The organism is Micromonospora sp. NPDC048999, assembly GCF_040649295.1.
Classification (GTDB): Bacteria; Actinomycetota; Actinomycetes; order Mycobacteriales; family Micromonosporaceae; genus Micromonospora.
Map to the genome: position 1 here is coordinate 1 of NZ_JBEZFI010000002.1, position 42,789 is coordinate 42,789.

At 73.1% G+C, this 42,789-nt stretch carries 40 protein-coding genes, 1 tRNA gene and 1 pseudogene; 28 read left to right on the forward strand and 14 right to left on the reverse strand.

The annotated features are described in order from the left end of the window. Positions 1 to 96 precede the first annotated feature (96 nt). Entirely contained in the window at positions 97 to 363 is a 267-nt protein-coding gene (locus AB0C02_RS04340; RefSeq protein ID WP_357541057.1) for a winged helix-turn-helix domain-containing protein, read from the reverse strand. Positions 364 to 618: 255 nt separating this feature from the next. On the opposite strand from AB0C02_RS04340, the gene AB0C02_RS04345 reads away from it, so the two are divergent. The 7 genes from AB0C02_RS04345 to AB0C02_RS04375 all read left to right on the forward strand — a co-directional run bounded on the left by AB0C02_RS04345 (position 619) and on the right by AB0C02_RS04375 (position 6,050). Further along, complete coding sequence (locus tag AB0C02_RS04345; protein ID WP_357541059.1) at positions 619 to 918, forward strand: DivIVA domain-containing protein; 300 nt, start codon at positions 619 to 621, stop codon at positions 916 to 918. Beyond that, complete coding sequence (locus tag AB0C02_RS04350) at positions 915 to 1,169, forward strand: hypothetical protein (protein WP_357541061.1); 255 nt, start codon at positions 915 to 917, stop codon at positions 1,167 to 1,169. The genes AB0C02_RS04345 and AB0C02_RS04350 overlap by 4 nt, the downstream gene beginning before the upstream one ends. Before the next feature lie 207 nt (positions 1,170 to 1,376). Next, positions 1,377 to 2,576, forward strand: a complete 1,200-nt coding sequence (locus AB0C02_RS04355; protein ID WP_357541063.1) for a substrate-binding domain-containing protein — start codon at positions 1,377 to 1,379, stop codon at positions 2,574 to 2,576. Positions 2,577 to 2,579: 3 nt separating this feature from the next. Then, positions 2,580 to 3,323, forward strand: a complete 744-nt coding sequence (locus AB0C02_RS04360; protein WP_357541065.1) for an ABC transporter ATP-binding protein — start codon at positions 2,580 to 2,582, stop codon at positions 3,321 to 3,323. Then, a complete protein-coding gene (locus AB0C02_RS04365) occupies positions 3,320 to 4,045 on the forward strand; it encodes an ABC transporter ATP-binding protein (protein WP_357541067.1) in 726 nt (241 codons plus the stop codon). Before AB0C02_RS04360 ends, AB0C02_RS04365 begins: the two co-directional genes overlap by 4 nt. Further along, on the forward strand, positions 4,042 to 4,932 hold the full coding sequence (locus AB0C02_RS04370; RefSeq protein WP_357541069.1) for a branched-chain amino acid ABC transporter permease: 891 nt from the start codon (positions 4,042 to 4,044) through the stop codon (positions 4,930 to 4,932). Before AB0C02_RS04365 ends, AB0C02_RS04370 begins: the two co-directional genes overlap by 4 nt. Beyond that, entirely contained in the window at positions 4,929 to 6,050 is a 1,122-nt protein-coding gene (locus AB0C02_RS04375; protein WP_357541071.1) for a branched-chain amino acid ABC transporter permease, read from the forward strand. The genes AB0C02_RS04370 and AB0C02_RS04375 overlap by 4 nt, the downstream gene beginning before the upstream one ends. Before the next feature lie 79 nt (positions 6,051 to 6,129). On the opposite strand, the gene AB0C02_RS04380 is transcribed toward AB0C02_RS04375, so the two are convergent. Continuing rightward, positions 6,130 to 6,966, reverse strand: coding sequence for a hypothetical protein (locus tag AB0C02_RS04380; RefSeq protein ID WP_357541073.1), 837 nt, complete (start codon positions 6,964 to 6,966; stop codon positions 6,130 to 6,132). A 140-nt stretch (positions 6,967 to 7,106) separates the two neighbouring features. Between AB0C02_RS04380 and AB0C02_RS04385 the strand changes: the two genes are divergently transcribed. The 3 genes from AB0C02_RS04385 to AB0C02_RS04395 all read left to right on the forward strand — a co-directional run bounded on the left by AB0C02_RS04385 (position 7,107) and on the right by AB0C02_RS04395 (position 12,016). Next, the gene (locus AB0C02_RS04385) at positions 7,107 to 8,750 is read left to right on the forward strand and encodes a BTAD domain-containing putative transcriptional regulator (RefSeq protein ID WP_357541075.1); all 1,644 of its coding nucleotides are present in this window, start codon (positions 7,107 to 7,109) and stop codon (positions 8,748 to 8,750) included. A 37-nt stretch (positions 8,751 to 8,787) separates the two neighbouring features. After that, positions 8,788 to 10,908: a RecQ family ATP-dependent DNA helicase gene (locus tag AB0C02_RS04390; RefSeq protein ID WP_357541077.1), complete on the forward strand. Its 2,121-nt coding sequence runs from the start codon at positions 8,788 to 8,790 to the stop codon at positions 10,906 to 10,908. 109 nt (positions 10,909 to 11,017) lie between these two features. Beyond that, positions 11,018 to 12,016 (forward strand): hypothetical protein, encoded by a 999-nt coding sequence (locus AB0C02_RS04395; protein WP_357541078.1) that lies wholly within the window; start codon positions 11,018 to 11,020, stop codon positions 12,014 to 12,016. A gap of 5 nt (positions 12,017 to 12,021) precedes the next feature. Here AB0C02_RS04395 and AB0C02_RS04400 read toward each other — a convergent pair whose 3' ends face one another. From AB0C02_RS04400 to AB0C02_RS04420, 5 genes are all read right to left on the reverse strand, one after another. Beyond that, on the reverse strand, positions 12,022 to 12,411 hold the full coding sequence (locus tag AB0C02_RS04400; RefSeq protein WP_357541080.1) for a helix-turn-helix domain-containing protein: 390 nt from the start codon (positions 12,409 to 12,411) through the stop codon (positions 12,022 to 12,024). Positions 12,412 to 12,543: 132 nt separating this feature from the next. After that, a complete protein-coding gene (locus tag AB0C02_RS04405) occupies positions 12,544 to 13,698 on the reverse strand; it encodes an SAM-dependent methyltransferase (protein WP_357541082.1) in 1,155 nt (384 codons plus the stop codon). A gap of 207 nt (positions 13,699 to 13,905) precedes the next feature. Continuing rightward, the gene (locus AB0C02_RS04410; RefSeq protein ID WP_357541084.1) at positions 13,906 to 15,558 is read right to left on the reverse strand and encodes a DEAD/DEAH box helicase; all 1,653 of its coding nucleotides are present in this window, start codon (positions 15,556 to 15,558) and stop codon (positions 13,906 to 13,908) included. 286 nt (positions 15,559 to 15,844) lie between these two features. Further along, entirely contained in the window at positions 15,845 to 16,072 is a 228-nt protein-coding gene (locus AB0C02_RS04415) for a DUF3107 domain-containing protein (protein WP_357541086.1), read from the reverse strand. 65 nt (positions 16,073 to 16,137) lie between these two features. Beyond that, positions 16,138 to 16,776 carry a TetR/AcrR family transcriptional regulator gene (locus tag AB0C02_RS04420; protein ID WP_357541088.1) on the reverse strand — a complete coding sequence of 213 codons (639 nt, stop codon included), beginning with the start codon at positions 16,774 to 16,776 and terminating at the stop codon, positions 16,138 to 16,140. A 149-nt stretch (positions 16,777 to 16,925) separates the two neighbouring features. Between AB0C02_RS04420 and AB0C02_RS04425 the strand changes: the two genes are divergently transcribed. From AB0C02_RS04425 to AB0C02_RS04445, 5 genes and pseudogenes are all read left to right on the forward strand, one after another. Then, complete coding sequence (locus AB0C02_RS04425; RefSeq protein ID WP_357541090.1) at positions 16,926 to 19,520, forward strand: hypothetical protein; 2,595 nt, start codon at positions 16,926 to 16,928, stop codon at positions 19,518 to 19,520. Positions 19,521 to 19,579: 59 nt separating this feature from the next. Further along, positions 19,580 to 20,470, forward strand: a complete 891-nt coding sequence (locus AB0C02_RS04430; RefSeq protein WP_357541092.1) for a DUF3152 domain-containing protein — start codon at positions 19,580 to 19,582, stop codon at positions 20,468 to 20,470. Between the two features lie 137 nt (positions 20,471 to 20,607). Then, on the forward strand, positions 20,608 to 21,363 hold the full coding sequence (locus AB0C02_RS04435) for a DUF3152 domain-containing protein (RefSeq protein WP_357541094.1): 756 nt from the start codon (positions 20,608 to 20,610) through the stop codon (positions 21,361 to 21,363). A 107-nt stretch (positions 21,364 to 21,470) separates the two neighbouring features. Continuing rightward, positions 21,471 to 22,652 (forward strand): adenylyltransferase/sulfurtransferase MoeZ, encoded by a 1,182-nt coding sequence (gene moeZ, locus AB0C02_RS04440; RefSeq protein WP_357541096.1) that lies wholly within the window; start codon positions 21,471 to 21,473, stop codon positions 22,650 to 22,652. Positions 22,653 to 22,721: 69 nt separating this feature from the next. Beyond that, positions 22,722 to 23,588: pseudogene (locus tag AB0C02_RS04445) on the forward strand (hypothetical protein); the annotation flags it as partial. Positions 23,589 to 23,785: 197 nt separating this feature from the next. Here AB0C02_RS04445 and AB0C02_RS04450 read toward each other — a convergent pair. Next, the gene (locus tag AB0C02_RS04450; protein WP_357541098.1) at positions 23,786 to 25,027 is read right to left on the reverse strand and encodes a glutamate-5-semialdehyde dehydrogenase; all 1,242 of its coding nucleotides are present in this window, start codon (positions 25,025 to 25,027) and stop codon (positions 23,786 to 23,788) included. 10 nt (positions 25,028 to 25,037) lie between these two features. After that, positions 25,038 to 26,195 carry a glutamate 5-kinase gene (gene proB, locus AB0C02_RS04455; protein ID WP_357541100.1) on the reverse strand — a complete coding sequence of 386 codons (1,158 nt, stop codon included), beginning with the start codon at positions 26,193 to 26,195 and terminating at the stop codon, positions 25,038 to 25,040. 13 nt (positions 26,196 to 26,208) lie between these two features. On the opposite strand from proB, the gene AB0C02_RS04460 reads away from it, so the two are divergent. Further along, positions 26,209 to 26,520, forward strand: a complete 312-nt coding sequence (locus AB0C02_RS04460) for an MGMT family protein (RefSeq protein ID WP_357541102.1) — start codon at positions 26,209 to 26,211, stop codon at positions 26,518 to 26,520. 96 nt (positions 26,521 to 26,616) lie between these two features. Then, a complete protein-coding gene (locus AB0C02_RS04465) occupies positions 26,617 to 27,189 on the forward strand; it encodes an NADH-quinone oxidoreductase subunit B family protein (RefSeq protein WP_357541104.1) in 573 nt (190 codons plus the stop codon). Positions 27,190 to 27,219: 30 nt separating this feature from the next. Here the strand turns inward: AB0C02_RS04465 and AB0C02_RS04470 are convergent, their stop codons facing one another. After that, entirely contained in the window at positions 27,220 to 28,266 is a 1,047-nt protein-coding gene (locus tag AB0C02_RS04470; RefSeq protein WP_357541106.1) for a glucose 1-dehydrogenase, read from the reverse strand. Between the two features lie 113 nt (positions 28,267 to 28,379). Here AB0C02_RS04470 and AB0C02_RS04475 point away from each other — a divergent pair, with 113 nt between their 5' ends. Both AB0C02_RS04475 and nuoH read left to right on the forward strand, forming a co-directional pair. Further along, a complete protein-coding gene (locus AB0C02_RS04475) occupies positions 28,380 to 28,955 on the forward strand; it encodes an NADH-quinone oxidoreductase subunit C (RefSeq protein WP_357541108.1) in 576 nt (191 codons plus the stop codon). Then, positions 28,955 to 29,917, forward strand: coding sequence for an NADH-quinone oxidoreductase subunit NuoH (nuoH, locus tag AB0C02_RS04480; RefSeq protein ID WP_357541110.1), 963 nt, complete (start codon positions 28,955 to 28,957; stop codon positions 29,915 to 29,917). Before AB0C02_RS04475 ends, nuoH begins: the two co-directional genes overlap by 1 nt. Positions 29,918 to 29,975: 58 nt before the next feature. On the opposite strand, the gene AB0C02_RS04485 is transcribed toward nuoH, so the two are convergent. The 3 genes from AB0C02_RS04485 to AB0C02_RS04495 form a co-directional block, all read right to left on the reverse strand. Beyond that, positions 29,976 to 31,244, reverse strand: coding sequence for a S8 family peptidase (locus tag AB0C02_RS04485; protein WP_357541112.1), 1,269 nt, complete (start codon positions 31,242 to 31,244; stop codon positions 29,976 to 29,978). A 146-nt stretch (positions 31,245 to 31,390) separates the two neighbouring features. Beyond that, the gene (locus AB0C02_RS04490) at positions 31,391 to 32,431 is read right to left on the reverse strand and encodes a glutathione S-transferase C-terminal domain-containing protein (RefSeq protein ID WP_357541114.1); all 1,041 of its coding nucleotides are present in this window, start codon (positions 32,429 to 32,431) and stop codon (positions 31,391 to 31,393) included. A 17-nt stretch (positions 32,432 to 32,448) separates the two neighbouring features. Further along, positions 32,449 to 32,583: a hypothetical protein gene (locus tag AB0C02_RS04495; RefSeq protein ID WP_357541116.1), complete on the reverse strand. Its 135-nt coding sequence runs from the start codon at positions 32,581 to 32,583 to the stop codon at positions 32,449 to 32,451. Positions 32,584 to 32,688: 105 nt separating this feature from the next. Here AB0C02_RS04495 and AB0C02_RS04500 point away from each other — a divergent pair, with 105 nt between their 5' ends. The 8 genes from AB0C02_RS04500 to AB0C02_RS04535 all read left to right on the forward strand — a co-directional run bounded on the left by AB0C02_RS04500 (position 32,689) and on the right by AB0C02_RS04535 (position 41,535). After that, a complete protein-coding gene (locus AB0C02_RS04500; protein WP_357541118.1) occupies positions 32,689 to 33,279 on the forward strand; it encodes an NADH-quinone oxidoreductase subunit I in 591 nt (196 codons plus the stop codon). Then, positions 33,276 to 33,845 (forward strand): NADH-quinone oxidoreductase subunit J, encoded by a 570-nt coding sequence (locus AB0C02_RS04505; RefSeq protein WP_357541120.1) that lies wholly within the window; start codon positions 33,276 to 33,278, stop codon positions 33,843 to 33,845. Before AB0C02_RS04500 ends, AB0C02_RS04505 begins: the two co-directional genes overlap by 4 nt. Further along, complete coding sequence (gene nuoK / locus AB0C02_RS04510; protein WP_357541122.1) at positions 33,842 to 34,192, forward strand: NADH-quinone oxidoreductase subunit NuoK; 351 nt, start codon at positions 33,842 to 33,844, stop codon at positions 34,190 to 34,192. The genes AB0C02_RS04505 and nuoK overlap by 4 nt, the downstream gene beginning before the upstream one ends. A gap of 11 nt (positions 34,193 to 34,203) precedes the next feature. Further along, positions 34,204 to 36,153, forward strand: coding sequence for an NADH-quinone oxidoreductase subunit L (locus AB0C02_RS04515; RefSeq protein WP_357541790.1), 1,950 nt, complete (start codon positions 34,204 to 34,206; stop codon positions 36,151 to 36,153). After that, positions 36,150 to 37,655 carry an NADH-quinone oxidoreductase subunit M gene (locus AB0C02_RS04520; RefSeq protein ID WP_357541124.1) on the forward strand — a complete coding sequence of 502 codons (1,506 nt, stop codon included), beginning with the start codon at positions 36,150 to 36,152 and terminating at the stop codon, positions 37,653 to 37,655. The genes AB0C02_RS04515 and AB0C02_RS04520 overlap by 4 nt, the downstream gene beginning before the upstream one ends. Positions 37,656 to 37,677: 22 nt before the next feature. After that, positions 37,678 to 39,141, forward strand: a complete 1,464-nt coding sequence (locus AB0C02_RS04525; RefSeq protein WP_357541126.1) for a proton-conducting transporter membrane subunit — start codon at positions 37,678 to 37,680, stop codon at positions 39,139 to 39,141. 108 nt (positions 39,142 to 39,249) lie between these two features. After that, on the forward strand, positions 39,250 to 40,125 hold the full coding sequence (htpX, locus tag AB0C02_RS04530; protein ID WP_357541128.1) for a zinc metalloprotease HtpX: 876 nt from the start codon (positions 39,250 to 39,252) through the stop codon (positions 40,123 to 40,125). 150 nt (positions 40,126 to 40,275) lie between these two features. Next, the gene (locus AB0C02_RS04535; RefSeq protein WP_357541130.1) at positions 40,276 to 41,535 is read left to right on the forward strand and encodes an MFS transporter; all 1,260 of its coding nucleotides are present in this window, start codon (positions 40,276 to 40,278) and stop codon (positions 41,533 to 41,535) included. Between the two features lie 250 nt (positions 41,536 to 41,785). On the opposite strand, the gene AB0C02_RS04540 is transcribed toward AB0C02_RS04535, so the two are convergent. Then, complete coding sequence (locus AB0C02_RS04540) at positions 41,786 to 42,280, reverse strand: YajQ family cyclic di-GMP-binding protein (protein WP_357541132.1); 495 nt, start codon at positions 42,278 to 42,280, stop codon at positions 41,786 to 41,788. A 146-nt stretch (positions 42,281 to 42,426) separates the two neighbouring features. Between AB0C02_RS04540 and AB0C02_RS04545 the strand changes: the two genes are divergently transcribed. Next, positions 42,427 to 42,510: transfer RNA gene (locus AB0C02_RS04545), tRNA-Tyr, on the forward strand. Positions 42,511 to 42,789: the final 279 nt, after the last annotated feature.

Sequence of the window (42,789 nt, forward strand, 5' to 3'; positions counted from 1 at the left end):
AACGACCGACCGCGTAAGATCCACGATTGGAAGAAGCCCTCCGAGATATTCACCGAACTCGTCGAGGCGAATGCTTCCACCGGCTGAACTCGCCCCTTACTGCCCGGGGCGCTCGGCGACGTAGGTCCCGCGCCCCGGCTGGCCGATGATCAGTTCGCGATCATGCAGCAGGGAGAGGGCGCGGTACACCGTGCCGGTGCTGACGTCGTAAATCGTGGCAAGCTCGCTGGTCGACGGCAGCTTGTCGCCAGGCTTCAGCTCGCCGCTACTGATCTTCTCGGCGATCTCGTTGACGATGCGTCGGAACGATGGCTGTGCTGTGGGCATGATGAAGACTCCGGTTGGTTCGGCACGTCCGATCATGCCCGACTTGCTAGAGCTACTGCAATAAGTGGGCGCGGCGTGACCCTTCGGGGTCGACCTGCTGTAACTGTTGTAGTAGGTTGCTGAGTGTCCGGCTCCGGTTGGTTCGGCAAACCCCTGGAGTTCGGACCCAGAGGTGGGCCGCGGGGTCGTACCGCCGATCAGGGCTGCGGTCGCGGGGCCGGCGGGTCGGCCCCGTCCCCTGTCCGTGGGCCGGCCCGCCTTCCACGGTTCGACCAGGCGAGGAGGGTGCTCATGCGCAACATGCTGAACCTGTTCCGGCCGGCGACGAAACGGCCGAGCCAGCCGCCGAACGACGGGTGGTACCGCTCGAAACACTGCCTACCGCTGACCGTCGGGCAGATCCGTGAGCGGCGGTTTCGCAACGTCCGGCGCGGGCTCGACCCGGCCGAGGTGCACGCCTTCTTGCACCGGGTCGCCGGCGATCTGGCCGTCGCCCGTCGGGAGTTGGCCCTGACCCGCGAGGAAAATGTACGGATCAAGCGGGCGCTGCGGAGCTGGCAGTCGCGCTTCACGCCGGGGGTGCGGTGGTGAGCCGCGAGCGCTTCGTCGTACACCTGCCGGTACTCGCCACCGACCTGGAGGGGGCGCGTCGGTTCGCCCGTAGCATCTGCCGGGCGCTCGGCTTCCTGGCCGACGTGGACCGGAACGGGACCACCGTGTCGACCGAGGACGCTCAGTGCGTACGCCACTGGGTTTACTGCGACCGGCTGCTCGACGGCGGTCGACGCTGCCCGCGCCCGGCCGACCACGACGGCGCCTGTGGCAAGGGTGGACAGCGGTAGCGATGGCGGGGCGCGACACACCGCCAGGTTCATCGATGGAGACCCGGCTTACCAGAAACCGGCCATGCTCACGCGGCGACGCGGGGAGCTGTCAGGCGTGGCCATCCCACCGCCCATACTTGTGTGTTTCGGCCACATAGCTCGTGGGTGATGTCACTCCTAACGTGAGCCGACAACTGAGTCCCCCTGTCCTCACCTGGAGTCGCAATGACGATCCGGCACACGCGACGGGTGTTCCTCTCCGCCGCCACGATGATGGCGGCCGCGGTGGCCGCCACGGCCTGTGGCAGCCCGCAGGACACCGCGTCCGGCGACGGCGACAACGCCGCCCCGGTCAAGATTGGTCTGGTGTATTCCCAGTCGGGGCCGCTGGCCAGCTACGGCAAGCAGTACATCGACGGCTTCAAGGCCGGCCTCAACTACGCCACCAAGGGCACCGGCAAGGTCGGCGACCGCACGATCGAGGTCACCGAGGTCGACGACGCGGGGGACCCGGCGAAGGCGGTCTCCGCGGCCAAGGACCTGATCGGCAAGGGTACGAAGATTCTCGCCGGCTCCACCGCCTCCGGCGTGGCGCTGCAGGTCGCCCCGATCGCCGAGCAGAACAAGGTCCTCTTCGTCTCCGGGCCGGCGGCCACCGACGCGGTGACCGGGGCCAACCGGTACACGTTCCGGTCGGGCCGACAGTCCTATCAGGACGTGCTGACCGCCAAGTCCTTCATCGGCGACGCCACCGGCAAGAAGGTCGTCGTGTTCGCCCAGGAGGGCGCGTTCGGCGATGCCAACGAGGCCGCCGTCAAGGCGGTGATCGGCGGTGCCGGCGCGACCGTGAGCAGCGTCCGGGCCCCGGCCAGCGCCGCCGAGTTCACCCCCTTCGCCAGCCAGATCAAGGCCGCCAAGCCGGACCTGCTCTTCGTCGCCTGGGCCGGCACCACCGCCCCGGCCATGTGGCAGACCCTCGATCAGCAGGGCGTGCTCGCCTCCACCACGGTCGTCACCGGCCTGGACATCCGCGCCTCCTGGCCCACCTTCGGCGCGGCCGGCAGCAAGATCTCCTTCCTGTCGCACTACTTCGAGGGGGCCAGCAACACCGAGGCGGGCAAGGCGCTGAGGGACAAGGTCGGCACCGTCGATCTGTTCCACCCGGACGGCTTCGCCGCCGCCCAGATGATCGTCCGCGCCGTGCAGGAGGGCGGCGACGACGTCGACAAGATGATCAAGGCGCTCGAGGGCTGGCAGTTCGACGGCGTCAAGGGCCAGATGACCATCCGCGCCGAGGACCACGCGCTGCTCCAGCCGATGTACCAGGCCAAGCTCACCGGCAGCGGCACCGACTTCACGGCGACCGCGGAGAAGGCCCTGACCGGTGACGAGACCGCGCCGCCGGTCACCCAGATGAAGGGCTGACCCGTGCTCGCCACCCGCGGTCTGACCTGGCGGATCGGTGAGGTCGCCATTGTCGACAGCGTCTACCTCGACCTCGCGCCCGGCGAGTTCCTCGGCGTGATCGGGCCGAACGGCGCCGGCAAGACCTCCCTGTTCAACCTGATCACCGGCCTGCGCCGACCCACCGAGGGGCGGATCCTGCTGGACTCCGAGGACATCACCGCTCTGCCGCCGCACCGGCGGGCCCGTCTCGGGCTGGGGCGTACCTTCCAGGCGTCCTCGGTGTTCGGCTCGCTGACGGTGCGGGAGAACGTCCGGCTCGCCGTACAGGCGTACCGGGGTGGCTCGATGAAGCTGTGGCGGCGGGCGGCGGCCGACCGGGAGGTGGCCGCCGCCGCCGACGCGGCGCTCGACCGGGTCGGCCTCGCCCACCGGGGTACGGCGCTCGCCGGCACCCTGGCGCACGGCGAGAAACGCAAGCTGGAGATCGCCCTGCTGCTCGCCGGGGAACCCCGGGTCATGCTGCTGGACGAGCCGATGGCCGGGGTCAGCGCCGAGGACGTGCCCGAACTGGTTGCCGTCATCAAGTCGTTGACCGCCGACAGTGACCGGTCGGTGCTCATGGTGGAGCACCACATGGACGTGATCCTGGAACTGGCCGATCGGATCGCCGTGATGCACCACGGGGCGCTGCTGGCCTGCGACACCCCGGACACGGTGATGGCCAACGCCACCGTTCAGGAGGCGTACCTGGGGGAGGCGCTATGACCGAACCTGTCCTCAGCGTGCAGGACCTGTCGGTGCGGATCGCCGGGCTGCACATCCTTCAGGGCGTGTCGTTCGAGGTCGCGCCGACCGGGGTGACCGTGCTGCTCGGCCGCAACGGCGTCGGCAAGACCACCACCCTGCGCGCGATCGTCGGCCTGACGCCGCGCAACGGCGAGGTCCGCGGCACCGTCCGGATGGGCGCGCGCAGCCTGCTCGCCCGCCCCACCCACCGGCTGGTCCGCGAAGGCCTGGGCTACGTGCCGGAGGACCGGTGCGTCTTCGCCGGCCTCACCGTCGCGGAAAACCTGCGGCTCGCCGAGCGGCGGGGCACCACCCCGGCGTACGACCGGGTTTACGCCCTCTTTCCGGAGCTGGACCGGCGCGGACGGCAACGGGCCGGCTCGCTCTCCGGCGGGCAGCAGCAGATGCTCGCGATCGGCCGGGTGCTGCTCAACGACAACCAACTGCTGCTGGTCGACGAGCCGACCAAGGGGTTGGCGCCGAAGGTGGTGACCGAGGTGGCCGAGGTGCTGGAACGGGTCGCGGAATCCGTGCCGGTGCTGCTGGTCGAGCAGAACCTGGCCGTGGTGCGCCGGCTGGCGCGCGACGCCGTGGTGCTCTCCGCCGGCCAGGTGGCCTGGGCCGGCAACGCCCAGGACCTGCTGCTGGAGACCGCGCTGACCAAGTCGCTGCTGGGCGTCGGGTCGGAGGTGAAGGCGTGAGCACGGTGATCCTGCTGGCGCTGACCGGGCTCGGCCTGGCGGCCCTCTACTTCCTGGTCGCGTCCGGCCTGTCCCTGGTCTTCGGCCTGGCCGACGTGCTCAACTTCGCGCACGGCCTGTTCCTCGGCGTCGGGGCGTACGCGACCTGGTGGGCGGCCGGCAACCTGCCCGGGGCGGGCTCCGACGGCCTCGGGTTCGTGCTGGCGGTCGCCTTCGGCGTGCTCGCCGGGGCCCTCGTCGCGGTGCTGGTCGAGCTGGTGCTGATCCGGCCGCTCTACTCCCGCACCGTCGAACAGGTGCTGGTCACCGTCGGCCTGTCGCTGGCCGGGGTGGCGCTGCTCCAGGCCACCTGGGGGGCCGACCCGCGGACGTTCCCACGCCCGGCGTGGACCCTCAAGGTGACCTCGGTGCTCGGCGCGAACGTGCCGAACGCCGGGCTACTGCTGATCATCGCCGCCGTACTGGTGCTCGGCGGGCTGCTCGCCTTCCTCCGCTTCACCCGGTACGGCCTGATCATCCGGGCCGGGGTGGAGAACCGGGAGATGGTGACCGCGCTCGGCATCGACGTCCGCAAGGCGTTCACGCTGGTCTTCGCGATCGGCGGGGCGGCCGCCGCGCTCGCCGGCGCGCTCGGCGGGGTCTTCTTCGGCACCGTCTCGCCCGGGCAGGGCGGCTCGCTGCTGATCTTCGCGTTCATCGTGGTGGTGATCGGCGGGATGGGCTCGGTGGTCGGGTCCGCGTACGCGGCGGTCGCGGTCGGGCTGCTGCAACAGTTCGTCAACTACTACGGCGCCTCCGGCCTGGGCGACCTGTGCGTGGTCGGGTTGCTCGCCGTGGTGCTGCTGCTGCGTCCGCAGGGCCTGGCCGGAAAGGTGGCTCACGCATGACCGACTCGGTGGTGGAGGCGCCGCCCGCGCGGGTCCCCGACGAGCTGACCTCGGAGCCCTCCCGCTGGCGCCGGCTGCGGCCGTACCTGCCGCTGGTGGCGCTCGCCCTCGCGGCCGGCCTGCCCTACTGCACGCTGCACCTGCCGGGCATCTTCGACGACAAGCTCAATGCGGCCGGCAACCTGCAACTGCTCGCCATCTGCCTGGTGTTCGGCGGCCTGGCGGCCGGCTACGACCTGCTCTTCGGGCGGACCGGGATGCTCTCCTTCGGGCACGCCCTCTATTTCGCCGCCGGCGTGTACGGCACCGCCATCCTCGTCACCAAGGCCGGGCTGCCACTGTGGCAGGCGGGGCTGCTCACCGTCACCGGCGGAACGATCCTGGCCGGGTTGCTCGGCGCGATCGCACTGCGTACCAGCGGGATCGCGTTCGCCATGGTCACGCTGGCCTTCGCCCAGGTCGGGGCGATCCTGGTGGCCCGGAACTTCGGCGGGCTCACCGGCGGCGAGGAGGGGCTGACGCTGGACGTGGCCGGGCTGCCGGCGGCGCTGGTCGGGGTGACGAACACGGTCAACCTCTACTGGCTGGCGCTGGCGTACCTGGCCCTGGTGGTCTTCGTCGTGCACCGGGTGAGCGGCTCGCCGACCGGGCGGGTGCTGGCCGGGCTGCGCGACGATGAGCGCCGGATCGGGGTGCTCGGGTTGGACCCGTACCGGTTCAAGCTGGTCGCGTTCACCCTGTCCGGCGGGCTCGCGTCGGCCGGCGGCGTGGTCTACTCGCTGCTGGTCGGTGCGTCTCCGCACATCACCTCCTCCGAGCTGACCCTGTCGCTGCTGGTCATGGTGGTGCTCGGTGGCCCGGGCACCCGGTGGGGCCCGGTGCTCGGCGGCATCCTCTACATGTACCTGGACCACCGCCTGACCGCCTTCGGCACCAGCGACGCGGTGAACAGCCTCCCGGCGTTCCTCAGCCGCCCGCTGTCCCAGCCGCTCTTCGTCCTCGGCACGGTCTTCATCCTGGCCGTCTATTTCTTCCCCGGCGGCCTGTCCAGCCTCCGCACCCGCCTAACCCCCCTCACCACGCTGATCATGAGGTTGGCGGGTGCGAAACACCGCTAACGTGCCCGCTAACCTCATGATCGACGGAGTTCGGCGTGGGGCGGCGGCCCCCCGTGTGGCCGCCGCCTCCCGTTGTTGATCAGTCGTTCAGGAGCTCGTACGCGGACGTGGGTGCCTTCTGCACCTCGTCGCCGGTCGGCTCGCTGAGCTTCGGCGCCTTGCCGAAGTCGTAGTACCGGACGGTGAGCTTGGTGGCCTTCTGCTTCCCGCCGGCGGGGATGTCCAGGGTGAGCGAGCTGAGGTTGCCGTCCGCGCCGACCACCGCGGTGAACGGCACCTTCTTCGCGGCCTCGCCGAGCGCCGCGATGTCCACCCCGTCCACCGCGGTGGCCACCTCCTGGCCCCTGGTCAGGTCGGCGAACCCGGTGTACGTGCCGTCGCCCTTGTCCTCGACCGTGTCCGCGGTACGGATGATCGCGGCGGCGTTGGCCGGGTCGGTGCCCTCGTAAACCGGCGCGTCGGTCGGATCGTGAAGCTTGGTCCGGTCCAGCGCCATCCAGCGCTTCGGCAGCTTCATCATCTCGTGCAGCCCGGGGATGCCCTTGAGCTCGACCCGCATCCAGCTCTTGTCGTCGATCATGCGGAACGTCATCTTCATGGTGAACTTCGGGTCTTCGTTCTCCTGCGTCAGGCCAAGCTCCATCGCGTGCGCGGCCGGGTCCACCACTCCGACGATCTTGTCCGTGCCGTCAACGGTGGTGAAGCGGAAACCCGGGCCGTCCTCGGCCGGCACGGCGGCCAGCAGGGCGGCCTTCGGGTCGGCGGACGCGGACGCTTCGGGGGTGGATCCGGTGCCGGTGGATCCGGTGCCGCTGATGAAGCCGCACCCTGCAGACAGGGCGGTGGCGGCCAGCACGGCCGTCGCGATACCCGCGACCCGCCGGATCGTCGCGGCGGTGCCGATACGCTGCGTCATTTCGTTGACTCACTTTCCCAGGGGGCTGTTGCCGGGACGACCTTGGCAGGGCCTACCGCCGTCCCGCTGCCGATATGCTGCCGTGCGACTGCCGCCGGCCGCCGTCGGTGGCCGGGAGGCGGGTAGGAGCGAAAACTCGCATGTCAGAGGCGTTGCGCTTCGAGATCCTCGGTCCGCAGCGGGCCTGGTACGCCGACCGTCCACTCGACCTTGGCGCCGGCAAACAGCGGGCGGTGCTCGCCGTGCTGCTCCTCTCCGCCGGCCGTCCGGTGCCGATCGGGCAGATCATCGAGGCGGTCTGGCCGGGCGAGTCCCCCGCCAACGGCCCCAATGTGGTGCAGAAGTACGTCGCCGGCCTGCGCCGGGTGCTGGAACCCGAGCGGTCCCCGCGTACGCCGGGGCAGGTGCTGACCCTCACCGACGCCGGGTACCTGCTGCGGATTCGGCCGGAGGCGGTAGACGCGGTCCGCTTCGAACGCGGGGTGCACCTGGCCCGGCAGCGGCACGCGGCCGGGCGTACCGCCGAGGCGCAGGCAGCGCTGACCGCCGCGCTGGAGCTGTGGCAGGGCGAGCCGTTCACCGGGTTCACCGGGCCGTTTTTCGAGACCGCCCGACACCGGCTGGTGGAGCTGCGGGCCGTCGCCCTGGAAACCCGCGTCGAGTTGGCGCTGGAGAGCGGCCGGCATCGCGAGCTGGTCGGCGAACTGGTCGAGCTGGTGGCCGAGTTCCCGGTCCGGGAGCGGCTGCGGCACCAGCTCATGCTGGCGCTGTACCGCGGCGGGCGGCAGGCGGAGGCGCTCGCCGCGTACCGGGAGTTCGCCGACCTGCTCCGCGAGGAACACGGCATCGAGCCGGGCGAGGTGCTGCAGGAGCTGCAGGGGCGGATGCTGCGCTCGGACCCGACCCTGATTCCGGACGCGTCGTACAGCGGCCCGCCCGTCCACGCGGCCGTGGGAGCTCCCGTCCACGCGGCCGTGGGAGCTCCCGTCCACGCGGCCGTGGGAGCCCCCGTTCACGCGGCCGTGGGAGCCCCCGCCGCCACCGTTCCGCCCGGGCTCCTGGTCGGCGCGTACCAGCCTGCGGTCGGGCTGCCCCGGCGAGGGTTGCCGAGGTGGGCACGGACCATCGCGACCATCACCGGCACGGCGGCCACTCTGCTGTCGTTCGGAGCGCTCACCGGCGCGGTGGTCCTCGGGTATGCGTTGTGGCGGCGCAGCTGGCAGCTCGCGCTGGCTGGGATCGGCTACCTGCTGATCTTCGCCAGCATGTTCGTCATCGTGCTCGACGAACCGGTGGACGAGGACGCCGCCCTGGGCACCGAGGGTGTGTGGGTCCTCACGGCGGTCGCGCTCTGCTGGATCGTGGGCGCCGTCCACGTGGTGCTGCTCAATCCGGACCTGTGGTCGTTCCTGACCCGGTGGTACGGCGCCGGCAAGCAGCGCGCGGTGGAACAGCGGATGCGCCGGGAACAGGCGCGCTTCCTGCTCATGCACTTCCCGCTGGCCCGGTACGAGCTCCGCATTGGCCGTCCCGATCTGCCGCGTACGTTCGACGACGGCGGGTTGGTCGACGTGAACGCCGTCCCCGACCTCGTGCTGGCCGCGTTGCCGGGACTGACCGACGGGCAGCGTCAGCTGATTGTTATGGACAGGTGGACGCGCGGGCCGTACCCGTCGCTGGAGAACCTGGTCGCGCGCTGCCCGATTCCGCCCATGGCGGCCGACTCCCTCCGCGAGATCCTGCTCTTCCTGCCGTTCCCTGCGCCGCCCGTCCCGCCGTCGTGACCGTCGGCCGCCACGGGACGCCTGGTAGAAATGCCGGATGAGCCAGGATCGGGTGGCCGTGCGGGAGCGGGCCGAGGCAGTGCTGCGGCGGTTGGCCGGCGAGCACGCCCGGCTCCGCGAGGACCAGTGGCGAGCCATCGAGGCGCTGGTGGTGGACCGGCGGCGGGTGCTCTGCGTACAGCGCACCGGTTGGGGCAAGTCGGCCGTCTACTTCGTGGCCACCGCGCTGCTGCGGCAGAGCGGGGAGCACGGCCCGACCGTGATCGTCTCGCCGCTGCTGGCGTTGATGCGCAACCAGGTCGAGTCGGCCGCCCGGGCCGGCATCCGGGCCCGGACCATCAACTCGGCCAACCTCGACGAGTGGGACGAGATCACCGCAGAGATCCACGCCGGGGCGGTGGACGTGCTGCTGATCAGCCCGGAACGCCTCAACAACCCGGACTTCCGCGACGGGGTGCTGCCCAAGCTGGCCGCCACCACCGGGCTGCTGGTGGTGGACGAGGCGCACTGTGTCTCCGACTGGGGGCACGACTTCCGGCCGGACTACCGCCGGCTGCGTACCTTCCTCGCCGAGTTGCCCGAGCGGACCCCGGTGCTCGCCACCACGGCCACCGCCAACGCCCGGGTCACCCAGGACGTCGCCGAGCAACTCGGTGACGCCCTGGTGCTGCGCGGCACCCTGGACCGGGAGTCGCTGCGGCTGGGCGTACTCGATCTGCCGAGCCCGGCCCACCGACTGGCCTGGCTCGCCGACCACCTCGACGGGCTCCCCGGCTCCGGGATCATCTACACGCTCACCGTGGCGGCGGCCGGCGAGACGGCGGAGTTCCTGCGGGCGCGCGGCTGGCCGGTGGCCGCGTACACCGGGCAGGCCGAGGACGCCGACCGCCGCGCCGCCGAGCAGGACCTGCTCGACAACAAGATCAAGGCGTTGGTCGCGACCAGCGCGCTCGGCATGGGCTTCGACAAGCCCGACCTCGGCTTCGTGGTGCACCTGGGCGCACCGCCCTCACCGATCGCCTACTACCAGCAGGTCGGCCGGGCCGGCCGAGCCGTCGAACACGCCGAGGTGCTGCTGCTGCCCGGCGTCGAGGACGCGGCGATCTGGCGCTACTTCGCCTCGCTCGCCTTCCCGCCGGAGCAGCAGGTCCGGGCCGTGCTCGCCGCCCTGTCCACCGACCGGCCGATCTCCACCCAGGCCCTCGAACCGGTCGTCGACCTGCGTCGGGCCCGGCTGGAGCTGATGCTCAAGGTGCTCGACGTGGACGGCGCGGTCCGCCGGGTGCGCGGCGGCTGGCTCGCCACCGGCGAGCCCTGGGTCTATGACGAGACCCGGTTGCGCCGCGTCGCCCAGGCACGCACCGCCGAGCAGCAGGCCATGCGCGAGTACGCGAGCACCCCCGGCTGCCGGATGCGCTACCTGCGGGAGTGCCTGGACGACGCCGGGGCGGCCGACTGCGGCCGCTGCGACACCTGCGCCGAGCCGCTGTTCACCCCCGAGGTCTCGGCTGCCGCGCTCACCGCCGCGCAGACCTTCCTCGGCCGCCCCGGCGTGGAGATCGCGCCCAAGAAGCTCTGGCCGACCGGCCTGGAGGCGGTCGGCGTACCCCTGAAGGGGCGCATCGCCCCGGCGGAGCAGGCGCTGCCCGGGCGGGCCGTGGGCCGTCTCTCCGACCTCGGCTGGGGTGGGCGGCTGCGCGGCCTGGTCGGCCCGGACGCGGTGGACGCCCCGGTCCCCGACGACGTCGCGGCGGCGGTGGTCGAGGTGCTCAAGGCGTGGGCGCACGGCGACGACCCGTGGCCGCGCCGCCCGGTGGGCGTGGTCGCCGTCGCCTCCCGCACCCACCCGACGCTGGTCGGCACGCTCGCCGAGCGGATCGCCACCGTGGGCCGGCTGCCGCTGCTCGGCCGGGTCGTCCCGACCGGACCCGCCGGGGCCGCCGGGCCGCGCGGTAACAGCGCCCAGCGGGTACGCGCGCTGCACGACGCCTTCACCGTGCCGGACGAGCTGGCCGAGGCCCTGGCCGGGCTGGCCGGACCGGTGCTGCTCGTCGACGACCTAATCGACTCCGGCTGGACCATGACGATGGTGGCCCGGCTGCTGCGCCGCGCCGGCGCCCCGGACGTGCTCCCGCTGGCCCTCGCCGTCGCCGCATGAACCGTCGGCTTCAATCGGGGAAAAGTTCCCGGGCCGGCCGGACTGCGAGCGCCGCCACCGCCACCGACCGTCGACGCGCCGGGATCGCGGCCGACGGTACGGTGGGCGCATGACCGAGTCGCCAGCCCCCGTCGCGGCCGGCGCGCGACCAGCGGCCGACGGTCCGGCGCCGGGCCTGGACACGCCGGGGGCGGAACCGACCGGGGTGGACCGGGACACGCTGCGACTCGCCCTGGTGGTGGGCGGGCTGGTGCTCGCCGTGCTGCTCGGGTTCGGCCTCGGCCGGCTGAATCCGCCGCCGAGCACGGCGTCCGGCGCCCTCCCGGTGGCCGCGGGGCACTCCCACCCGCCGGGCACCGCCCCCCACTCGCACGACGGGTCCAGCGCCTCGCAGGCCGGTGGTGCGGACGCCGCCGGTCTGTCGATCAGCTCGGGTGGCTACACGATCGCCCCGTCGACCGTGGAGTTCGCGGTCGGCCGGGCCGGTGAGCTGCGCTTCCAGATCAGGGACGAGCAGCGGCGGGCGGTCACCCGCTTCGCCGTCGTGCACGAGAAGCCGATGCACCTCATCGTGGTACGCCGCGATCTCAGTGGCTACCAGCACCTGCACCCGACGATGGCGGCCGACGGCACCTGGTCGGTGCCGCTCACCCTGCCCGAGGCGGGCGTCTGGCGGGCGTTCGCCGATTTCACCGCGGTCGCCGATGACGGCCAGCAGACCGCCGTGACGCTCGGCGTCGATCTGGCCGCGCCCGGCGGGTACGCGCCGCGACCGCTGCCGGCCGAGAGCACCGCCACCACGCTCGACGGGTTCAACGTCGGCTACGAGGGCACGCCGAAGGCGGGCGAGATGGTGCCGGTGCGCTTCACGATCCGGGCTGGCGACGCCCCCGCGGCGTTGGAGCCCTACCTCGGCGCGTACGGCCACCTCGTCGCGCTGCGTGCGGGGGATCTCGGCTACCTGCACGTGCACCCCGGGCCGCAGGCCGAACCGGGCACCGTGACGTTCTGGATGATCGCGCCGGGGCCCGGTCGCTACCGGATGTTCCTGGACTTCCAGGTGGCCGGCGTGGTGCGTACCGCCGAGTTCACCGTGTCGGTGGCCTGAGCTGGTCAGCCGGCCCGGCGGACCGGCCGGCGGGCCAGGTAGCGGAGCAGGTCGCGGATGTGGTGCTTCTCCTCGGCGGGGACGCTCGGGTCGGCCAGCCGTTCCAGGATGACCCGGACATCCGCCTCGACCGGGGTGTCGTCGGCGCGGCGGCGGGGGAGCGGGCCGGCGTCGGGCAGGCCGAGCGCGCGGAAGGCGGCCGCCACCGGCAGGTCGAGCGCGCCGCAGAAGCCGCGCACCTTGGCCAGCTCGGGGTAGTCCTGCCAGTCGCCGGCCAGCCAGCGGAACACGGTGGAGCGACCCACCCCGGTGTGCGTGGCCAGGTCGGTCACCGTCCAGCCGCGCGCCTCACGGGCGTCGTCGATGGCCCGCCGCACGAAGCGCGCGAAGGCCATCTGCGGCGAAACCTCTGCCATCGACCTGGGGCTTTTCCTTCCCGGCTGCGGCACCGTCGGGTGCGCGCGTACGAGCGTAGTACGGCCGCAGGCGGAAACAACTGACTGATCGGTCGGAAGGTTTCCGGGTCGTCAGGCCGGCGTCGCCCCGGACAGCAGCGTCGCCAGCCGGGGCGTCACCCCCCACTGGTCGACCAGTTCCCGGTACTCCGCCCGCTGGTCGTCGGTCGGCTCGCTCCCCGTCCGCCGGGCCCGGATCAGCAGGTTGCGCGGGGTGTGCTGGGAGTCGACGAACTCCACCACCTCGGCGCGGTACCCGTGCAGTCGGAGCAGGCCGGCCCGCAGCGCGTCGGTCAGCACGTCGGCGAACCGCTCGCGCAGGATGCCCTGCCGGGTGAGCAGCCCGTGCGGTCCCGGTGCCGGCCGGGAGCGGAGCTGAGCCGCCACGTCGTGGTGGCAGCAGGGAGCGGCGAGCACCCAGCGGGCATCCCAGCGGACGGCCCGGGCCAGCGCCTCGTCGGTGGCGGTGTCGCAGGCGTGCAGCGCCAGCACCAGGTCGGGGGCCGGCTGGACCACCGCGTCGGCGATGGTGCCGGCCACGAAGCGCACCCGAGGAGCCCAGCCCAGCCGCTCAGCCAACTCGGTGTTGCGCCGGCGCTGGTCCTCGCGGACGTCCACCCCGACCAGCTCCACGTCCAGCCCGCGCTGCGTCAGGTGCCGGTACGCGGCGAAGGTCAGGTACGCGTTGCCGCAGCCCAGGTCGACCACGCGCAGCGGCCCGGTCAGGTCGGCCGGCAGGGTGGCCGCCAGCGCGCGTAGGAACGCGTCCACCTGGCGGCGCTTGGCGGCCGAGCCGCCGATCTCGACGAAGATCGGGTCGCCCGGGTCGAGCAGGTAGTCCTTGGCCCGATCGTGACCGCCCGGCTCGGGCGCCGGGCGACTCGCCGCCGCCCGGTGCACCTGTGCCTCGCCCGACTTGGTCACCCGCAGTTGGAGCGTCGTGTCGGCCGTCTCCACGTGCCAGTTGCCGAACGGCTCGGCGAGCAGCGCGTCGACCGCCGCGCCGGCCTCGTCGCCCGGCGCCACGTTCCTGGTGTGGGGCCGGACGCCGTCGGAGGTCAGGATCTGCAGCCGGGGGCCGGCCTTGAGGGCGACCGGGCGTAGTTCGGCGCGGACCACCGCAGGGTGCTGACCACGGCGCCGACCGGCGGCGACCGCCCGGGTCAGGGCAGGGTCGAGCAGCAGCGCCCGCACCTCGGTGAGGGCGGCGTCGAGGGGTTCCGGCATTGCTCCTCTTCCTTGCTCGGCCTCCGGCCGGTACGCGGGCCGGAGGCCAGCCCCTTGGCGGGGCCGGGCGTCGTGGCGTGTCGCGCCAGGGCGGACCGATGCCTTGGGAGCGGTATGCCTCAGCGGCATACCGCTCTTAACCCGACAGCCGGGTCGCTGGAGTCACGGAGAATCACCCCACCCACCCGGCCACCCGATGGGTGTCGGTCAGTCGGCGGTCGCCTCGGCCGGCGTACCTGCGCCCGAACCACCGCCACCACGACGGCGCCGGCGGCGGCGTGGCCGGGGGGCCGCCTCGCCCTCGGCGGCCGACGTGGCCGGCTCGGGATCGCCCTCGGCGGCGATCACCGCGGTGGGCTCGCTGGCGAGCACCTCGCCAGCCCGGCGGCGCCGGCGGCGGCGCGGGGTACGGGTGCCCTCCTCGGCGGTCTCGGCACCGGCGTCGCTCTCGGCGGGCGTCGCGCCGGCGTCGCCGCCGCGATCCCGACGGCGCTCGCGGCCCCGGCTCTCGCCCCGCCGCGCGCCGCGCTCACCGCGCTCACGCCGCGACCGGCCCCCGCCGAGGTCCTCCTCGACCTCCGCCGAGAGCCCGGCGCGGGTGCGCTCGGCGGTCGGCAGCGTGCCGGTGACCTCCCGGGAGATGTCCAGGTCGGTGTAGAGGTGCGCGGAGGTGTGGTACGTCTCGGGCGGCTCGGGCATGTCGAGCCCGAGGGTCTTGTCGATGATCCGCCAGCGCGGCATGTCGTCCCAGTCGACGAAGGTCACCGCGACGCCGCTCGCGCCGGCCCGGCCGGTGCGCCCGATCCGGTGGGTGTAGGTGTCCTGGTCTTCGGGGCAGTCGTAGTTGATGACGTGGGTGACGCCCGCGACATCGATGCCCCGGGCGGCCACGTCGGTGGCGACCAGCGTGTCGATCTTGCCGGCCCGGAACGCCCGCAGCGCCCGCTCCCGGGCGCCCTGGCCCAGGTCGCCGTGGACGGCGGCCACCGCGAACCCACGGAAGTCGAGATCCTCGGCGACCCGGTCGGCGGCCCGCTTGGTGCGGGTGAAGATCATGCTCAGCCCTCGCCCCTCCGCCTGTAGGATCCGCGCCACGATCTCGACCTTGTTGAGCGAGTGGGTGCGGTAGACCAGCTGCCGGGTCTGCGGGTTCGGGCCGGTCTCAGCGGTGTGCCCGGCGTGGATCGTGATCGGGTGGCGCAGGAAACGCCGGGACAGCGCGACGATCGGGTCCGGCATGGTCGCCGAGAAGAGCATCGTCTGCCGGTCCTCCGGCAGCATCGCCAGGATCTTCTCGACGTCGTCCAGGAAGCCCAGGTCGAGCATCCGGTCGGCCTCGTCGAGCACCAGCGCGTGCACCCGGTCGAGCCGCAGGTGCTTCTGCTTGGCGAGGTCCAGCAGCCGGCCCGGGGTGCCGACCAGGATCTCGACGCCCTTGCGCAGCGCCTCGACCTGCGGCTCGTACGCCACTCCGCCGTAGATCGGCAGTACCCGGACGCCCCGGGTGCGGCCGGCGGTGTCCAGGTCCTTGGCGACCTGGAGGCCCAGCTCACGGGTGGGTACGACGACAAGCGCCTGCGGCTGGCCGTCGCCGCCCTCGGACGGGGCGAACACCCGCTCTAGCAGCGGGATGCCGAAGCCGAGGGTCTTGCCGGTGCCGGTGGGCGCCTGGCCGATCAGGTCGACGCCGCGCAGCGCGATCGGCAGCGCGTATTCCTGGATCGCGAACGCGTGGGTGATGCCGGCGGCCGCGAGCGCCTCGACGGTCTCCTGACGGGCGCCGAGCGCGGCGAATGTGGGAGCCTCCGGACGGACCGGAGCGGTGGTGGCCAGCGACTGGCCTTGAGTCTGCTCACTCATATGGATTTGGGGGTGCCCTCTCGTGGTGCGCCCCTCATGTCCTCAGGGCGCGGTCGGTATGGCGCGGGCCACACGGTCGGGGGCAGCAAGCCGCGCCGGACCGGGCCGCACGCGCGCCGGGGACCAGACGGTGATCAACTCGGCTGATGTCCGGCGCTGATCTGATTCGGTGCCCACGGCAACTGCTCCATACTACCTGAACCACCACTGGGGCGTCCTGATTCCGCTGCTGGGCCCCCGTGCCGCCGGGGCGGGGCAGCCCTGCCACGGCGGCACGGGGCAGGAATCAGCGGACGGTGAACCCGACCGCGCGGGGCGCGGCCTCCGCGATCTCGACGTAGGCGACCTTGCCGACCGGGACGATGATCCGCCGGCCCTTCTCGTCTGTCAGGGAGAGGGTGCCCTCGCCCTTGGCGACGGCTTCGGTCACGATCCGCTCGATCTCGGCCGGCGACTGCGCGCTCTCCAGGACCAGCTCCCGTGGCGCGTACTGCACGCCGATCTTGACCTCCACAGTGCCTCCTCAGCTGGGGCGAAAGAGCCGCCGTGAGAAGGCTATCCGATCTGCCGGGCCGATGCTCAGGCTGACTCACCTTGCAGCGGGAAGCTGGCGATGCCCCGCCAGGACAGGGCGGCGACCAGTGCCTCGGCCTCCGCCTTGGGCACCTGCCGGCCGCTGGCCAGCCAGAACTGGGCGGCCGTCTCGGCCGCCCCGACCAGGCCGGAGGCGAGCAGTTCGGCGTGCGCACGGCTCACGCCGGTGTCCGAGATGATGGTGTCGGTGATCGCGGCGATGCAGCCCTGCTCGACCCGCTCCACCCGCTGCCGGACGGCCGGATCGTTGCGCAGGTCGGACTCGAAGACCAGCCGGAACGCCTCGCTCTCGTGGTCGACGAAGTCGAAGTATGCGCGCACCGAGGCGCTGACCCGCTCCTTGTTGTCGTTGGTGCCGCGCATCGCGTCGTGCACCTTCGCCACGATGGCGTCGCAGTGCGTGTCCAGCAGAGCCAGGTAGAGCTCCATCTTGCCGGGGAAGTGTTGGTAGAGCACGGGCTTGGAGACCCCCGCCCGCTCGGCGATGTCGTCCATCGCGGCGGCGTGGTAGCCCTGCGCGACGAACACCTCCTGAGCGGCGGCGAGCAGTTGCTTGCGCCGCGCCGAGCGGGGTAGGCGGGTGGGCCGGCCGGCGGTCTGCGCACCGTTCCCCACAGCGGTCATGGGAACCTCCGAGTTTGATCGTACGAGCCGGCACGTTTCACCCGAACCGGTCGGGGTTGGTGAACCCGTCGCGGAATTGGCCCGCCGCTGTAACTTATCGCCACTGTCACCACACGGTAGCCTCAGCGGGGGCGACCAAGGAGCGCACGGTGAGTGAATCAGGGCAACCCGGAGCCGCCACCCCGGGAGAGCAGGGCGACGGGACGGGTCAGCAGGACGACCTGGCCCGCACCGGCAACGGGTGGGCGCCCCCGCCGACCAGCTGGGCCCGGGGCACCGAGGCTCCCGGCGGCTGGGCCCAGGGTGCGGAGGCTTCCGGCGGCTGGCACCGCCCTGAGGCCAACACCGGCTGGGGCGCCGCGTCGTCCCGCCACGGTGACCTGCCGGCCCCGCTGTCGGGCCTGCCCGTCGAGGAGCCGTCGCGCCGGGTCAACGGCCGCCAGGTCAACGGCCTGCCGCACGCCGGGGAGGAGCCGCCGGTGCCCCGCCAGGCGCCGGTGAGTGCCCCTCCGCAGGACGAGCCGCGCCGCGACACCGACGGCGATCGGCCGGTCGTGCCGGCTCCGTCGTCCGCTCCGCCGGCCCTGCAGGTGCCGCCGGTCGGCGCCGCAGCCTCCGGCTTCGAGATGCCGCCCGGCCTGCACGCCCCGACAGCCGAGCGGGCCGCCGCCGAGCCGCCCTCGTCGCGTTCCCACGGCTGGGCCGACCGGATGCCGGCTGAGCCGCCGGCCGAGTCGCCGTCGCTGTCGCATCGGTGGGCCGACCGGCCCACGTCGCCGGCACCCACCGGGCACGTCGGCGAGCGGGCCGCGAGCCCGATGGCGGAGCACCGCGGCCCCGCCGAGGAGCCACGCGCCGCGTCGGCCGACGACCGGCACGCCGGGCCGCCGGGCGGGCGCGGGCCGGCGCCGGCCGAGGAGCCGGACCGGTCCGGCCCGAGTTGGAACGCGCCGAGCTGGGACGGCGGCTGGGCACCGCGCTGGGTCGGCGAGGACGGGTCCGCCGGACGCCGCGCCGCCGAGGGTGAGCCCGGCGGGCGGCGGTCGCACGAGGGCGAGCCCGTCGGACAGCGGCCGCACGAGGACGAGCCGTCGGGCCGCCGCGCCCGTGCCGAGCGCGCCGAGTGGGCGCCAGAGCCGGCACGGTCGTACGAGGCGTCCCGGGCCGAGGCCGAGCCGCGCCCGGCGTACGAGCCGACGGCGCGGGAGGACCGTGAGCGGCCCCGCTGGGCCGGGCCGCCCGTGCCGGTGACCCCGTTCAGCGCACCGCCGCACGCCGCCCCGACCAGCGCCCCGCCGATCCCGCGCGAGACGCCCCCCACCGGGTACGCCCCGCCCGGCCCACCGCCGCCCCCCGTCGGTCCCGCCGCCCCGGGTGGGCCGGCCCGCCTCGATCGTGCTTCCGCGCCTCCGACGAGCGCACCTCCCTACGCCGCCCGCCGGGCCGCCCCCGAACCGGTGCCGCCGGCCGCACCGGTGCCGTCAGCCGAACAGGTGCCGCCGGCCGTACCGATGCCGCCCGCCGTACCGATGCCGCCGGCCGCACCGGTGCCGCCAGCCGCGCCGGTCGCCGACGCCCGGCCGGCGGAGCCCGCGCCGGCGGTGCTGCCGCAGCGCGTCCCCGCCGAACCGGACGTGCCCGTCGTGCCGGAGCCGCCCGCCGCGGAACCGTCCGCCGAGACCCCGGAACTCGCCCGCATCGCCACCCACCTGCGCCGGGACGATGAGCCGGCCCCGCTGCGCGAGCGGCCCGAAGGCTTCGACGTCAACGCCATCCTCGACGCCGTCCGGGAGGTCGCCGGCGTGCGGGATGCCGCCCTGCGTCGTACCCCGGCCGGGGCGCACAGCCTCCGGCTCGACCTCGCCGACGGCGCCGATCCGGCCGAGGTGAGCCGGGTCGTGGCCCGGCTGCTCCAGGAACGGATGGGGCTGGCCGCCGCCCCGCAGAACCTGCCCGGCGCTCCGGCCGCCCCGCCGCCCCCGGTCCGCCGCCGCTCGGCGCAGCCGCGAGCCGAGCGCCCCACCGAGCCGCCCCTGACGCCAGTGCCACCCGTGGCGCCCCTGGCCCCATTGGCACCCGCGGCTCCCGTGGCACTTGTGGCACCCGTGGCGCCAGTGGCCCCCGAGGTGCCGGAACCGGGCGGGGAGCCGCCGCGCCGGCTCCGGCAGGCCGCTGTCCACCGCGGTCGGGCGGTCGTGGAGGAGTCCTCGCTCGCCGTCGCCCCGGTCGCCGGCACGGCCACCGGTAGCCCGGCCACGGTCGGCACGTCGTACTCCGGTGGGCAGATGACCACGACGGAGACCGCGCCCTCCCGGCCGCTGGACACCGGCGGCGTGCCGGGGCCCCGGGTGGTGATCGACCACGTCCAGGTGAGCACCTTCGGGCTCGACGCCACCGTGGAGGTGCGCCTGATCGCCGACGACCGGATGGCGGAGGGCCACTCCACCGGGCCTGCGGTCGACGGCTACGTGCTGCGGCTCTGCGCGGTGGCCGCCGCGGCGGCGGTGGACGAACTGCTCGGCCGGGCGGCTCCGGCCGGCGAACGGGGGCGGTGCTTCGTCGAGCACGCCGCCGTGGTGCCGTTCGGCAACTGCGAGGTGGCCACCGTGGTGGTGCTGCTGGTGTGCGACGGCTGGGTCGAGCAGCTGGCCGGTTCGGCCCTGGTCGCCGGCGATCCCCGGCAGGCGGTGGTCCGGGCGACCCTGGCCGCGGTGAACCGCCGGCTGGAGGCGCTGCTCGCCTGAGCTCGTTCGCCGGCATGGCGGAGAGCGCGCTCGACCCGCGACATGGCAGGCTGACCGGGATGCCCGTCTCCGCCTACCCGCCACGTGCACCCGCCCGTCCGGTTCCCGTCCGCGACCGTCGTCCGGCCGGTCGCCGGTGGCAGCCGGTGATCGTGGTGTTCGCGTTCCTGCTCGCCGCCGGAATCGCCATCTTCGCGACGGTGCAGCGGCCGTCGGCGACCGCGGGGATGCTGACCGGCGACGAGCCGGCGGAGCAACCGCCGGTGTCGTCGAGCGCTCTGCCGGCGTCGTCCGCCTCGGCGAGCGCATCGCCGGCGCCGAACGCCAGCCCGTCCGCGCCGGTGCTGAGTCTGCCCGGCCCGGTGCCGGCCCAGGGCCGGGGCAGCTTCGCCTACGACGAGCGGCCGGGCGAGGTGCTCGGCCGTGCCGGGGTGCTGCGCCGGTTCCGGGTGGCGGTGGAGAACGGTTCCGGTGAGGACGTCGACACCTTCGGCGACGCGGTGCAGCGGGCGCTGGCCGGGCCGGGGAGCTGGGTGGACAGCGGCGAGCTGCGGTTGCAGCGGGTCGCCCCGAACAGCCGGTACGACTTCACGATCTACCTGGCCACCCGGGACACCGCCGGCCAACTGTGTCTGGGCGGCGGGGTCGACATCCGGATCGGTGGGGTGCCGTACACGTCCTGCCGGGTGCCGGGCAAGGTGGTCGTCAACCTGGACCGGTGGCGGACCTCGGTGCCGCACCTGGTCGCGGCGAAGCTGCCGCTGGACACGTACCGGCTTTACGTCGTCAATCACGAGGTCGGGCACCAGTTGGGGCACGGGCACGAGAGGTGCCCCGGTCCGGGGAAGCCGGCGCCGGTGATGCAGCAGCAGACCCTGTTCCTCGACGGCTGCCGGCCGAACCCGTGGCCGTACGTCGACGGCAGGCGGTACGCCGGCCCTTCGGTATGAAAGACCTGATCCTAGCGATGGGAAGTATTTCGCGGGAGAAGCGGCAAAAGCAATAAAATGCCCGAATTGCATGACACGCTGGTGTCATGGCCTCGTCGTCCCCTTCCGCTCGGCCGGTCCGCCTCTCGATGAGTCGGATGCGCCGCCGTCGCCGGCGTACCCTCGTGCTCTTGGTCGCCGCGCTGGCGACGGTGGGCGTCGTGATCGGCCTGGCCGACCTGGTCCACCGGCCCACCGCCCCGCCGCCGGTGGCGGCCGGCGGCCCGCTGGCCCACGGCGTCGGTGCCGGCGTCGCCGCGCAGGTGCAGCCCAGCGGGTACCCGTCCGACGGCTCCGGGCAGTTCGCCACGGCCGACGGGCGCTCCCCGGTACGCGGATACGACGGACCGCTGCACCGCTACCGGATTGAGGTCGAGCGGGGCGCCGGGCAGGACGCGGACGAGTTCGCCGCCACGGTCGACAGGGTGCTCGCCGACCCGCGCAGCTGGATCGCCTCCGGCGGACTACGGGTGCAGCGGGTGACCGAGGCGGCCAGCGCCGACTTCACGATCTACCTGGCCACCGCGGTCACCTCCGAGCGGATGTGCGCCGAAGGGGGCCTGACCACCGAGCGGTACACCTCCTGCCGGCTGCCCGGCAAGGTGATCATCAATCTGGCCCGCTGGATGGACGCGGTGCCGGACTACGGCGCCCCGCTGGACGTCTACCGGACGTACGTGATCAACCACGAGGTCGGGCACGAGTTCGGCGAGCAGCACCAGGACTGCCCGGGGCCGGGCGAGCCGGCGCCGGTGATGCAGCAGCAGACGTACGGGCTGGACGGCTGCGTCGCGAACGCCTGGCCGTACCTCGACGGAGTTCGCTACGAGGGCGAGCCGATCGACGGCGTCTGAGTTATTCCCGGTCCCGAAGTTCGGGTTGGGTGGCCCTCGTCATGGCCGATCGACACCGTGACGAGTGACAATGGCGCGGTCCCACCGCCGATCCCGGGGAGTCCACCGTGTCGTTGCCCCCGCTCGTCGAGCCCGCCGCCGAGCTGACCGTTGACGAGATCCGTCGCTACTCGCGCCACCTCATCATCCCGGACGTCGGGGTGACGGGGCAGAAGCGGCTGAAGAACGCCCGGGTGCTCTGCGTCGGCGCCGGCGGTCTCGGCTCGCCGGCCCTGCTCTACCTCGCCGCCGCCGGTGTCGGCACCCTCGGCATCATCGACTTCGACACCGTCGACGAGTCCAACCTCCAGCGCCAGGTGATCCACGGCGTCTCCGACGTGGGCCGGTCCAAGGCCGAGTCGGCAGCCGCGTCGATCCGTGAGATCAACCCGCTGGTCCAGGTCGAGATCCACAACACCGCCCTGGACCGGGAGAACGTCCGGGAGATCTTCTCCCAGTACGACCTGATCGTCGACGGCACCGACAACTTCGCCACCCGCTACCTGGTCAACGACGCGGCCGTGCTGCTCGGCAAGCCGTACGTCTGGGGCTCGATCTACCGGTTCGACGGCCAGGCGTCGGTCTTCTGGGCCGAGCACGGCCCCTGCTACCGCTGCCTCTACCCGGAGCCGCCCCCGCCCGGCATGGTGCCGTCGTGCGCCGAGGGCGGCGTGCTGGGCGTGCTCTGCGCGTCCGTCGGGTCGATCCAGGTCACCGAGGCGATCAAGCTGCTCACCGGCACCGGCGAGCCGCTGGTCGGCCGGCTGATGGTCTACGACGCCCTGGAGATGAGCTACCGCAAGATCAAGGTCCGCAAGGACCCGAACTGCGTGCTCTGCGGCGAGAACCCCACGGTCACCGACCTGCTGGAAGACTACGACGACTTCTGCGGCGCGGTCTCGGTGGAGGCGCAGGAGGCGGCGGTCGACGCGACCATCACCGCGCTGGAGCTCAAGGAGTGGCAGGACACCGGCAAGGACATCTTCCTGGTCGACGTCCGCGAGCCCGCCGAGTACGAGATCGTCCGGATCCCCGGCGCGACGCTGATCCCCAAGGGCGACATCATCTCCGGCGAGGCGCTCGCGAAGCTGCCGCAGGACCGGCAGATCGTGCTGCACTGCAAGTCCGGCGTCCGGTCCGCCGAGGCGCTCGCCGCGCTCAAGGCGGCCGGCTTCTCCGACGCCGTGCACGTCCAGGGCGGCGTGCTCTCCTGGATCAAGCAGATCGACCCGTCGCTACCCGCGTACTGAGTCGTCGCCGGAAGGCCCTCCCGGATGCCCGGGAGGGCCTTCGCGTACCGCCGGTGGGCCGGTTCACCCCTGGCCGAGATACCGAGGTGTGATTGCGTTTCCGCAGGTAGCGTGTGGGTCGTGGTCGATCTGGATGCCGCTATCGGCTTCGTCGTGGCGCACGGGGACGCGGTGGAGCGTGCCCGGCTCTCCTGGCTGCGTACCGGCGCCCCGGTGCCGGCTGACCTGCTCGACGCGGTCGAGACCGGGCCGGCGCCCGGCGGCGGCTGGCCCGCCGTGCTCGACGGCGAGGTCGCCTCGGTCGACGCGACCTGTTTCCGCCTGGCTGAGCTGGACGACCTCGGCGGGCTGAGCCGGCCGGCCGCCCGGCACGCCCTGGACTGGCTGTCCGCCCGGCAGTTGCCCGACGGCGGCTGGGACGAGGACCCGTCGCTGGCCGGGTTCGCCCCCGAGTGGGCCACCCCGGGTGACCCGGAGGCCCGCCTCTACCTGACTGCCAACGCGGGTTTCTGGCTGACCGTGGCCGGGCTGGACGCCCGCGCCGCCGGGCCGCTCGATTCCCGGGTCGGCGGGGCGTACGCCGGGGTGGTGCAGGCGGCGGCGCAGGCGCTCGCCGCGCAGCTCGCCCCGGACGGGAGTTGGCCGTCCTTCCTGCCCGCCGGCTGGCTGGCCGCAGCAGTGCTGCACCGCCAGCAGATGTACTACGAGTCGGCCCGGATCCAGGCGGTGCTGGCCGACCGGATCCCGGAGATGTCCCCGGCCGACGTGGCCTGGCTCGCCGCCACGCTGCACCGGGTCGAGGTGGGCGAGGAGCAGTGGCTGCTGGTCTCGGCGCGTAAGCGGCTCGCCGAGACCCAGCGCAGCGACGGCGGCTGGGACAGCGACGACGGCCACCAGTTCGACGTGCACACCACGCTGCGGGCGATCCGCGCCTGCCTGTCTGCCGAGCCGGTGGCCACGCCGACCGGGCCGCCGCGCGTGCTGCGGCAGCTGAGCGCGGAGGTCGTGACGCTCGGTGAGGCTGACCGGAGCCGAGAAGGCTCGTGAGTGATATGACTGTGAGGCATATTTATGACTCACAGTCATATCGGTGACGAGTCGGATGGCCGCTGGGCCACGACCCGCCCGGTTCGCTATCGCAGGTGACCGTCCCCGGTGACCACGTACTTGGTGCTGGTCAGCTCGGGCAGCCCCATCGGGCCGCGGGCGTGCAGCTTCTGGGTGGAGATGCCGATCTCCGCGCCGAAGCCGAACTCGCCGCCGTCGGTGAACCGGGTGGAGGCGTTCACCATGACCGCCGCCGCGTCCACCCGGGCCACGAACTCCCGGGCCGCCGGCTGGGAGTCGGTGACGATCGCCTCGGTGTGGCCGGTGCCGTACCGCCGGATGTGCGCGACCGCCGCGTCGAGCGAGTCGACCACGGCGACCGAGATGTCGGCCGACAGGTATTCGGTGGCGAAGTCCTCCTCGGTCGCCAGGACGACCGCGTTCGAGTGGGCCACGACCTCCGGGGAGCCGTGCACGGTGACCCCGGCGTCGGCGAAGGCGGCCAGCACCGCCGGCAGGAAGGCGTCCGCGACATCCGCGTGGACCAGCAGCGACTCGGCGGTGTTACAGGTGGACAGGCGCTGGGTCTTGGCGTTCAGGGCGATGGCGACGGCCTTCGCGACGTCGGCCGCGGCGTCCACGTAGACGTGGCAGTTGCCCACCCCGGTCTCGATCACCGGCACGGTCGACTCCTCGACCACCGTCCGGATCAGCGACGCGCCGCCGCGCGGGATCAGCACGTCGACCAGGCCCCGGGCCCGCATCAGCTCCTTGACCGAGTCACGTGAGGCGGAGTCGAGCAGCTGCACCGCGTCCGCCGGCAGGTCGGACTCGGCGATCGCGTCGCGGAGCACGGCGACCAGGGCCGCGTTGGAGTGCGCCGCGGAGGAGGAGCCGCGCAGCAGCGCCGCGTTGCCGGACTTGAGGCATATCCCGGCCGCGTCCACGGTGACGTTCGGCCGGGCCTCGTAGATGATGCCGACCACCCCGAACGGCACCCGGACCTGGCGCAGCTCCAGGCCGTTGGGCAGGGTCGAGCCGCGGACCACCTCGCCGACCGGGTCGGGCAGCGCGGCCATCTGGCGCAGCGCCTCGGCGATGCCGGCCACCCGGCCCGCGTCGAGGGCCAGCCGGTCCAGCACGGCCGGGGTCAGCCCGGCCGCGCGCCCGGCCGCCAGGTCCGCCTCGTTCGCGGCCAGGATCTCCGGGGTACGCGCCACCAGCGCGTCCGCCATCGCGCGCAGCGCGGCGTCCTTGACCGTACGCGTCGCGACGGCCAGCGCCTCCGCTGCGTCCCGCGCCCGCCGGGCCTGCTCGACCACGCTCATCCTGCACTCCTCACAGCAGTACGAGGTCGTCGCGGTGGACGACCTCCCGTTCGTACGCCGGGCCGAGCGCCGCGGCGAGTTCCGAGGTCGAGCGGCCGAGCAGCCCGGGCAGCTCCACCGCGTCGTAGTTCACCAGCCCCCGGGCGACCGGCGCGCCCTCGGCGTCCACCAGGTCCACCGGGTCGCCGGCGGTGAACGCGCCGTCCACCGCGATGATCCCGGCCGGGAGCAGCGACTTGCGCCGCCCCACCACCGCCTGCACGGCTCCCGGGTCGAGGTGCAGCCGGCCCCGGGGCGCGGTGGCGTGCGCCAGCCAGAACAGTCGGGCAGCCGGGCGCCGGCTGCTCGGGTGGAAGAAGGTGCCGACCGGTTCGCCGCGCAGCGCCCCGTCGGCGAGCGGCGCGGCGGTCAGCACCACCGGGATGCCGAAGCCGGTGGCGATCCGGGCCGCCTCGACCTTGGTGACCATGCCCCCGGTGCCCACCCCGGCCCGGCCCGCGCCGCCGATGTCGATGCCGGCCAGGTCGCCCTCGCCGTGGACCTCGGTGATCCGGGTGCTGCCCGGGCGGGCCGGGTCACCGGTCCAGAGCGCGTCCACGTCCGACAGCAGCACCAGCAGGTCGGCGTCGACCAGGGCGGCGGCCAGCGCGGCCAGCCGGTCGTTGTCGCCGAACCGGATCTCCTGGGTGGCCACCGTGTCGTTCTCGTTGACGATCGGCACCGCCCGCAGGTCGAGCAGCTTGCGCAGGGTTCGGTAGGCGTTGCGGTAGTGCGCCCGGCGGGTCACGTCGTCGACGGTCAGCAGCACCTGGCCGACGGTCAGCCCGTGCCGGGCGAAGCTGGCCGCGTACCGGCCGATCAGCAGGCCCTGCCCGACGCTGGCCGCGGCCTGCTGGGTGGCCAGGTCGCGCGGGCGGCGGGCCAGCCCGAGCGGGGCGAGGCCGGCGGCGATTGCGCCGGAGGAGACGAGCACCACCTCGCGCCCGTTGGCGGCCAGCGCGCCGAGCGTGTCGACGAGCGCGTCGACGCGGGCGTCGTCCAAGCCGCCCGTCGCGGTGGTCAGCGAGGAGGAACCGATCTTGACAACGATCCGGCGGGCCGAGGTGACTGCTTCACGCACCCGACCATTCTGCGCGCTGTGGTTCGCCGGACCTTCGCGCGTTCCCATATCGTGACGGCTCGTGACACCTGACGAGTACGTCGAGGCGGTGCTCGACCTGGTCGAGCGGATCCCGCCGGGCCGGGTGATGTCGTACGGGGCGGTCGCCGACGCGCTCGCCGAGTGCTCGGGCCGGGCCTCGGCCCGGCTGGTCGGCTCGATCATGGCCCGGTACGGAGGCGCGGTGCCCTGGCACCGGGTGGTGAACTCGGTCGGGCGGCTGCCACCCGGGCACGAGGTGGAGGCGCGGGCCCGGCTGCGCGCCGAGGGCTGCCCGCTGCGCCCGTCCGGGGTGGACATGAAAGCGGCCTGGTCACCGGAGCAGGGGAGGTGACCCCACGCCGGGCTCCGGTGGCCCTGGCCGCGACGGTTCGGGAACCAGCAGCTGTGATTGACTGTCACCTCGGGGACAGGTGAGGGAGGCGGCGAGGTGCAGTTGCCGGCGGTGCTCGGCGAGCCGATCCGGTTCGTGCTGAACTGGGGCCGCCGCTACTCGCTCTGGGTGTTCAACTTCGGGCTGGCCTGCTGCGCCATCGAGTTCATCGCCACCAGCATGGGCCGGCATGACTTCATCCGGCTCGGGGTGATCCCGTTCGCCCACGGCCCCCGGCAGGCCGACCTCATGGTGGTCTCCGGCACGGTCACCGACAAGATGGCCCCGGCGATCAAGCGGCTCTACGACCAGATGCCCGAGCCGAAGTATGTCATCTCCTTCGGTGCCTGCTCCAACTGCGGCGGCCCGTACTGGGACTCGTACTCGGTGACCAAGGGCGTCGACCAGCTCATCCCGGTCGACGTCTACGTGCCCGGCTGCCCGCCCCGCCCGGAGGCGCTGCTGCACGGCATCCTCCGCCTGCAGGAGAAGATCGCCGCCGAGCAGTCGGGCGTCGGCGGCGTACCCCGCCGAGACCCCCTGGCGTCCCCGGCCGACGCCCCCGGCGCTCATCCGCCGCGCCCGGTGGACGCGCTGACCGCCCCGCCGGTCCGCCCCCCAACCCACTAGGCCCATCCCCCGGCATTCCCGGGTGGGCGGTCACGCGGTGAAGTCGAGCACCACCTTGATGTCCTCGCTGGTGGAGGTGTAAGCCTCGGCGTACGACGAGACCGGCACCCGGCGGGTGATCAGCGAGTTCAGCCAGGACTGGTCGGCGCGGGCGAGCGCCTCGGCGGCCTGCTCCCAGTGCCGCCGGTTGGCGTTCACCGAGCCGAAGACCACGTTGTTCTCCAGCACCAGCTCCCGGTTGAGCGCGCCCGCGTCGAGGTCGATGGTCCGGCCGCCGCTGGACACCCCGGTGAGGCAGACGATGCCGGTCGGGCCGGCCTTGTACATGGTGTCCAGCACCACCGCGGGTGCGCCGGTGCACTCGACCACCACGTCCGGTGCGAAGTCCAGCTCGCTCACCGCCGAGGTGTGGTACGTCGCGCCGAGCGCCCGGACCAGTTCCGGTTTCGGCCCGGTCGTGGCCCGGTCCAACACGTGCACGGACAGCTGGCGCTGGGTGGCGAGCAGCGCGGCCAGCAGGCCGATCGGGCCGGCCCCGGTGACCAACACGCTCTGCGGTTTCCACTCGGCCCGGCTGCCGATCCGCTCGATGTGGTCCCACGCCTTCGCCACCACGCTGGTCGGCTCCAGCAGCATCCCGACCGGGGCGAGCGCCGGGTCCAGGCCGACGGCGAACTTCGGCTGCACCCGCCAGCGGTCCCGGGCGAAGCCGGGCAACGCCTTGATGCCGTGCTCGGTGTACTGACCGTTGCGGCACATGTCCCACTCGTCGACCGCGCAGTTCGGGCAGGGCACCGGGTCCGGATGCCGAACGATGCCGGCCACCAGGTCGCCGGGTTGCAGGCTGCCGGTCGGGTCCTCCAGCACCCGGCCCAGCGACTCGTGCCCGAGCACGAGCCGTTCCTGGCCGGGCGGCGCCTCGCCGTACGCGCCCTCGATGATCTCGTGGTCGGTCCCGCAGATCCCCACCGCGAGCGCCTCCACCAGGATCGCGCCCTCCTCCGCAGCCGGCTCGGGCCACTCCTCGTCCAGCCGTAGCGAGTCGGCAACCTCGGGAGTCACAGTCACAGCGCGCACGCTTCTCATCTTTCCCCGCCGGACGGTCGTCTCCGGGCGAAACAGCGGATCCCGGCCGGCGGGCGCGGGGCGGCCCGACACGGGTACGCGCCGGCGGCCATAGGATCAGCGGCATGACTCCGGACGAGATCGGCCAGCGGGTGGTCGCGCTGCTCGCGCCCGTCGAGGCCACCGCGTCGCTGTCCGGCGGTCAGCGGTACGCCCGCGCCACGGTCGACGTACCCCTGGCGAGCTGGCGGGACGCGCTGCGCGCGGCCCGCGACGACGCCGAGCTGCGCTGTGACTTCTTCGACTGGCTGTCGGCGGTCGATGAGCTGGCCGAGGGCTTCGACCTGGTGGTCCACCTCTGGTCGACGCGGCATCGGCACGGGCTGCTGCTGCGCACCCGGGTGCCCCGGGAGGCACCGGTGGTGGCGTCCGTGGTCGACCTTTTCCCCGGTGCCGCATGGCACGAGCGGGAGACCCACGAGATGTTCGGTGTCGCCTTCGACGGGCACGGCGAGCTGCGCCCGCTGCTGCTGCCCCCGGAGTTCGAGGGGCACCCGCTGCGCAAGGAGTTCGTGCTCGCCTCCCGGGTCGCCAAGCCCTGGCCGGGCGCGAAGGAGCCGGGCGAGTCGGAAGCCGGCGGCGGTCGCCGGCCGATTCGACCGCCGGGCGTGCCGGCGCCGGGGGAGTGGGGGAGCGCCTGATGCCCGCCTGGTTGGAGCTGGTCCTGCGGGTGGTGGGCGTGCTGGCCGCGTTCCTCGTCCTGCCGCTCGTCGTCGGGCAGGCCGAGCACAAGGTGATGGCGCACATGCAGGGCCGGCTCGGCCCGATGTACGCGGGCGGCTTCCACGGCTGGGCGCAGCTGGTCGCCGACGGGATCAAGTTCGTGCAGAAGGAGGACATCACTCCGCGCGACGCGGACCGCCCGGTGTTCCGGCTGGCGCCCGCGGTGGCCCTGCTGCCCTACCTGCTCGCCCTGCTGGTGATCCCGCTCGGCCCGGGCGACCTGGTCGGGCAGCACCTGGACATCGGCCTGTTCTTCGTCCTGGCCGTGCTCGGCGTGGGCGTGCTGGCGGTGCTCATGTCGGCCTGGGCCTCGGCCAACAAGTACAGCCTCCTCGGCGGGCTGCGCGGCGCCGCCCAACTGCTCGGCTACGAGCTGCCGCTGGTGCTGGCGGCCGCGTCGGTGGCGATGGCGGCGGGGACGCTCAGCCTGCCCGGGATCGTCGAGGCGTGGCGGCCGTGGTGGCTGCTCTGGCAGGCGCCGGCAATGGTGATCTTCTTCGTCGCCGGGCTGGCCGAGATCCGCCGGCCCCCGTTCGATATGCCGGTGGCCGATTCCGAGCTGGTCTTCGGCTACCTGACCGAGTACACCGGCCTGCGGTTCGCGTTCTTCCTGCTCGCCGAGTACGTCGGCATCGTGGTGATCGCCGCGCTGACCACCGTGCTGTTCCTCGGCGGCTGGCAGGGCCCGTTCGCGGACGTGCACCTCGGCTGGCTGTGGACCCTGCTCAAGGTCTTCGCCGTCTCCTTCGTGATCATCTGGCTCCGGGTGTCGTACCCCCGGCTGCGCGAGGATCAGCTTCAGCGCCTCTGCTGGCTGGTCCTCGTCCCCGCCGCCCTGGCCCAGCTCGTCCTCACGGCCGCCGTCCGCCTGGCGCTGTGAGGAGGGGCCCCTTGCTGATGCGGCGGTAGGGCAGGGGCCCCTTCTCAACACGGTTCGGTTACGGGGCGACGTAGAGCAGGCGGTTCGGCGAGCCGGTGCCCGGGTTGATCACCACATTGGTGGTGGCGGCGGCGATCAGCGAGCTCTTGGCCTGCGCCAACGTGGCGTTCGGGTTCTGCTGGCGGTAACGCGCCAACCACCCCGTGACGTGCGGGGCCGCCATGGAGGTGCCCGACCAGCCGGAGCCGACCGCGGTGTCCGAGGCGATGCCCGCAGAGGTGATGTTCACGCCGGGGGCGAAGATGTCGACGCACGTGCCGTAGTTGGAGAACGATGCCCGGTTGTCCGTGCTGTCGGTCGCGCCGACGGTGATGCCCCGGGCGGACCGCGGCCCGTTCGTGCAGGCGTCGGTGCTGTAGTTGCCGGCGGCGAAGACCGGCTGCACGCCCGAGTCGATCAGGTTCTCCACGGCGGTGTTGGCGGCGGTTCCGTAGCCCTGGAGGCTGAAGTTCGCCACCGACCTTGCATCGTGGTGGCCGGCGAGCCAGTCGACGCCATCGATCAGGTCGGTCGTCCAGCCGCTGTTGTCGCACTGGAGGACCCGTACCGCCTTGATGGTCACCGCCTTGGCGACGCCGTACGTCGCGCCGCCGATGGTGCCGGCGACATGCGTACCGTGACCGTGGCAGTCGTTGGTGCCGTTGCCGTCGCGGACCGCGTCGTAGACCCCGCTGGCCCGTCCGCCGAAGTCCACGTGGCTGGCCCGGATACCGGAGTCGACCACGTAGACCGTGACGCCGGAACCGGTCGTGGTGTAGCCGAAGCTGTTGTTCAGTGGCAGGTACCGCTGGTCGATGCGGTCCAGCCCCCACGACGGCGGGCTCGGCTGCGTGGCCTGTATCGACATGTCGCCGGTCAGGCTGCCCTCGATGCGGCTGTCCCGCTCGACGTACGCCACGGCGGGATCGGCGCGGACCGCGGCGAGGGCGGTCGGGGACAGTTGGGCGGCGTACCCGTCGAGGACGTGTGTGTAGCGGGTCAGCACGGTGCCGCCGGCCTGTTCCGCGACGGTGGCCGCGCGCGCGGTGCGGGCGGCCCGTGCGCTGCCGTCGGCGCGCTCGGCGCCGGTCGGGGCGTCGGAGAGCACCACGATGTACCGGTCCGGCGCGGTCACCGGTCCGCCCACCCGCAGCGGCGCGGGATCGGGTCGGCCCGGTCCCGCCGCCGGGGATGCCGCCGCCGGGGCTCCGAGGGCGGTGACGAGCGCGCCCGTGATCATGCCGGTCAGTACGCCGAGGCGTATCTTCCTGCCACCTGGCTTCCGCAAGACTGATCCTCCTCCACTGTGGACAGTGCTGTCCGACGGTGGCCCCTTGGGGGCCGGCTGCGGACCCCATAAGTTGATCAGTCTGAATTTACAAGATTGTGAACAAGTATGGATCATCGATCCAATGGGTGCGCAAAAGGGGTGGTTCAGCGCAGCGGAGTGTGCGCGGGGTCGACGGGTTCGAGCGGGGGCGGCGGCGGGCTGCCGTCTCCGAACGGACGGCCGCCGAGCGCCTCCCGCCCGTGCGGAGTGAGCCAGTTCGACAGGTCGGGGCCGAGCGGCACCACGCCCGTCGGGTTGATGTCCCGGTGGACCTCGTAGTAGTGCCGCTTGATGTGGTCGAAGTCGACCGTGTCGCCGAAGCCGGGGGTCTGGAACAGGTCCCGGGCGTACGCCCAGAGCACCGGCATCTCGGCGAGCTTCTGCCGGTTGCACTTGAAATGCCCGTGATAGACCGGATCGAAGCGGACCAGCGTGGTGAACAGCCGCACGTCCGCCTCGGTGATCGTGTCGCCCACCAGGTAACGCTGCCCGGCCAGCCGCTCGCTCAACCAGTCCAGCCGGTCGAAGAGCCGGTGGTACGCCTTCTCGTACGCCGCCTGGCTGCCGGCGAAGCCGCACCGGTAGACGCCGTTGTTCACGTCCTTGAACACCACGGCGTTGACCTCGTCGATCTCGTCCCGCAGCCGTTCCGGGTAGAGCTCCGGCGCACCCTCGCGCTGGTACGCCGTCCACTCCGTGGACAGGTCCAGACTCATCCGCGCGTAGTCGTTGGTGACCACCTGTCCGGTCGGCACGTCCACGATCGCCGGCACGGTGATGCCCCGGTCGTACCCGGGGAAGCGCTTGAAGTAGGCCTCGGCCATTCGCTCGATGCCGAGCACCGGGTCCCGCCCGCCCGGGTCGAGGTCGAAGGTCCAGCTCCGGGCGTCGTGGGTCGGACCGGCCACCGCCATCGAGATGGCGTCCTCCAGGCCGAGCAGCCGGCGGACGATGATCAACCGGTTCGCCCACGGGCAGGCCCGGCTCACCGCGAGCCGGTAGCGGCCGGGCTCCACCGGCCAGCCGCCCCGCCCGTCCGCCGTGATCCGGGTGGCGATGTAGCGCTGGTCCCGGGTGAACTCGCCGCCCGGCTCGACGTACTTGCCGCCGGTACGCCGCAGAATCTCGTCGTCGCTCTCGGTCACGCCGCTACCCGCCGGGCTCACCGCGACCGGGGGGTGATCCGGTCGAGCGGGATGTCGTTCTCCCACGGCTCGGGCAGCAGGATGCCGTCGGGCATCCGGGCCTGCTCGACGTAGATCCGCTTCATCGGGTCGTCGTGCAGCGCGGCGGTCATCGACGGGTCCTTTCCGGTGCGTCGTTCTCCCCGCCCGCCACCGTACCGCCGCCTGCGGCCGGGTGGTGGTCGCGCGCGCCGGAGGCACAGGGCAGGATGGTCGACATGAGCGAGCGAGGCGGCGTGCCCGGCGGCGGGCTGGTCAAAGGGCTGGCGGTCACGCTGAAGACGATGACCCGCCGTTCGACCACCCAGCAGTACCCGGACGTGGCCCCCGAGCTGCCACCCCGGTCGCGCGGGGTGATCGCGCTGCTCGAGGAGAACTGTACGGTCTGCATGCTCTGCGCCCGGGAGTGCCCCGACTGGTGCATCTACATCGACTCCCACAAGGAGGAGGTGACGGTGCCCGGTGCCGCCCGCCCCCGCCAGCGCAACGTTCTCGACCGCTTCGACATCGACTTCTCACTCTGCATGTACTGCGGCATCTGCGTCGAGGTCTGCCCGTTCGACGCGCTCCACTGGTCCCCCGAGTTCGAATACGCCGAGTACGACATCAAGGACCTGCTGCACGACAAGGACCACCTGGGCGAGTGGATGGTCACCGTCCCGCCGCCGGCGGCGCACGACCCGCACGGCGACCCGTCCAAGGAGGAGACCACCGCCGCCCGCAAGGCCGCGGCGCCCGCCGCGCGTCCGGCCCCTTCCCGGGTACGCCCCGAGCCCGGCGCCGAGCAGGGCGGAGGCCCGGCCTCATGACCGGTGCGGACGTGCTGCTGCTCGCCCTCGGCGCGGTGGCGGTCGGCGCCGGCGCGCTGGTGGTGGGCACCCGGCACCTGGTCCGGGCCGGCCTCTGGCTGGTGGTCTGCCTGGGCGCGCTGGCCGGCGACTACCTGGTGCTCACCGCCGAGCTGGTGGCCTGGGTGCAGGTGCTGATCTACGTCGGCGCGGTGGTGGTGCTGCTGCTGTTCGCGGTGATGCTGACCCGGGCCCCGATCGGCGCCTCGGACGACCTGGACCGGCCCGGCTGGCCGGCCGCGCTGATCGGCGGCGGGAGCGGGCTGGGCCTGGCCGTGCTGCTGGTCGACGCGTTCCGCTGGTCCCGCGTCCAGCTGCCCGCCGCGGGCACCGCCGAACGCCTGGGCGAACAGGTCTTCCGCTCCTGGGTGCTGCCGTTCGAGGTGCTCTCGGTGCTGCTGCTCGCCGCCCTGGTCGGCGCGATCGTGCTCTCCCGCACCGACATCGGCCGGCCCGGCACGCCTGTGGCCGATCCGGTCCGGCCCGTGCCGGCCGGCACGCCCCTCGACGAGGGCGGGCGCGCGTGAGGCCGGTCATCCCGTACGTCACCGCCGCGCTGCTGTTCGGCCTCGGCGTCTTCGGCGTGCTGCGCCGGCGCAACGCCGTCCTGGTGCTGATGGCCGTCGAGCTGATGTTGAACGCGGTCAACCTGATCCTGGTCACCGCCGACACCACCGTCCGGGCCCAGCTGCCACACTCCGGTCAGGTCTTCGCGCTCTTCGTGATCGTGCTCGCCGCCGCCGAGATCGGCGTCGGGCTGGCCATCGTGCTCCAGCTCTACCGGCTGCGGGCCAGCGTCGCGGTGGACGACGTGCCGCTGAGCGAGCCGCCGGCGCAGCCGGCAGCGAGGACGGGTGACGAGGTGCCGCGGTGAGCGACGGGACCATGGTGACCGGGGTGACCGCGTGGCTCGCGCCGCTGCTGCCCGCCGTACCGCTGGCCGCCGGCCTGGCCGGGCTGCTGCTGCCGCCGTCCCCGCGCGGCCATGCGCTCGGCGAGGCCCGGGCCCGGCGGGCGGCGATCGCCCTCGGCGTCACCGGCGCGGCCGCCACGCTGCTGATCGCGGTGCTGCTGCTCACCCGGATCAGGCACCTGGCCGAGGCTGGGACGACCTGGATCGACTTCGGCGGGCTGACGGTCACCCTCGGCTACCGGCTGGACGGGGTGGCGGTGCTGGTCGCCACGGCGGTGGCCGCGGTGGCTCTGGCCGTGCAGGTCTACTCGATCGGCTACCTGAAGCGCGGCCCGCACGACGACGTCGACGTCGACCACCGCTACCCGCCGTATGCGGCGCAGATCAGCCTCTTCACCGCCGCGATGCTGACCGTCGTCGTCTCCGGCGACCTGATCCTGCTGCTGGTCGGCTGGGAGGTGATGGGCATCTGCTCGTACCTGCTCATCGCCCACGACCGTCGGCTGCCGGAGGCGCCGGGGGCCGCGATGAAGGCGTTCCTGGTGACCCGGGTCGGTGACGTTGGCTTCCTGCTCGGCATCGCGCTGCTCGGCGTCGGCGCCGGCAGCTTCCGGATCGCCGACGTGCTGGCCCACCACTACTCCACCGGCACCCTCACCGCGGCGTGCCTGCTGCTGCTCGCCGGGGTGGCCGGCAAGAGCGCACAGTTCCCGCTGCACACCTGGCTCCCGGACGCGATGGCCGGCCCCACCCCCATCTCCGCGCTGATCCACGCCGCCACCATGGTCGCCGCCGGGGTGTACGCGGTGGCCCGGCTCTTCCCACTGTTCGAACGCGCCCCGGTCGCGCTGGCGGTGCTCGGGGTGATGGCGGCGGTCACCCTGCTGCTGGGCGCGTTCGCCGCCACCGCACAGGACGACATCAAGCGGGTGCTCGCCTGGTCGACGGTCTCCCAGATCGGCTACATGACCGGCGCGCTCGCCGTCGGCGCGCCCACGGCGGCGCTGTTCCACCTGCTCACCCACGCCGCGTTCAAGGCGTTGCTGTTCCTCGCCGCCGGTGCGGTGATCCACGCCGTCGGCACCACCCTGATGTCCCGGATGGGCGGCCTCCGGACGGCCATGCCGGCGACCTTCTGGGGCACGGTGATCGGCCTCGGGGCGCTGGCCGGGCTGCCGCCGCTCTCCGGTTTCCGGAGCAAGGACGGCGTGCTCGCCGCCGCCGAGGCCGCCGCGATCGACAACGCCGGCCCGACCCCGCAGTGGGTGGGCTGGCTGGTCTGGCTGGCCGGGCTGCTCGGCGTCGCCGTGACCGCCTGGTACGCCACCCGCCTGCTGCTGCGCACCTTTTTCGGCGCCCCCCGCAGCCCGCTGGTCCAGCCGCACGACCCGCCGGGGCTGATGCGCTGGCCGGTGCTGCTGCTGGCGGTGCCGGCCGCGCTGCTCGGCCTGGCCGCCTTCTGGGGGCCGTTCCTCAGCCGGATCTACGCGTCGGCCACGGAGGCGGAGCTGACCGGCTTCGGGGTGGACTCCCTGGTGCACGGTGGCGGCGCGGTGCTGCTCCCGTTCGTCCTGCTGCTGGTCGGGGCGGGCGTCGCCTGGGCGGGCTGGCGTCGCGACCCGGCCGCCGACCCGGCCCGCTTCCTGGGCCCGCTGCGGCCGGTCTTCGCCCGGGCGTTCCGGCTCGACGACGTCCAGCACGCCCTCGTCGTACGCCCGACGACCGCGCTCGCCCAGGCCGTGCGCACCGGGGACGAGCACGGGGTGGACGGCCTGGTGGAGGGGAGCGGCCGGGCCGCCGTGAGGCTGGGCGGCGGGCTGGCCGCCCTGCACCGGGCGGCCCTGCCCCGCGCGGTGGCCGGCGTGCTGGCCGGTGCCCTGCTGATCGGCCTCGCGGTCGCCCTGATCGGAGTGACCTCATGACGTTCGGGCAGTTCCTGCTGGTCGCGGTCCTCGCGGTGCCCGCTCTGGGCGCGGTCGCGGTGGCCGCCACCCCGGGTGACCGGGCCGGCCGGCTGGTCGGCACCGTCGCCGCGGCGCTGACCCTGCTCGCCGCCCTGCCGCTGGTCGGCGGCGACCACGGCTGGGCGCGCTACGGGCCGGCGCCCGCCGTGCGCCCCTGGCAAGAGGTCGACCTGCCCTGGGTGCCCGGCCTGGACCTGCGCTTCCACCTCGGAGTGGACGGCATCTCCTGGCCGCTGGTGGTGCTCACCGGGCTACTCACCCTGCTCTGCTGCGGGTACACGCTGTGGCGGGTACCCCCCGGCGGCGGCAGTGGCCGGGCCCTGGTCGCGTTGCTGCTGGTGGTCGAGGTGGGGATCCTGGGCACCTTCCTCGCCCTGGACCTGGTGCTCTTCTTCCTCTTCTTCGAGGTCGTCCTGCTCCCGATGTACGCGATCATCGCCGGCTGGGGCGGCGACGACCGGCGGCGGGCGGCCCGCAAGTTCGCCCTCTACACCCTCTTCGGCTCGGTGCTGCTGCTGGTCGGCGTCTACCTGGTGGTGGCCGCCGCCGGCACCGCCGACCTGGTCACGCTGACCGGCGGGGCCGGGCTCTCCCAGGGCACCCAACTCGCCGCGTTCAGCCTGCTGGCGCTCGCCTTCGCGGTGAAGAGTCCGCTCTGGCCGCTGCACTCCTGGCTGCCCGACGCGCACACCCAGGCGCCCACCGTCGGCAGCGTCATCCTCGCCGGGGTGCTGCTCAAGATGGGCACGTACGGCCTGATCCGGGTGGCGGTCGGGGTGGCCCCGGAGGGCGCCCGCTGGGCCGCCCCGGTGCTCGGGGTGTTGGCCGTCGCGGCGATCCTGGTCGGCGGCCTGGTCTGCCTCGCGCAGGACGAGCTGAAACGGCTGATCGCCTACTCCAGCGTCGGGCACATGGGTTTCGTGCTGCTCGGGGTCGCCACGCTCACCGCCACCGGGCTGCAGGCCGCGCTGATCGGCAACATCGCGCACGGTGTGCTCACCGGGCTGCTCTTCTTCCTGGCCGGGGCGATCAAGGACCGTACCCACACCGGATCGCTCGCCGAGCTGTCCGGGCTGCGGGAGACCGCGCCCCGGTTGGCCGGGCTGCTCGGCTTCGCGGCGATCGCCTCGCTCGGGCTGCCCGGGCTGGCCGGCTTCTGGGGTGAGGCATTCGCCGTGGTCGCCGCCGTGCGGCGGGGCGGCGGGCTCTGGACCACCCTCGCGGTGCTGGCCGCGCTGGGCGGGGCGCTGACCGCCGCGTACCTCCTGCGGCTGCTGCGCCGGGTCACCCACGGACGGCCCAGCCCGGCGGTCCGGCCGATCGCGCCCGCGCTGGCCGGGGCGGAACTGACCGCCTGGGCACCGCTGGTGCTGCTCGCCCTCGCCGTCGGCCTGGCCCCGACCCTCGTCCTGTCGTACGCCGCCGGCCCGGTCGACGCCCTGCTGGGAGTTCTGAAATGAGCGAGCGCAGCGAGGTGGCGGCATGAGTCTGGTGCAGAGCGTGGACCAGGTGGCGCTGCTGCCGGCGTACCTGGCCGCCGGCACGGCCGTACTCGTGCTCCTGGTCGACCTGCTGGTGGCCCGCCCCGCCGTCACCGTGGCGGTGGCGGCGACCGGCGCGGCGGCCACCGCGCTCGGCGCGGCCGTCGTCGGTACGGGCGGCGAGCGGCGTACCTTCTGCGTCGGCGCCGACTGCTCGTACGTCTTCGGCGGCCGGGCCGCACTGGTCGCGGCGGTCTTCGCCCTGCTCACCCTCGGCGTGCTGGTGCTGTCGGGCCCGCTGCTGCGGGCCGGCCGGACCCCGGTCGGGGAATACTGTTTCCTGCTCGCCTGCGCGATGACGGGCGGCGTGGTGCTCGGCGCGGCCGGTGACCTGATCACCCTGATCGTCGCGCTGGAGACGCTCACCCTGCCGCTCTACGTGCTCGTCGGGCTGCGCCGCGGCAGCCTGGCCGGCGCCGAGGCGGCGGTCACCTTCTTCGTGGTGAGTGTGGTGGCCACCACGGTGACCCTGCTCGGCGCGGCGCTGCTCTACGCGGTGACCGGCAGTCTGCACCTCGATCGGCTCGGCACCACCCTGGCCGCCGCCGGGGACCTGGCTGACCTGCCGCTCACCACGGTCGCGGTGGCGCTGGTGGTGGGCGGGCTGGCGTTCAAGGTCGCCGCGGTGCCGTTCCACGCCTGGGCACCGGCCACGTATGACGGCGCGCCGCTGCCGGTGGCCGCGTACCTGTCGACCGCGTCGAAGCTGGGCGGGGTGGTGGCCCTCCTCGCCGTGGTGCAGCGGGCCCTACCGGCCACCGTGACCGGGCCGGTGCTGGCCGGGCTCGCGGTGCTCACCATGACCGTCGGCAACCTGGTGGCGCTGCGCCAACGGCGTACCGTCCGGCTGCTCGCCTGGTCCTCGGTGGCCCAGGCCGGCTACATCCTCGCCCCGCTGGGCGCGCTCACGCTGGCCGCCGGCCGCACCGTCGACGCCCGCGCCGTCGCGTACGCGGCGGCCGTCGCGTACGCCGTCTTCTTCGTGCTGCTCGAACTGGCCGCCTTCGCCGCGGTGGTGGCGCTGCGTCCGGCCGACGGCGACGGCGGCACCCTGGCCGACCTGCGCGGCGCGGCCCGCCGGCACCCGTGGGTGGGTGGCGCGTTCGTGCTCGCGCTCATCGGGCTGGCCGGCCTGCCGCCCGGTCTGGCCGGCCTGTTCGCCAAGGTGACCGTGGTCCGTGCGCTGCTGGCCGGGCACGCGGGCTGGCTCGCCCTGGTGGTGGCGCTGAACGCGGTCATCGGCCTGGCCTACTACCTGCGCCTGGCCGCCACCCTCTACGTGACGCCCGGCGCGGCCACGGCCCGCCCGCCGCGCGGGGTGGCCGTGGCCCTCGGGGTCGCCACCGCCCTGGCCGTGCTGGTCGGTTTCGCCCCGCAACTCGTCCTTGACCTGGCCGCCCGCTGAGCGGGTTTCTCAGCCAACTCTCAGCTGTGGGCAGGATGGTTGACGGGTACCGGCGCTGTTGAACCGGTCAGCGGCCCCCGCGCGGGTCCGCGCACCGAAGGAGCGATCGTGCATCACAACCGTCTGAAGACCGCAGCGCTGCTCGGCCTGTTGACCTCGCTGATCCTCGCGGTCGGCTACGGGTTCGGCGGGAGCGGCGGCCTCGTCATCGCCGTCGTCGTCTCGTTGTTGATGAACGGCGTCACCTACTTCTACTCCGACAAGCTCGCACTGCGCTCGATGGGGGCGCAACCGGTCAGCGAGGCGCAGTTCCCCGACCTGTACCGGATGGTCCGTGAGCTGTCCACCCAGGCGGGCCAACCGATGCCCCGCCTCTACGTCAGCCCCACGGCGCAGCCCAACGCGTTCGCCACCGGACGCAACCCGCAGCACGCGGCGGTCTGCGTCACCCAGGGCATCGTCGAGATCCTCGACTACCGCGAGCTGCGCGGCGTGATCGGCCACGAGCTGTCCCACGTCTACAACCGGGACATTCTCATCTCCAGCGTGGCGGCCGGTCTGGCCGGCATCATTACCATGCTGGCGAACCTCGCCTGGTTCATCCCGCTGGGTCGCGACGACGAGGACGGCCCGAACCCGGCGGTGCTGCTGCTCACCCTGATCCTCGGTCCGATCGCGGCCACCCTGATCCAGTTGGCGATCAGCCGGAGCCGCGAGTTCCAGGCCGACCAGTCCGGCGCCGAGCTGAGCCGGGACCCTCTGGCCCTGGCCAGCGCCCTCCGGAAGATCCACATGGGTACGCAGGCGCGCCCGCTGCCGCCGCAGGGCCAGCTCACCAGCACCGCCCACCTGATGATCGACAACCCGTTCAAGCGGGGTGGCGGCCTCGCGGCCCTGTTCGCCACCCACCCGCCGATGGAGCAGCGGGTGGCCCGGCTGGAGCAGATGGCCGGCAACGCCGGCCCGGTGCAGTTCCAGCGCTGACCGACCTCGTCTCCGCCCGCGTCCGGCACCCGGACGCGGGCGGAGCCGTCTTGAGCGCGGTGTGAGCGAGCTGACCATCTCCGGCGGGACCTGGGGCGTTAGGGTCAGAAGCGATTCCACTCGTTACCTCTCCGCACCGGAGGTGCACCCTTGGCCGCACTGCGCCAATATCTGGGCGTCTGGCGGATCCCCGGCGCGCCGATGCTGCTGATCCTCGGCATCATCGGCCGGCTCGGGATCGGCATGACCCCGCTGGCGCTGCTGCTCGTGGTCCAAGGGGTGACCCACCGATACGCCCTCGCCGCGGTCGCCGGCGGCATCTACGCGCTCTCCGGAGCCGCGCTCAGCCCGATCGCCGGGCGGATCGCCGACCGGGTCGGCCCCACCCCGGTGCTGCTGGTCACCGCCGTCGCCCACCCGCTCGCCCTGTTCGGGCTGCTCTGGGCCAGCCGGTCCGGGGCCGGCAGCCTCGCCTTGATCTATCTGGCCGCCGGGGTCGCCGGGGCCACCTACCCGCCGCTGACCGCCGCCATCCGGGGCGCCTGGAACGACCTGACCACCGTCGCCTCCGGCCGCGCCCACCTGCGCAACACCGCGCTCGCCGCGGAGACCTCGCTCTTCGAGGTCGTCTTCGTGCTCGGCCCGCTGCTGGTGGCCGGGTTCGTCCTGTTCGCCGACGCCGCCGCCGCGCTGGTCGGATCCGCCGTGGTCACCCTGGTCGGCACCACCGCCGTCGCGCTCGGCCAGGTGATGCGAAGCTGGCGCCCGCACCCGCACGAGCACCACGCCAAGGGCCTCGGCCCGCTCCGGGTCGGTGGCTTCCCGGCCCTGCTGCTCTGCGTCGCCAGCCTCGGCATCGCGTTCGGGGCCGCCGGGGTGACCGTCCCGGCCTTCGCCGGAAAAGCCGCCGCCACCGACCCGGAGAGCCTCGCCGGCGTGCTGCTCGCCGTCTGGGGCATCGGCAGCGCCGTCGGGGGCCTCTGGTTCGGCGTACGCCGGCCGGCGGCCAACATGACCCGCCAGTTCGCCTGGCTGCTCGGCGCCGTCGCGGCCAGCTTCGCCGTGTACGCGCTGATGCCGACCCCGGCGGCACTCGGTGTGGCGCTGGTGCTCGGCGGGGCCACCATCGCTCCCGCGCTGACCCTGGAGAACACCCTGGTCGGCCGGATCGCCCCGGCCGGCATGCTGAACGAGGCGTACACCTGGGTGGTGACCATGTCGGTGGCGGCGAGCGCCGCCGGCGGCTCGGTGGCCGGGCTGATCGTCGACCACGCCGGTGGAGTGCCCTGGGCCTTCCTCTTCGCCGGGGCCGCGGTCGCCGTCGGCGCCGCGGTCGCCGCGCTGCCCACCGGCCCCATCGCCCGCGCCGAAGCCACCGCGGTACGCGTCGAACAACCGGTCGCCGCCTGACCGCTCGGCCACCCACTGTCGGATCAAAGGCGCCAGCGCGGGTACGCCCCGGCATGTTCGTCTTCTTCTCGAACCGGATCGGCTGCCTCGGTTCGATCCTGGTCAGCGCGATCCTGACGGTGATCCTGCTGCTGATCTTCGCCCGCTGACGCCTTGATCAACTCGACGTCTTGATCGACTCGGTGTGCGGCACATGGGGGTCACCACCGATCGCGAGACCACCTTTTGCCGCACACCGAGTCGATCAGTCTTACCGGTAGTTGGTGAACTGAAGGGCGAGGCCGAAGTCCTCGCCCTTCAGCAGCGCGATGACGGCCTGGAGGTCGTCCTTCTTCTTGCCGGTCACCCGCAGCTGGTCGCCCTGAATCTGGGCCTGGACACCCTTCGGACCCTCGTCGCGGATCTTCTTGCTGATCGCCTTGGCTTTGTCCGAGTCGATGCCCTGGATCACCTTGGCGTCAATCTTGAAGACCTTGCCCGACGAGCGCGGGTCGCCGGCGTCCAGCGACTTGAGCGAGATGTTCCGCTTGACCAGCTTCTCCTTGAAGACGTCCAGGGCGGCCCGGACCCGCTCCTCGGTCTCCGCCTGGAGGCTGATCGCCTCCTCGCCCGACCAGGAGATCTCCGCGCCGGTGCCGCGGAAGTCGAACCGCGTCGCGAGCTCCTTCTCCGCCTGGCGGAGGGCGTTGTCGACCTCCTGCCGGTCGACCTTGCTCACGATGTCGAACGACGGGTTCGCTGCCATGCTCATGCTCCTGCTGTCCGGCGGTCTGTCCTGTTCCGTCCCCCGCTGACCAGCGGTGGGCCCCCTGACGGTACCCGGTTGCGAAGGCCCCGGGGGCAACCGCTATCCTTGCTTCCGCTGCCGCGTTACACGCGGTGGCACGCCCTGGCGGGTTGCCCGAGCGGCCAATGGGAGCGGACTGTAAATCCGTCGCGAAAGCTACAGAGGTTCGAATCCTCTACCCGCCACCAGGGAACAGCAAGGCCCTTGACCTGCGGAAACGCGGGGCAGGGGCCTTCGTTGTCTTCTGCTGTCTTGACCTTGGTTTCCCCTGGTTGTCTGAGTGATCGGGCGCGTAGCGGGCACGGCTTGGGAGAAGCGATGACGAAGACCGTCGTGGGTGGGGACTTCCCTGACTGGGATCCGCGTCGGCGTGATGAACTCATGGCTCAGCTGGCAAAGGTGATGTCATCGAGTCAGGTGGTGTCTCAGATGGCTCAGTCGCGGCAGATCGTGGCTCAGCTGGCGAA

Bases quoted from the DNA above. Each gene is read 5' to 3' on its own strand.
- AB0C02_RS04340 (WP_357541057.1), bottom strand. From the start codon at position 363: ATGATCGGACGTGCCGAACCAACCGGAGTCTTCATCATGCCCACAGCA.
- AB0C02_RS04345 (WP_357541059.1), top strand. From the start codon at position 619: ATGCGCAACATGCTGAACCTGTTCCGGCCGGCGACGAAACGGCCGAGC.
- AB0C02_RS04355 (WP_357541063.1), top strand. From the start codon at position 1,377: ATGACGATCCGGCACACGCGACGGGTGTTCCTCTCCGCCGCCACGATG.
- AB0C02_RS04365 (WP_357541067.1), top strand. From the start codon at position 3,320: ATGACCGAACCTGTCCTCAGCGTGCAGGACCTGTCGGTGCGGATCGCC.
- AB0C02_RS04375 (WP_357541071.1), top strand. From the start codon at position 4,929: ATGACCGACTCGGTGGTGGAGGCGCCGCCCGCGCGGGTCCCCGACGAG.
- AB0C02_RS04380 (WP_357541073.1), bottom strand. From the start codon at position 6,966: ATGACGCAGCGTATCGGCACCGCCGCGACGATCCGGCGGGTCGCGGGT.
- AB0C02_RS04385 (WP_357541075.1), top strand. From the start codon at position 7,107: ATGTCAGAGGCGTTGCGCTTCGAGATCCTCGGTCCGCAGCGGGCCTGG.
- AB0C02_RS04390 (WP_357541077.1), top strand. From the start codon at position 8,788: ATGAGCCAGGATCGGGTGGCCGTGCGGGAGCGGGCCGAGGCAGTGCTG.
- AB0C02_RS04395 (WP_357541078.1), top strand. From the start codon at position 11,018: ATGACCGAGTCGCCAGCCCCCGTCGCGGCCGGCGCGCGACCAGCGGCC.
- AB0C02_RS04400 (WP_357541080.1), bottom strand. From the start codon at position 12,411: ATGGCCTTCGCGCGCTTCGTGCGGCGGGCCATCGACGACGCCCGTGAG.
- AB0C02_RS04405 (WP_357541082.1), bottom strand. From the start codon at position 13,698: ATGCCGGAACCCCTCGACGCCGCCCTCACCGAGGTGCGGGCGCTGCTG.
- AB0C02_RS04410 (WP_357541084.1), bottom strand. From the start codon at position 15,558: ATGAGTGAGCAGACTCAAGGCCAGTCGCTGGCCACCACCGCTCCGGTC.
- AB0C02_RS04420 (WP_357541088.1), bottom strand. From the start codon at position 16,776: ATGACCGCTGTGGGGAACGGTGCGCAGACCGCCGGCCGGCCCACCCGC.
- AB0C02_RS04430 (WP_357541092.1), top strand. From the start codon at position 19,580: ATGCCCGTCTCCGCCTACCCGCCACGTGCACCCGCCCGTCCGGTTCCC.
- AB0C02_RS04435 (WP_357541094.1), top strand. From the start codon at position 20,608: ATGCGCCGCCGTCGCCGGCGTACCCTCGTGCTCTTGGTCGCCGCGCTG.
- AB0C02_RS04450 (WP_357541098.1), bottom strand. From the start codon at position 25,027: ATGAGCGTGGTCGAGCAGGCCCGGCGGGCGCGGGACGCAGCGGAGGCG.
- proB (WP_357541100.1), bottom strand. From the start codon at position 26,195: ATGGGAACGCGCGAAGGTCCGGCGAACCACAGCGCGCAGAATGGTCGG.
- AB0C02_RS04475 (WP_357541108.1), top strand. From the start codon at position 28,380: ATGACTCCGGACGAGATCGGCCAGCGGGTGGTCGCGCTGCTCGCGCCC.
- nuoH (WP_357541110.1), top strand. From the start codon at position 28,955: ATGCCCGCCTGGTTGGAGCTGGTCCTGCGGGTGGTGGGCGTGCTGGCC.
- AB0C02_RS04495 (WP_357541116.1), bottom strand. From the start codon at position 32,583: ATGACCGCCGCGCTGCACGACGACCCGATGAAGCGGATCTACGTCGAG.
- AB0C02_RS04500 (WP_357541118.1), top strand. From the start codon at position 32,689: ATGAGCGAGCGAGGCGGCGTGCCCGGCGGCGGGCTGGTCAAAGGGCTG.
- AB0C02_RS04505 (WP_357541120.1), top strand. From the start codon at position 33,276: ATGACCGGTGCGGACGTGCTGCTGCTCGCCCTCGGCGCGGTGGCGGTC.
- AB0C02_RS04515 (WP_357541790.1), top strand. From the start codon at position 34,204: ATGGTGACCGGGGTGACCGCGTGGCTCGCGCCGCTGCTGCCCGCCGTA.
- AB0C02_RS04520 (WP_357541124.1), top strand. From the start codon at position 36,150: ATGACGTTCGGGCAGTTCCTGCTGGTCGCGGTCCTCGCGGTGCCCGCT.
- AB0C02_RS04525 (WP_357541126.1), top strand. From the start codon at position 37,678: ATGAGTCTGGTGCAGAGCGTGGACCAGGTGGCGCTGCTGCCGGCGTAC.
- AB0C02_RS04540 (WP_357541132.1), bottom strand. From the start codon at position 42,280: ATGGCAGCGAACCCGTCGTTCGACATCGTGAGCAAGGTCGACCGGCAG.